General features: G+C 41.0%; 61 protein-coding genes (2 of these 61 only partly in view). 31 read left to right on the top strand and 30 right to left on the bottom strand.

Annotation, left to right across the window (positions count from 1 at the left end; translation table 11 throughout):
- The 4 genes from hemN to BUW93_RS08205 all read right to left on the bottom strand — a co-directional run.
- Positions 1-1,220, bottom strand: partial view of an oxygen-independent coproporphyrinogen III oxidase gene (gene hemN, locus BUW93_RS08220; protein WP_081210997.1) — the 5' portion only. Its footprint begins 136 nt before the window's first position; only the first 1,220 of its 1,356 coding nucleotides appear in the window; the start codon lies at positions 1,218-1,220; its stop codon lies beyond the left edge, outside the window.
- 84 nt (positions 1,221-1,304) lie between these two features.
- Complete coding sequence (locus tag BUW93_RS08215; RefSeq protein WP_081210995.1) at positions 1,305-2,444, bottom strand: efflux RND transporter periplasmic adaptor subunit; 1,140 nt, start codon at positions 2,442-2,444, stop codon at positions 1,305-1,307.
- Between the two features lie 10 nt (positions 2,445-2,454).
- A complete protein-coding gene (locus BUW93_RS08210; RefSeq protein ID WP_081210993.1) occupies positions 2,455-6,786 on the bottom strand; it encodes a CusA/CzcA family heavy metal efflux RND transporter in 4,332 nt (1,443 codons plus the stop codon).
- 55 nt (positions 6,787-6,841) lie between these two features.
- Positions 6,842-7,237, bottom strand: coding sequence for a hypothetical protein (locus BUW93_RS08205; RefSeq protein ID WP_081210991.1), 396 nt, complete (start codon positions 7,235-7,237; stop codon positions 6,842-6,844).
- Between the two features lie 117 nt (positions 7,238-7,354).
- Between BUW93_RS08205 and recQ the strand changes: the two genes are divergently transcribed.
- Entirely contained in the window at positions 7,355-9,469 is a 2,115-nt protein-coding gene (recQ, locus tag BUW93_RS08200) for a DNA helicase RecQ (protein WP_081210989.1), read from the top strand.
- Here the strand turns inward: recQ and truA are convergent, their stop codons facing one another.
- The 3 genes from truA to BUW93_RS08185 all read right to left on the bottom strand — a co-directional run bounded on the left by truA (position 9,470) and on the right by BUW93_RS08185 (position 11,813).
- A complete protein-coding gene (gene truA, locus BUW93_RS08195) occupies positions 9,470-10,255 on the bottom strand; it encodes a tRNA pseudouridine(38-40) synthase TruA (RefSeq protein WP_081210987.1) in 786 nt (261 codons plus the stop codon).
- Positions 10,256-10,291: 36 nt separating this feature from the next.
- A complete protein-coding gene (locus BUW93_RS08190; RefSeq protein ID WP_081210985.1) occupies positions 10,292-11,095 on the bottom strand; it encodes a lysophospholipid acyltransferase family protein in 804 nt (267 codons plus the stop codon).
- A 76-nt stretch (positions 11,096-11,171) separates the two neighbouring features.
- Positions 11,172-11,813 carry an NUDIX hydrolase gene (locus tag BUW93_RS08185; protein ID WP_081210983.1) on the bottom strand — a complete coding sequence of 214 codons (642 nt, stop codon included), beginning with the start codon at positions 11,811-11,813 and terminating at the stop codon, positions 11,172-11,174.
- Here BUW93_RS08185 and BUW93_RS08180 point away from each other — a divergent pair.
- Complete coding sequence (locus BUW93_RS08180) at positions 11,812-12,567, top strand: peptidylprolyl isomerase (protein WP_081210981.1); 756 nt, start codon at positions 11,812-11,814, stop codon at positions 12,565-12,567. The genes BUW93_RS08185 and BUW93_RS08180 overlap by 2 nt on opposite strands.
- 2 nt (positions 12,568-12,569) lie before the next feature.
- Here BUW93_RS08180 and BUW93_RS08175 read toward each other — a convergent pair whose 3' ends face one another.
- Positions 12,570-13,283: an RDD family protein gene (locus BUW93_RS08175; protein WP_081210979.1), complete on the bottom strand. Its 714-nt coding sequence runs from the start codon at positions 13,281-13,283 to the stop codon at positions 12,570-12,572.
- Positions 13,284-13,317: 34 nt separating this feature from the next.
- On the opposite strand from BUW93_RS08175, the gene BUW93_RS08170 reads away from it, so the two are divergent.
- The 7 genes from BUW93_RS08170 (at position 13,318) to BUW93_RS08140 (ending at position 20,423) form a co-directional block, all read left to right on the top strand.
- Positions 13,318-14,304 carry a stage II sporulation protein M gene (locus BUW93_RS08170; protein ID WP_081210977.1) on the top strand — a complete coding sequence of 329 codons (987 nt, stop codon included), beginning with the start codon at positions 13,318-13,320 and terminating at the stop codon, positions 14,302-14,304.
- Positions 14,279-15,136, top strand: coding sequence for a hypothetical protein (locus BUW93_RS08165; protein ID WP_081210975.1), 858 nt, complete (start codon positions 14,279-14,281; stop codon positions 15,134-15,136). Before BUW93_RS08170 ends, BUW93_RS08165 begins: the two co-directional genes overlap by 26 nt.
- Positions 15,136-15,876 carry a DUF4129 domain-containing protein gene (locus tag BUW93_RS08160; RefSeq protein WP_081210973.1) on the top strand — a complete coding sequence of 247 codons (741 nt, stop codon included), beginning with the start codon at positions 15,136-15,138 and terminating at the stop codon, positions 15,874-15,876. The genes BUW93_RS08165 and BUW93_RS08160 overlap by 1 nt, the downstream gene beginning before the upstream one ends.
- Complete coding sequence (locus BUW93_RS08155) at positions 15,869-17,074, top strand: DUF4350 domain-containing protein (RefSeq protein ID WP_081210971.1); 1,206 nt, start codon at positions 15,869-15,871, stop codon at positions 17,072-17,074. Before BUW93_RS08160 ends, BUW93_RS08155 begins: the two co-directional genes overlap by 8 nt.
- A complete protein-coding gene (locus tag BUW93_RS08150; protein ID WP_081210969.1) occupies positions 17,049-18,050 on the top strand; it encodes an AAA family ATPase in 1,002 nt (333 codons plus the stop codon). Before BUW93_RS08155 ends, BUW93_RS08150 begins: the two co-directional genes overlap by 26 nt.
- A 3-nt stretch (positions 18,051-18,053) precedes the next feature.
- Positions 18,054-19,382 carry a DUF58 domain-containing protein gene (locus BUW93_RS08145; RefSeq protein ID WP_198537004.1) on the top strand — a complete coding sequence of 443 codons (1,329 nt, stop codon included), beginning with the start codon at positions 18,054-18,056 and terminating at the stop codon, positions 19,380-19,382.
- 81 nt (positions 19,383-19,463) lie between these two features.
- Positions 19,464-20,423: a LysR substrate-binding domain-containing protein gene (locus BUW93_RS08140; protein ID WP_081210965.1), complete on the top strand. Its 960-nt coding sequence runs from the start codon at positions 19,464-19,466 to the stop codon at positions 20,421-20,423.
- A gap of 73 nt (positions 20,424-20,496) precedes the next feature.
- On the opposite strand, the gene BUW93_RS08135 is transcribed toward BUW93_RS08140, so the two are convergent.
- From BUW93_RS08135 to BUW93_RS08125, 3 genes are all read right to left on the bottom strand, one after another.
- Positions 20,497-20,694 (bottom strand): hypothetical protein, encoded by a 198-nt coding sequence (locus tag BUW93_RS08135; RefSeq protein ID WP_081210963.1) that lies wholly within the window; start codon positions 20,692-20,694, stop codon positions 20,497-20,499.
- A gap of 131 nt (positions 20,695-20,825) precedes the next feature.
- On the bottom strand, positions 20,826-21,626 hold the full coding sequence (locus BUW93_RS08130; protein WP_081210961.1) for a TIGR00266 family protein: 801 nt from the start codon (positions 21,624-21,626) through the stop codon (positions 20,826-20,828).
- A gap of 29 nt (positions 21,627-21,655) precedes the next feature.
- Positions 21,656-22,111, bottom strand: coding sequence for a DUF4442 domain-containing protein (locus tag BUW93_RS08125; RefSeq protein WP_081210959.1), 456 nt, complete (start codon positions 22,109-22,111; stop codon positions 21,656-21,658).
- Positions 22,112-22,252: 141 nt separating this feature from the next.
- Here BUW93_RS08125 and BUW93_RS08120 point away from each other — a divergent pair, with 141 nt between their 5' ends.
- From BUW93_RS08120 to BUW93_RS08025, 22 genes are all read left to right on the top strand, one after another.
- Positions 22,253-22,783, top strand: coding sequence for a DUF4870 domain-containing protein (locus BUW93_RS08120; protein WP_081210957.1), 531 nt, complete (start codon positions 22,253-22,255; stop codon positions 22,781-22,783).
- Positions 22,780-23,124: a PadR family transcriptional regulator gene (locus BUW93_RS08115; protein ID WP_081210955.1), complete on the top strand. Its 345-nt coding sequence runs from the start codon at positions 22,780-22,782 to the stop codon at positions 23,122-23,124. Before BUW93_RS08120 ends, BUW93_RS08115 begins: the two co-directional genes overlap by 4 nt.
- Entirely contained in the window at positions 23,117-24,853 is a 1,737-nt protein-coding gene (locus BUW93_RS08110) for a PspC domain-containing protein (RefSeq protein WP_081210953.1), read from the top strand. The genes BUW93_RS08115 and BUW93_RS08110 overlap by 8 nt, the downstream gene beginning before the upstream one ends.
- 19 nt (positions 24,854-24,872) lie before the next feature.
- Positions 24,873-25,025 carry a hypothetical protein gene (locus tag BUW93_RS14915; RefSeq protein WP_157893300.1) on the top strand — a complete coding sequence of 51 codons (153 nt, stop codon included), beginning with the start codon at positions 24,873-24,875 and terminating at the stop codon, positions 25,023-25,025.
- A 56-nt stretch (positions 25,026-25,081) separates the two neighbouring features.
- Positions 25,082-25,906, top strand: coding sequence for a GIN domain-containing protein (locus tag BUW93_RS08105; RefSeq protein ID WP_081210951.1), 825 nt, complete (start codon positions 25,082-25,084; stop codon positions 25,904-25,906).
- Positions 25,907-25,994: 88 nt separating this feature from the next.
- The gene (locus BUW93_RS08100) at positions 25,995-26,225 is read left to right on the top strand and encodes a hypothetical protein (RefSeq protein ID WP_081210949.1); all 231 of its coding nucleotides are present in this window, start codon (positions 25,995-25,997) and stop codon (positions 26,223-26,225) included.
- Positions 26,226-26,528: 303 nt separating this feature from the next.
- The gene (locus tag BUW93_RS08095) at positions 26,529-27,308 is read left to right on the top strand and encodes an Abi-alpha family protein (protein WP_081210947.1); all 780 of its coding nucleotides are present in this window, start codon (positions 26,529-26,531) and stop codon (positions 27,306-27,308) included.
- Positions 27,309-27,453: 145 nt separating this feature from the next.
- Positions 27,454-27,996 carry a toll/interleukin-1 receptor domain-containing protein gene (locus BUW93_RS08090; RefSeq protein WP_081210945.1) on the top strand — a complete coding sequence of 181 codons (543 nt, stop codon included), beginning with the start codon at positions 27,454-27,456 and terminating at the stop codon, positions 27,994-27,996.
- Between the two features lie 2 nt (positions 27,997-27,998).
- Positions 27,999-28,400: a hypothetical protein gene (locus BUW93_RS08085; protein ID WP_081210943.1), complete on the top strand. Its 402-nt coding sequence runs from the start codon at positions 27,999-28,001 to the stop codon at positions 28,398-28,400.
- Positions 28,401-28,403: 3 nt separating this feature from the next.
- Positions 28,404-28,592 carry a TIR domain-containing protein gene (locus BUW93_RS15035; protein WP_198537002.1) on the top strand — a complete coding sequence of 63 codons (189 nt, stop codon included), beginning with the start codon at positions 28,404-28,406 and terminating at the stop codon, positions 28,590-28,592.
- Positions 28,579-28,983, top strand: a complete 405-nt coding sequence (locus tag BUW93_RS08080) for a TIR domain-containing protein (RefSeq protein WP_198537001.1) — start codon at positions 28,579-28,581, stop codon at positions 28,981-28,983. Before BUW93_RS15035 ends, BUW93_RS08080 begins: the two co-directional genes overlap by 14 nt.
- A 154-nt stretch (positions 28,984-29,137) precedes the next feature.
- Positions 29,138-29,923, top strand: a complete 786-nt coding sequence (locus BUW93_RS08075; RefSeq protein WP_157893299.1) for a hypothetical protein — start codon at positions 29,138-29,140, stop codon at positions 29,921-29,923.
- A 149-nt stretch (positions 29,924-30,072) separates the two neighbouring features.
- Positions 30,073-30,894, top strand: a complete 822-nt coding sequence (locus BUW93_RS08070; RefSeq protein ID WP_198537000.1) for a DUF5694 domain-containing protein — start codon at positions 30,073-30,075, stop codon at positions 30,892-30,894.
- A gap of 283 nt (positions 30,895-31,177) precedes the next feature.
- The gene (locus BUW93_RS08065; protein WP_081210937.1) at positions 31,178-32,143 is read left to right on the top strand and encodes a leucine-rich repeat domain-containing protein; all 966 of its coding nucleotides are present in this window, start codon (positions 31,178-31,180) and stop codon (positions 32,141-32,143) included.
- A gap of 62 nt (positions 32,144-32,205) precedes the next feature.
- Positions 32,206-32,466: a hypothetical protein gene (locus BUW93_RS08060; RefSeq protein WP_081210935.1), complete on the top strand. Its 261-nt coding sequence runs from the start codon at positions 32,206-32,208 to the stop codon at positions 32,464-32,466.
- A gap of 105 nt (positions 32,467-32,571) precedes the next feature.
- Entirely contained in the window at positions 32,572-33,033 is a 462-nt protein-coding gene (locus BUW93_RS08055) for a VOC family protein (RefSeq protein WP_081210933.1), read from the top strand.
- 188 nt (positions 33,034-33,221) lie between these two features.
- On the top strand, positions 33,222-34,292 hold the full coding sequence (locus BUW93_RS08050) for an AI-2E family transporter (RefSeq protein ID WP_232778332.1): 1,071 nt from the start codon (positions 33,222-33,224) through the stop codon (positions 34,290-34,292).
- Entirely contained in the window at positions 34,292-35,137 is an 846-nt protein-coding gene (locus BUW93_RS08045) for a DUF1853 family protein (RefSeq protein ID WP_081210931.1), read from the top strand. Before BUW93_RS08050 ends, BUW93_RS08045 begins: the two co-directional genes overlap by 1 nt.
- 104 nt (positions 35,138-35,241) lie before the next feature.
- On the top strand, positions 35,242-36,126 hold the full coding sequence (locus BUW93_RS08040; protein WP_081210929.1) for a cation diffusion facilitator family transporter: 885 nt from the start codon (positions 35,242-35,244) through the stop codon (positions 36,124-36,126).
- A gap of 213 nt (positions 36,127-36,339) precedes the next feature.
- The gene (locus BUW93_RS08035) at positions 36,340-37,491 is read left to right on the top strand and encodes a baeRF7 domain-containing protein (protein ID WP_081211226.1); all 1,152 of its coding nucleotides are present in this window, start codon (positions 36,340-36,342) and stop codon (positions 37,489-37,491) included.
- A 91-nt stretch (positions 37,492-37,582) separates the two neighbouring features.
- Entirely contained in the window at positions 37,583-38,326 is a 744-nt protein-coding gene (locus BUW93_RS08030) for an NYN domain-containing protein (protein WP_081210927.1), read from the top strand.
- A 4-nt stretch (positions 38,327-38,330) separates the two neighbouring features.
- The gene (locus BUW93_RS08025; RefSeq protein WP_081210925.1) at positions 38,331-39,179 is read left to right on the top strand and encodes a pirin family protein; all 849 of its coding nucleotides are present in this window, start codon (positions 38,331-38,333) and stop codon (positions 39,177-39,179) included.
- Here the strand turns inward: BUW93_RS08025 and hisIE are convergent.
- The 19 genes from hisIE to BUW93_RS07930 form a co-directional block, all read right to left on the bottom strand.
- On the bottom strand, positions 39,176-39,796 hold the full coding sequence (gene hisIE, locus BUW93_RS08020; RefSeq protein ID WP_081210923.1) for a bifunctional phosphoribosyl-AMP cyclohydrolase/phosphoribosyl-ATP diphosphatase HisIE: 621 nt from the start codon (positions 39,794-39,796) through the stop codon (positions 39,176-39,178). The genes BUW93_RS08025 and hisIE overlap by 4 nt on opposite strands.
- 35 nt (positions 39,797-39,831) lie before the next feature.
- Positions 39,832-40,587 (bottom strand): imidazole glycerol phosphate synthase subunit HisF, encoded by a 756-nt coding sequence (gene hisF, locus BUW93_RS08015; protein WP_081210921.1) that lies wholly within the window; start codon positions 40,585-40,587, stop codon positions 39,832-39,834.
- A gap of 30 nt (positions 40,588-40,617) precedes the next feature.
- Complete coding sequence (gene hisA, locus BUW93_RS08010) at positions 40,618-41,364, bottom strand: 1-(5-phosphoribosyl)-5-[(5-phosphoribosylamino)methylideneamino]imidazole-4-carboxamide isomerase (RefSeq protein WP_081210919.1); 747 nt, start codon at positions 41,362-41,364, stop codon at positions 40,618-40,620.
- Between the two features lie 229 nt (positions 41,365-41,593).
- A complete protein-coding gene (gene hisH, locus BUW93_RS08005) occupies positions 41,594-42,190 on the bottom strand; it encodes an imidazole glycerol phosphate synthase subunit HisH (RefSeq protein WP_081210917.1) in 597 nt (198 codons plus the stop codon).
- 60 nt (positions 42,191-42,250) lie between these two features.
- Positions 42,251-43,390 carry a bifunctional histidinol-phosphatase/imidazoleglycerol-phosphate dehydratase HisB gene (gene hisB / locus BUW93_RS08000; RefSeq protein ID WP_081211224.1) on the bottom strand — a complete coding sequence of 380 codons (1,140 nt, stop codon included), beginning with the start codon at positions 43,388-43,390 and terminating at the stop codon, positions 42,251-42,253.
- Positions 43,391-43,548: 158 nt separating this feature from the next.
- Positions 43,549-44,595: a histidinol-phosphate transaminase gene (gene hisC, locus BUW93_RS07995; RefSeq protein ID WP_081210915.1), complete on the bottom strand. Its 1,047-nt coding sequence runs from the start codon at positions 44,593-44,595 to the stop codon at positions 43,549-43,551.
- On the bottom strand, positions 44,592-45,878 hold the full coding sequence (gene hisD, locus BUW93_RS07990; RefSeq protein ID WP_081210913.1) for a histidinol dehydrogenase: 1,287 nt from the start codon (positions 45,876-45,878) through the stop codon (positions 44,592-44,594). The genes hisC and hisD overlap by 4 nt, the downstream gene beginning before the upstream one ends.
- A gap of 10 nt (positions 45,879-45,888) precedes the next feature.
- Positions 45,889-46,752: an ATP phosphoribosyltransferase gene (hisG, locus tag BUW93_RS07985; RefSeq protein WP_081210911.1), complete on the bottom strand. Its 864-nt coding sequence runs from the start codon at positions 46,750-46,752 to the stop codon at positions 45,889-45,891.
- A 252-nt stretch (positions 46,753-47,004) separates the two neighbouring features.
- On the bottom strand, positions 47,005-47,820 hold the full coding sequence (locus BUW93_RS07980) for a prohibitin family protein (RefSeq protein WP_081210909.1): 816 nt from the start codon (positions 47,818-47,820) through the stop codon (positions 47,005-47,007).
- Between the two features lie 15 nt (positions 47,821-47,835).
- Positions 47,836-49,866, bottom strand: coding sequence for a hypothetical protein (locus BUW93_RS07975; protein WP_081210907.1), 2,031 nt, complete (start codon positions 49,864-49,866; stop codon positions 47,836-47,838).
- Positions 49,867-49,970: 104 nt separating this feature from the next.
- On the bottom strand, positions 49,971-50,717 hold the full coding sequence (fabG, locus tag BUW93_RS07970; protein WP_081210905.1) for a 3-oxoacyl-[acyl-carrier-protein] reductase: 747 nt from the start codon (positions 50,715-50,717) through the stop codon (positions 49,971-49,973).
- 135 nt (positions 50,718-50,852) lie between these two features.
- A complete protein-coding gene (gene sucD / locus BUW93_RS07965; RefSeq protein WP_081210903.1) occupies positions 50,853-51,728 on the bottom strand; it encodes a succinate--CoA ligase subunit alpha in 876 nt (291 codons plus the stop codon).
- Between the two features lie 120 nt (positions 51,729-51,848).
- Complete coding sequence (locus BUW93_RS07960; RefSeq protein WP_081210901.1) at positions 51,849-52,244, bottom strand: nuclear transport factor 2 family protein; 396 nt, start codon at positions 52,242-52,244, stop codon at positions 51,849-51,851.
- A gap of 6 nt (positions 52,245-52,250) precedes the next feature.
- A complete protein-coding gene (locus tag BUW93_RS07955; RefSeq protein ID WP_081210899.1) occupies positions 52,251-53,180 on the bottom strand; it encodes a UDP-3-O-(3-hydroxymyristoyl)glucosamine N-acyltransferase in 930 nt (309 codons plus the stop codon).
- Between the two features lie 63 nt (positions 53,181-53,243).
- A complete protein-coding gene (efp, locus tag BUW93_RS07950; RefSeq protein ID WP_081210897.1) occupies positions 53,244-53,810 on the bottom strand; it encodes an elongation factor P in 567 nt (188 codons plus the stop codon).
- Between the two features lie 12 nt (positions 53,811-53,822).
- Positions 53,823-54,608 (bottom strand): acyl-ACP--UDP-N-acetylglucosamine O-acyltransferase, encoded by a 786-nt coding sequence (gene lpxA, locus BUW93_RS07945; protein ID WP_081210895.1) that lies wholly within the window; start codon positions 54,606-54,608, stop codon positions 53,823-53,825.
- 5 nt (positions 54,609-54,613) lie between these two features.
- The gene (locus BUW93_RS07940) at positions 54,614-56,014 is read right to left on the bottom strand and encodes a bifunctional UDP-3-O-[3-hydroxymyristoyl] N-acetylglucosamine deacetylase/3-hydroxyacyl-ACP dehydratase (protein ID WP_081210893.1); all 1,401 of its coding nucleotides are present in this window, start codon (positions 56,012-56,014) and stop codon (positions 54,614-54,616) included.
- On the bottom strand, positions 56,007-57,035 hold the full coding sequence (gene lpxD / locus BUW93_RS07935) for a UDP-3-O-(3-hydroxymyristoyl)glucosamine N-acyltransferase (RefSeq protein ID WP_081210891.1): 1,029 nt from the start codon (positions 57,033-57,035) through the stop codon (positions 56,007-56,009). The genes BUW93_RS07940 and lpxD overlap by 8 nt, the downstream gene beginning before the upstream one ends.
- A gap of 24 nt (positions 57,036-57,059) precedes the next feature.
- Positions 57,060-57,373, bottom strand: partial view of an HD domain-containing protein gene (locus BUW93_RS07930; protein ID WP_081210889.1) — the end only. It continues 916 nt past the right edge of the window; the window shows 314 of its 1,230 coding nt (coding positions 917-1,230); its start codon lies off the right edge, out of view; its stop codon occupies positions 57,060-57,062.

Genomic DNA, 57,373 nt, shown 5'->3' with positions numbered 1-57,373 from the left:
CCATCACTTTCCATTTCCCTAAGTTTCACCAGAACCTGCGGTAATTCCTCAAAATAATCTTCTGGAGCTTCCCAACTGGTTTCCAGTCGGCACATAAGATTAAGGATATGTTTTCTGATATTGAGATCTTCTTCACTTAGGATATGACCTCTAAAGACAGGAATCTCTCCTTTTTCAACGCGTTCCTGATAGGCCTCAACGGTTTTTTCATTCTGGGCGAAACCATACCAACTATCACTAATTGCTGAAACTCCAAGCCCAATCATCAGGCCTGTGTTAGAGGTGGTATAGCCCATAAAATTCCGGTGAAGGTTTTTTTCCTCAACCGCTTTATAAAGCGAATCAGATTTAAGGGCAAAATGGTCCATCCCTATTTCTACATAACCGGCTTCTTCCAACATTCGCTTTCCGGTTTCATACATTTCGCGTTTAGTCTCCCCATCGGGCAAATCATCTTCATTAAAACCTCGTTGACCGCTACCTTTTATCCAGGGCACATGAGCATAGCTATAAAAAGCAATGCGATCTGGCATTAGCAACTTGGTTTTCTCTATGGTTTCAATAATATGTTGTTTTGTTTGAAAAGGAAGGCCAAAAATTATATCATGACCTATAGAAGTATAGCCTGCTTCCCGGGCTTGTTCGGTAGCTCGTTTTACATTTTCAAAAGGCTGGATTCTATGAATAGCGATTTGTACTTTCATATTATAATCCTGAACCCCATAACTCACCCTACTAAAACCTAATTCGGCAAGTTTTTTAAGGTGTTCTTTGGTGGTATTATTTGGGTGCCCTTCAAAACTAAACTCCACCTCATCGCCAAGCTCTGCTTTTCGGAAGATGGTTTTTAGCAAAAATTCAAGATTCTCAGGAGAGAAAAAAGTAGGAGTGCCTCCCCCCAGGTGTACTTCTTTTATAATCGGTTTATATGGAAGCTCCTGCAAATAGAGTTCCCACTCGTGGATTAAGGTTTCAATATAAGGCGTCTCTACCCCATGTTGTTTGGTAATGCGTTTGTTACACCCACAAAAAGTGCACAGACTTTCACAAAATGGCAGGTGTAGATAAAGACTTATTTCCCGGTTTTCGCTAAAGCGTTTAAGCAAGCTATCCTTCCAGGCTTTAACCGAAAATCCGGACTCTTCCCAGTAGGGAACGGTGGGATAACTGGTATAACGTGGACCCGGAATATTGTATTTTCTTATAAGATCAGAACTCATTTAGTTTAGTTTAGGCCACAAAGTTAAAGTACCCCCTAAACGATTAATATGATTTGAATCAGGTAACCGGGGCATCGGGAAATTCTATTCTCCACCGGCTTCCCCAATCAATTTAAAAGCACCTTTCAGAAGTATAGTTTGGTTTTCTAAGCTTTCGGGATTTTCTAAACTGGTAACTCCATTAAAAGTGTCCCCCGGGGAAACGCTTTTCTTGTTAAAATAATAGTTTTCCTCATCTTCTTTTTCCAGTACCAGGACAAAATAATTTCCATCCTGTTCTACGACCGCCTCTTCGGGAAGTCCCGATTTTTTTACTTCGCTCGTAAGAATAAGTGCCTCCACGAACATACCCACCGTAAAATTGGAAGCAATACTGTCGGGAAGGTGCCCGTGAACCCTAACATTCCTTTTCTGCTCGTCTATAGTCTTGCCTACCAGTACAACTTCGGCTTCAAAACTCTCATTGGAAGCTTCGGGGGTATTGAAAATTATCTTTTGGCCTTCCTTAATCTTTCTCACGTCTTTTTCAAAGACAACGAGTTCAAGATGGATATGTTCAGAATTAATGATTTCCATTATTTGATCTGTGGGAGAAACGAAGCTCCCCCGGCTCACCGAAATGTTACTGGCATTACCCTTAATAGGAGAATAAATATTTACCACAGAACGTATTTTACCTTCCTCTACTGCGGCGGGATCTATGTTCAACATTCGCAGTTTACTTTGCAAACTCTTTGCGGCAGCCTGGGCCCGATTATAATCGCTTTCGGCTTTCAGGAAGCTTTTTCTGGAGGTTATATTTTCCTTAAGCATAATTTGCTGGCGCTCAAATTCGGCTTTCAGGTAATCCAGTTGTCCTGCCACATCCATATAATCTTGTTGCAACTGCACATATTCGGTACTTTCCAGACTCACCAGAAACTGTCCTTTAGATACCCGGTCTCCTTCAAGCAGCTCAATATTCCTGATGTACCCTCCCAAAAAGGCATTGATGCTGGTCCTGTTTTGCGGGGGTACATCTATACGTCCATTGCTACGCACAATTTCAGGAAAATCAGACTCCCTTAAATTTCCTGTTTCAAGTTCGCTATCCTCAAACTGGGCTTTGGATATAACAATCTGGTTTCCCTGTTCTGTTTTTTCCTCCCCCGGTTGCTCAGGAGTTTCTTTACAGGATACCAGGCTTAAGCTTAAAAGCGCTATAAAAATATATATGGATTTCATCGGTAAGATTTTACAGGTTTAAATAATTTAAAGAAATGATGGTTTGGTTATAGGCATTGAGACTTTCCAGGTAAGATAACTGGATACCATAAGCATTTTCGAGACTCTGGATATATTGAAAGAAGTCTATTTCTCCATTCTCATAACTGCCATTGGCGGTTTTAAGGATTTCCCTGGAAAGCTCTTTGCCTTCATTTTCATAATAACTAAGAGCTTCCTGGTATTTTCTAAGTTCTGCCTGGAGTTGGTTAAATTTGGTTTGAAGCAGGATCCTGTTATTGCGGGTCTCCTGCTCTGCTCTCTCCATAGCAATTTTTGAAGCCTTAATCTTTGAGGCCTGTCCGCTAAATAGTAGCGGAATTTTAATCCCTACCTGGTATCCATACAAACTGTAATCAATATCAGGGGTGGTGGCTTCAAAATAATTTATACTGAAATCGGGCAGGAGCTGTTGCTTCATCAACCTATTATGAGCTGTAAAGTATTTTTCACGGCTATCATAAAAATTCAGAAGTTCGTGATTTTCCACGCCCAAACGCGTCATTTCCAGCTTGCCCAAACTGTCTTTCTCAATGCTGAATTCTTCTTCTGCCTGAACCCTGCTCCACAACATCTCATAAGCCGCTTTAACTTGTTCTCCTGCTTGTTGATATTGGGTTTGTAGTTCTCTTTGTCTTGCCTGTGCCGTTATTTTTTCCAGATAATTGGTTGCTCCAAGTTCAAACCTTCGTGTTGCTGCCTGAGCAAAACGGCTGTATAAACTGTCCAGAACTTTATAGATCTCCCTCTTTTCCTGTTCATATTTAAGCTGATAAAAGGCTGAAGCTACTTCCTTTTCCAAACGGAGGTTTACAAGCCCATAAGCATCTTCCTGCACGCTAACATTTGCTTTATTAAATTTCTGAGCCGAAAAATATACTGTGGGAAAAGAAAAATTTTGCTGAATTCCCATCACCCTGAAGGGCTCATCGGTTGGGCCTTCGTCCAATTGATTATAGCCATAATAGACTTCTGTCTTATCGAAACTAAATGCCGAATTCACCATTGCTTCAGCTTCCGATATATTCAGATTGGAAACCTGTAACCCTGCGTTATTCTCAATAGCTAATTGGCGAACCTCTTCAAAACTCAATTCCTTTTCCTGGCTAAACCCCGGAAGGGAAAACAATAGAATTAAGACGGGTAATTTGTATTTACTCTTTTTAAAATGAACATTCTTCTTAGCAGTTTTTCTTCCACCAAAAAGGGAATATAAAACGGGTAATACCACCAGGGTCAATAATGTTGCGGTTACCAGTCCCCCAACTACCACAGTGGCTAAAGGTCGTTGCACTTCGGCTCCCGCGCCAGTTGAAATTGCCATAGGAAGGAAACCAAGGGCTGCTGCAGAAGCTGTTAACAAAACCGCCCGTAAGCGGTCTTTAGCTCCTTTTTTCATTAATAGGTCTGTATGCTCCATGCCATCCTTTTTTAATTCTTTATAATGTTCAATAAGAACAATCCCATTAAGCACTGCAATCCCGAAAAGAGCGATAAAACCAACGCCCGCCGAAATACTAAACGGCATATCTCTTATCCATAGCAAAAACACGCCTCCAACAGCAGATAATGGAATAGCAGAATAAATAATCAAAGCATCCCGTACCGATTCAAATGCGAAATATAAAAGGAAGAAAATAAGTACCAGGGCTACCGGTACCGCGATTTTCAATCTGTTTTTAGCGCTTTGCAAATTTTCAAACTGCCCCCCGTAGGTAATATTATACCCGGGTGGCAAATCGATATTAGCACTCACCAGGGCTTCCACATCATCTACCACCGATTGAAGATCACGGTTTCTAACATTTATACCAACCACAATCCTCCTCTGGGTTTCATCTCTGGAAATCTTGGCGGCTCCTTTTTGATAACTTATTTCTGCCAGTTCATTCAGTGGAATTTTGTTTCCAGCAGGCGTATCAACATATAGATTTTCCAGGTTGGAAATATCCTTTCTGTTTTCTTCGTTTAGTCTTACCACGAGATCAAAACGCTTCTCCCCTTCAAAAACACTTCCCATTTTCATCCCTGCAAACCCAGCGCTCACCAACTCATTGATATCTGAAATATTAAGTCCATAACGGGCTATTTTTGCCCGGTCGTATTTTACGCTCATCTGGGGAAGTCCGGCGATTTTTTCAACTGTTATATCTGCTGCGCCTTCCACATCACTTATTAGGCTTTCTATCTGGTGGGCTTTGCGATTTAGAATATCTAAATCTTCCCCAAAGATCTTAATCGCAATATCGGCACGTACCCCGGTGATGAGTTCATTAAAACGCATCTCGATAGGCTGGGTGAATTCTACTTCCATCCCGGGAATAATCATTAATGCCTCTTTGAACTTTTCTGCAAGACCATCTTTAGTATCGGCCGTCACCCAATCTTTTTTGGGGACAAGTGTGATAATAACATCGCTTTCTTCCATAGACATGGGATCTGTAGGAACTTCAGCAGCACCAATTCTGGACACCGCCTGTTTTACTTCGGGGAATTCCATCAGGATCTGCTCCATTTTAGTGGTGAGTGCTATGGTCTCACTTAAGGAGGTCCCTGTTTTGAATATGGGCTGAATTACAAAATCCCCTTCATCCAGGGTAGGTACAAACTCTCCCCCCATCGTGGTAAAAATATAGATAGTTATGGCAAGAATAAATACAGCGATGCCGAGCACCAGTTTTTTAGCCTTGAGTGCCCAGGTAATAGTAGGAGTATAGAGTTTGGTTATAAAACGCATCAAGCGTACTGAAATATTCTTATCAGATAATTTATCGGGTTTTAAAACCATGGAAGATATTACCGGGACGTAGGTAAAACACAAAATCATCGCACCCACCAGGGCAAAACTGAAAGTTAAGGCCATAGGCCGAAACATTTTCCCCTCCACTCCGCTAAGGGAGAGAATAGGAATAAACACTATTAAAATGATTAGTTGACCAAAAACTGCCGAGTTCATCATTTTTGAAGCGCCGGTAAAGGTGATCTTATCTTTAGCCTTACTCAATTCAGACCTTGAAAGATTTTTAAGTTCAGATCCTTTCGAGGTCATTTGGTAAGCGATAAACTCAACGATGATCACGGCCCCATCGATAATTATTCCGAAGTCGATCGCCCCCAGACTCATTAAATTGGCGTCTACTCCAAAGAGGTACATCAGGGAGAATGCAAAAAGTAAAGACAGAGGAATCACCGAGGCGACTACCAATCCTGAACGCAGGTTTCCCAGCAAAACTACCACCACAAAGATCACGATTAGAAATCCGAAAATCAGGTTTTCGGTAATGGTCCAGGTTGTTTTTGCTATAAGTTCGCTTCTATCAAGAAAAGCATTGATATAAACCCCTTCAGGCAAATTTTCTGAAACCTCTTCTACCCTGTCTTTTACCGCTTCAATAACCTGTTTGGAATTACCATCCTTGATCATCATTACCTGGCCGAGTACTTTTTCGCCTTCACCATTTCCGGTAATCGCGCCAAACCGGGTGGCACTCCCAAAACCAACATCGGCAATATCCCGAATATAAATTGGGTTGCCGTCAGGATTTTTAACCACGATATTCTCAATATCTTCCAGGGAATGGATCAGGCCTTCTCCACGAATAAAATATGCCTGATTGAGACGTTCTATATAACCACCCCCGGCTATGCTGTTGTTTTTTTCGAGTGCCGTATAGACTTCAGAAGCGGTGATATTCATCGCCATCAGTTTTTCTGAATCTATGGCCACTTCATATTGTTTAAGCTTCCCTCCCCAGCTGTTCACTTCTACTACCCCGGGAATACCCGATAATTGCCGCTTTACTATCCAGTCCTGGATCGTTCTTAACTCCATGGCTGTATACCGGTCTTCATAACCGGGTTTGGTATCCAGAATATACTGGTAGATCTCGCCGAGTCCTGTGGTGATGGGGCCCATCTCTGGTTTACCAAAACTTTCAGGAATATTGGCTGCAGCCGTTTGGATCTTTTCAGCAAGAAGCTGCCTCGGCAAATAGGTTCCCATATCTTCATCGAAAACAATGGTCACCACCGATAATCCGAATTTTGAGACCGAACGAATCTCTTCCACACCCGGTAAATTGGCCATCTCCAGCTCCACGGGATAGGTGATGAATTGCTCCATATCCTGGGTAGAAAGATTCTGGGAAGTAGTTATAACCTGTACCTGATTGTTGGTGATATCGGGTACCGCTCCAATAGATAACTGGCTTAATGAATAAAGTCCGTAGCCAATTATAAAAGAGGTGAACAAAAGAATAATGAGCTTATTCCTGATACTGAAACTGATAATTTTTGACAGCATATTTGTATATGTAATCTATGAAACAAAGCCAAAGTGGTAGAAATTCTAAGGTAGATTACAGGTATCGGGGAGGCTGAAAAATATCGGTATTACAAGGTATAGAATGACCTTCTTTATAAATGAAATTTAAGGAATGTTTCTTTTCCGGAGGTAATTTTCTTAAAGAAATTTTATCCTGTTGAATAAAGAGGGCTAAGGCAATTTGTACCGAAGTTTGATGATTAAAAGGTAAGTTCTTGTGCTCATGGTCCTTATCTTCATCTTGCTGATGTGCTTCTTTAGCAGCCCCGTAATGCTTGGAAAAAAACTCGGTGAAACTATCGCCGTAATTTTGCGAATGATATTCGAAATGCTGAAGCATATCCCCCACCCGCACCAAATCTTTAAGACCGGGATTAAAACCCTGCAATAAAAGGGTGATACTTAAATATATGACGGTGAGTTGCTTCATCACCAGTAAATTTACGAAATAATTTTCTGCTCCGATAGATTTCCTTAGGCCAAGGAATTAAAATTTCAGGGAAAAGCCTACTTCTTCTTTCCGAATCAAAAACCTAAATTTGGCGCTATGGAAAAATCCCGCTTGCTAAATACGCTTAAAGAATATTTTGGATATGAAAGTTTCAGGCCACTTCAGGAGAAGATAATTGCCTCTGTTTTTAAGGGTCGTGATAATCTGGTGATCATGCCTACAGGAGGAGGAAAATCTATTTGTTTCCAGCTTCCCGCATTATTGCTGCCCGAGATTACCCTGGTAATTTCCCCTTTGATTGCCCTTATGAAAGACCAGGTAGATGGACTTACGGCTAACGGGATTCCCGCAGCTTTTTTAAACAGCAGCCAGACAGAAAATCAGCAGCAGGAAATATTCAAAAAAATTGATGCGAAGGAATTAAAACTACTATATGTTGCTCCTGAAAGTCTTCAGGTGATAGACCGGTTTCTTTCTAATGGGAAAGTGAGTTTAATCGCAATTGATGAGGCCCATTGTATTTCGAGCTGGGGTCATGATTTCAGGCCGGCATACACCCAACTGGGATACCTGAAGAAACGTTTCCCCCAAACCCCGGTGATAGCATTAACCGCTACCGCCGATAAAGCCACCCGCCAGGATATTTGCAACCAGCTTAATATTCCACAAGCTGAAAAACATATCGCTTCCTTTGATCGGAAAAACCTGAGCCTGGAGGTACGCCCGGGGATAAAACGCTTTGAACAGATTGAAAAATTTATAAGTTCCCGGAAAAATGAAAGTGGGATTATTTATTGCCTGAGTCGAAAAACCACAGAGGAACTGGCTTCAAAACTCAAGGCCAAAGGTCATACCGCTGAAGCTTATCACGCCGGACTCAGCCACGAGAAACGAATCCAGATCCAGGACGATTTTATTAACGACCACAGCAAGATCATTTGTGCTACCATAGCTTTTGGGATGGGAATAGATAAATCCAATATCCGATGGGTGATACATTATAATATGCCTAAAAACATGGAAGGCTATTACCAGGAAATAGGTCGTGCCGGCCGGGATGGATTAGCCTCAGACACCTTGCTATTCCATAGTTATGCCGATGTGGTTCAGCTTCAAAAATTTGCGGCCGATGCCGGAAACAGCGAGGTGCAGCTCGCAAAACTGGACCGCATGAAGCAATACGCTGAATCCCTTACCTGCAGAAGAAAAATATTGTTGAATTATTTTGGGGAACTAAAACAGGAGGACTGCGGGAATTGTGATATCTGCAAAAATCCTCCTAAATTTTTCGACGGGACAATTATTGCCCAAAAAGCTCTTTCCTGCATCTATCGTTTAAAGGAACAGGAATCAATTACCACGGTGATAGATGTGCTTAGAGGTGCACAGAACGAAACTGTTTTTTCGAAGCAATACCAGGCTTTAAAAACTTTTGGCATCGGTAAAGAAACCTCCTGGCAGCACTGGCAAAACTATATTATCCAACTTATAAACCTGGGATTTATTGAAATTGCTTTTCATCTACACAACAATTTACAACTTACAGCAATTGCTAAGAATGTGCTTTTTATGGGAGAAAAAGTGGAACTCGCCAAAGTACCAGACCGCAAAGCCATTCTTAATAATACCAAAGAAGCTTCCTCCGGCTCCACTAATTCCTTGTTTGAAAAATTAAGGGAATTACGCTTAAAAATCGCACGGGACGAAGGTATCCCCGCATATCTCATTTTTAATGATGCAACCCTTAAGGAAATGGAGAAAGAGCGCCCGATGACCGATGAAGAATTTATCAGGATTAATGGGGTGGGACGCAAAAAAATGCAGGATTACGGGTATCAATTCATCAAAGAAATCATCGCGTTTTCAAAGGAAAAGAGAAAACCCAAAAAACAAAAGAAAGGCAACACCTATAAAATCACCCTGGAACTTTACCGGGAAGGTCTTTCGGTAGAGGAAATTTCAAAAAAACGGGAGCTTGCCATTACCACTATCTATTCCCACCTGGCTAAACTTTACACCAATGGGGAAAATATCGATATGAGCAGGTTGGTAGATAAAAATGATCTGGAAGCCGTAAAGAAAGCCCGGGAAGTCTTGAATAATCCCGAGACTTTAAAATCCTATTATGAGCATTTTGAGGAAAGCATGGATTACTGGACGATTCGCTGTGCGCTGGCAGTTCTGGATAAAGAAGAAGTTCCCGGGGAGTGATTAGGTGAAATCAACTTTATTGAGAATAAGGCCAGATGCCGGGGCGATATAATCCATTTGCATGGTACTGTCGGGCTTAAGGCTTTTACCGATGTCTTCCTGGCTCAATTCTCCACGCCCAACTAATACCAGGCTTCCCATCATCAATCTTACCTGGTGTCTAAGAAAGCCTTCGCCGCTTATTCGGAAAAGAAACGTTTTTTCGGGAAAGAAACTGGCGGTTATTTCGGTGTTTTCTATAATTTCTGAAGAAAGAATCTCCCGCTCAAATTTGCTGTTTTCTGAAACCCTTACGCAGTAATTCCTGAAATTATGCTGTCCTCTAAATAAAGCTGCAGCCTGTTTCATCTTTTCAATATCGAGCTCCTCCTGAAAATTAGCCATTAAAGGGGCGCAAAAAGGATGGTTTTTGTCCCCGACACTAAAAAGGTAAGTGTATTCTTTATATTTTGGATGTTGAATGATATTGAATTTCGAATCAACCTGGCTTATAGATAAGGCGCGGATATCCTGCGGTAAATTAAGATTAAAAAGTCTTAGAAATTCTTCTAAATCTTCCAGGGGCCTCTCATCAATAAAGAGTTCGAAAGCGCTATCCATAGCCGAAACCATCGCATCGGTGCGGCTGGTGCCTAGAATCTTAAATTTTTCTTCGGGTAAGACATACTTCAGAGTCTTGCTTACCAGGCCTTCCACGGTTTTTACATCGGGTTGTTTTTGCCATCCATGTAACCTGAATCCGAGGTATTGTAGCTTGATTAAATAATAAAATCGTTTCCGTTGCAAATTTTGCTTCCTTTTTTCTCTTCTGCGAAGACTTGCCTAATATTCCCAGCGGCGCTTCTCGTTCATCTTTTCCATTTCTTCAATTTCCTCACCCGGGATTACCTTCAGAAAAGAAGGATGCTGTTCAATTGCATATTCAATCTTACTTACGATCTCTTCAATGGTCTCGTTCTCGTAATCGATTTCCAGGGGAGCTTTAATCACAAAAGATTGAAGAATTCCCCGTTTTTTGATGCGCAATCCTTTTTTATCGAATGACCTTCTAAAACCATCTATCACAATGGGTATCACGATAGGTTTATGATTTTTTATAATATGCGCCGTTCCTTTTCGAATGGGTTTAAAAGGTTTGGTAGTGCCCTGCGGAAAAGTAATCACCCAGCCATCCTTTAAGGCTTTTCCTATATTTTCGGTATCGTGTGGATTGACCTCGCGTTCTACTTCTTTTCCTTTTTGGCGCCAGGTGCGTTCTACACTTACAGAACCCGCATAAGCCATAATCCTGGTCAAAAGCCCGGAGCGCATGGTTTCTTTGGCCGCAACATAGTAGATGTTAAGTTTTGGTTGCCAGATATAGCCTATGTTTTTGATGGTATCTACCCGGCCGCTAAGACTGGCGTTAAAAACGTGAAACATCGCGGTAACATCGGCGAAATAGGTCTGATGATTGGAAACAAAAAGCACATTGGTGTCGGGAAGATCCTTTATAATCTCAGAACCTTCGATCTTTAACTGATTAAAGCCCTGGTAGCGCTGATGGCTAAGCACTCCGAAGATTCGAATAAGCCATTTTTTTAAGAACAAAATATGCCCAAAAGGGTTTCTTTTAAACAAGCCCATAATGCTACTTTTATAATTTCCAGGTTACGCCTAAGGATACTTTGGAAAACCGGACAAATATAATATAATTCAGTATTTAGAACAGCTTTTGTAGCAATACCTTTATTTCACTCAACATCATTGCTGTTGCACCCCAAACTATCTGGTCGTTCAGCAAAAAGGCAGGTACTTCAATGTTTTTTGCATAACTGGTACTCAAGGTTTGATTCACAAAACATTTTTTATCCATAAAATGTGCAAGCTTTACCTCCAGTATCTTTTCTACTTCGCTTTCCTGAGGCACCATTTCAGGAGTGTGTTCCAGCATTCCTATAAAGGGATGTACCCAAAAATTACTCGGTGGGATATATAATTTGGTTAGCGTCTTAACCACTTCTATTTCAGATTGCGGGATTCCTACCTCTTCCTCGGTTTCTCTTAGCGCCGTATGCACCAGGTCCCGATCTGTGGTTTCCTGCCTCCCACCGGGAAAACCTATCTGGTTGGAGTGCACTCCCTGATAAGTCTTGCGTAAAATGAGCACCAGTCTGGTATGCCCATCTTCTCCTGGGTAAAAGACCGCCATCACCCCTGCTTTTAGAGGATTTCTTTTTTCGATGTCCAGTAAGGATAATTCTTCAAGTCTGGTGGCAGGGATCAATTTATAGTGAGCTTCCTCGCCGGGAAGCGGTAATTTTTTTAATTTTGGAATCCTGTCTTTAAACTCTTGAAAATCCATGATACGAAAACTTTCTGTTTTATCCTTTGTCTTTATTTTGACCTTCAGCAGTTGTGAAGATAAGCAATCTTCTTCTAAAAATAATACTGAAACCACTGCAGATAGCCTTAAAAACAAGCAAACCAAAGTAGATTCCCTGATGCGCCTTCAGGAGAAAAAAGCCGAAACAGAAGCCCCTGAAGAAGAAGGAGTAAGCAGTATAGATTTCCCTATTGAGCAGGAAGAATTGATTCCCACTTTAACAGAATATGGAGAAAACAACCCTGAAACCCGCATCAGGATTATTACCAATTTTGGGGATATTGAAGTTAGTCTTTACAGGGATACTCCTCTACACCGTGCAAATTTCATCATGCTAACAAAAGATAAGTATTTCGATCATACCTATATTTACCGGGTTGCTCCCAATTTTGTCATTCAGGGTGGAAACTCAGATAACAGGGAGACCTCCCGCCACAGGAGTAAAATAGGATCTTATCTAATTCCCAATGAATTTGAAGCAGGACACTGGCATGTTCGGGGCGCTTTTTCAGCAGCAAAATACAGCGAGCAGAATGTAAGCAAGGCTTCCTCTCCTTTTGAGTTTTTTATAGTCACCAAATCCGACGGCGCCCACCACCTGGACAATGAGCATACTGTTTTTGGCCGCGTTACCAAAGGGATGGATGTTGCCGATGAAATATCGAAAGTAAAAACAGGCCAATCTGAATGGCCAATTGATAACATTGAAATAGATGTAGAAATTATCGAATAAACCTAGCGGCCCGTATAATAATTATAATCTGAGATCACCTTTTGTACAAAATCACTGGGTTGCTGCTGCGGATTTATATCCAGCAAATCGGATAACTTTTTAGAGAGCATAATGATAATTTGATGATTCCCGTTTATTTTAGCATTTCGGTAAAGGTTTTTTACCTCCTGAATATCTGAATCTTTCAACATACTCACCTGAGGATAAAGCGGCTGATAATCTTCAGGAAGCTCCACTCCCAGGCTATTTTCAAGACCAATTTGTTTCTTTTCGCTAATCACTGTTGTACCAGCAGCAATATCGCCCAGACGCTGTCCTTTTCCGTTAAGAAGAATACTTACCACGGCAATCGCCCCACTGCTTATGCTTATATCTATTAGTCGCAACAACCAGCGAATCACAAAATTAGAGAAATCGGGACGGGAGCCATCCATCTTTACCACCCGTAACTTCAGGATTTTCTTTCCGGGTGTTTGTCCATTCCAAAGGCTTTCCCAAAGCAGGTAATAAAGTAAAAGCGGCACCCCCAGGATAAGATAATAAACGAATTCGCCCGCAGCATCCAGGCCGGTGCCTGCAATCATAAAGGAACTAAAAATAAGGTAAAACCCTAAAATAAAACTATCTACGATAAAAGCCAGGATGCGATCCCCAATGCCCGCCACATTTTGACGAATACTGATATTTTGAGCAGTTTCAATTTGAAAATTATCCATTTAATATGTTTCTTTGAGTCTTAATAACAAAACTATGCGCGAGGCAGCCTTTGTTAGGCAAAATAAGGATAAATGGTTAAAGTTTGAAAGCCTCCTTGAGAATAAAACTTCGCTTAGTCCCGATCAGCTTTCGGCTTTATATATTGAGGTAAGCGACGATTTGAGCTATGCACAAACATTTTACCCCAAAAGCAACACCACGTCTTATCTCAACGCATTGGCAGCCACGGCACACCGCAGGATCTACCATAGCCGTAAGGAACCCGGTAGCCGGATAATCAAATTTTTTACACGGGAGTTTCCGCTGGAATTCTATAAACACCAGAAACAGCTCCTGCTAAGCTTTTTAATTTTCATTTTGTTCGCGGTGGTTGGCGCTTTCTCCGCATCGGGAGATGCGGCCTTTGTGAGGTTCATCATGGGAGATGAATATGTGAATATGACGCTACAAAACATTGCCGAAAACGACCCCATGGCGGTATATAAAAAAATGGCCCAAACCGATATGTTCCTGGGCATCACTATAAATAATATCAGAGTGGCATTTATGGTATTTGTACTGGGAATTTTCGCCGGGATAGGAACCGTGTTTGTGATGATGCAAAATGCCATTATGCTGGGCTCCTTTCAGTATTTTTTTTACGAGCAGGGCCTCTTGTGGGAATCGGCCAGGACTATCTGGATACACGGCACCATAGAGATTTCGGTAATCGTCATTGCCGGCTGTGCAGGACTGGTGCTAGGGAAAAGCATGCTCTTTCCCGGCACTTATACCCGGTTGGCCTCCTTTACGCGAGGTATAAAAAGCGGACTCAAAATAGTGGTGAGTACCCTGCCTTTCTTTATCATAGCAGGCTTCCTGGAAGGTTTTGTTACCCGAATTACCCAAATGCCCGACTGGCTGGCGATCCTGATTATTTCAGGTTCATTGGCCCTTATCCTCTTTTACTATGTATTTTACCCAGGCTATCTTTATAAAAAAATAAAAATCAACGATGAACCGCGACCTAATTCAGTTTAAACAACAACGGGAAATGGGGGAAATTATAAGCATTAGCTTTAAATTCCTCAGAGAAAATTATAAGACTTATTTCAGGTTACTTTTAAAAGTAGCCGGCCCGGCATTTTTATTGCTTATTGCTGCAATAAGCTATTATTCCTATAGTACTCTTGGCGATCCGCTGAATACTGAAGCATTTTTATCGGGAGGCTTCCTTATTTCCTTCGGAATTCTGGGCCTTACCCTGCTCCTATATTTTTCGGTGGTATATGCCACGGTTTTTAACCTGATAAAATCTTATATTGAAAATGAAGGAGAGATAAAAGAATCTGAAGTTGCTGCCTGGTCCAAAGATGACCTGGGAAAAATGTTCGGACTTAACATCATTTCCTGGATTTTTATCTTCGCCGGGATGATGCTCTTTTTAATCCCCGGAATATATGTAAGCGTTCCGCTTAGTATCGCCATGGCCGCCCTCATTTTTAAACAGCAAAGCATCACCGAGAGCATTGCCGAAGGTTTTAAGCTGGTGAAAGATAACTGGTGGATGAGTTTTTTGACCCTGGTTTTTATATGGATAATTATTTATGTGATAAGCCTTATCTTTCAGTTGCCCTTAATAATTTACACATTCGTGAGGGCTTTTACCAGTGTTAGCGAAGGTTCGGCAGCAGATATGAGCGAGATGATAGACTGGGTGTATATCCTTTTTAGTATTGTTTCTTCGTTGGTCCAGTATATCTTTTATTCTATAATCCCCATTGGGGTTGCCTTTCTTTATTTTCATTTAAATGAAAAAAAGAACTTTACCGGCACCTATGAACGCATCGATAAGCTCGGAAATAATTCCTGATGAAAAAACTGCTCCCGGTAATAGCATTATTTCTTTTTTTCTTCGGAAAAGCATTTCCGCAGGAAGATAGTATTGGCCGGGAACCCACCAATTTTCAGAAGGTCGAATTTGAGAAAGGTCTTCTTGAAAAATGGAGAAACGACAGGGATTTCGGCTACCTGGAGCGGGAAACCTCTACCGGCTGGTGGACACAATTCAAAGGCTGGATCAATAAAAAATTCCAGGCTTTTATAGATTGGCTCTTCGGGAGTTATGAACCGGGAAGCATCCTGGATCTTTTTATAACAATTCTCCCTTATCTTTTGCTATTAATGGTTTTATTCCTGGTAGCCTGGCTTTTTGTAAAACTTAACCCGGCCTATGCTGCAGCTCCTGCGGGAAAAAATGCCCGGGTATTTTATTCAGAAGAAGAAAAGATCATTAAGTCTGAAGATATCAGCAAATTGATAAAAAAAGCGGTGGCTGAAGAAAACTACCGGTTGGCCATAAGGTATCATTACCTGGAAACGCTTCGAAAAATGGATGAGCAAGGCATAATCGAATACAGCTTCGATAAGACCAATCAGGATTATTCAGGAGAGTTAAAATCTGAAGCACTCCGGCATCAGTTTAAAAGAATAACCCGCATATATGAGTATAGCTGGTATGGGGATTTCCAGGTGAGCAAAGAGAATTTCAGCCTGGCAGAAAGAGCTTTTTTAGAGAGTGAAAAAATGATAAAAACCCGAACCTATGCATAAAAGCTGGAAAATAGGATTCGCGTTTTTCTTCCTACTTGTGCTGGCGCTAAGCTTTTTGGAAGCTAACGAACCCGAGCCTTTAAATATGAACCCCAGTTATTCGGGCAAAGACAAGATTCCCCTTGGCAGTTTTGCTTTCTTTGAAAGCTGGAAGAACACCCGGGAGATCAAAGAAATCAACCAGCCTCCATTTGAGTTTCTAGCTAAAGAGGAACCGCCCGACGGCATTTATTTCTTTCTGAATGATCATGTGGTTTTTGACGATAACGAACTCAACAAGGTCCTGGCCTGGGTAAGCCGCGGAAATACAGTTTTTGTTTCGGCAGGATATATCGGAAAGAACTTATTAGACACCCTTAAACTTGAAGCCCGCACCAACCTAAGGAATACCGATTTTAAAAGTCGGCCGGGATTAAAACTTAAAAATGAGGCGGAAATGCCAAAGCTTAATTTCGACATTGAAGCCCTCATCTTTACCAAAACCGATTCTCTGGAACATAATGTACTGGGAACCGCGGTCTTTGCAGAGGAACCATTAGAACAAAAGCCTAATTTTGTGCAAACCAGCTTCGGAAAAGGGCAAATATTCGTGCATTCCACGCCCGAAGCCTTCAGCAACTATTTTCTGTTACAGCAGGAAAACTATCAATATGCAGAGGCTGTACTAGCTTACCTGGATCCCTCTGAAACTTTATTGTGGGACAATTATTATAAATCGGGGAAAAGCTTTTACAGTTCGCCGCTGTATTACCTTCTGGCCAATAGAGCCCTGAAATGGGCCTATTATTTTGTATTACTGGCAAGCGTACTCTATCTTGTTTTTCAGGGGAAACGCCGCCAAAGGCCAATTCCTATTGTAAAAGCTTTGGAGAACAAAACTTATGAGTATACCCGAAACATCAGTAATTTGTACCTGGAGCAAAATCGCTACCGGGAAATGACCATAAAAAAAATTGAGTTATTTTTAGATTATATCCGCAGCCAGTACCGCCTGTCCACTCAGGAATTAGACTCCGAATTTGAGCAAAAACTAATGGCCAGAAGCGGAAATAACGAAACAGCAACAAGAGATTTATTCAGCAAAATAAGACAGCTTAGGGCACAACAAAACATCAGCAAGGAAGAATTCCTGCACCTCACCCGTGCCATTGCCAGCTTTAAAAACCCAAAAAATGGAAAATCAGGAAACCCCGTCTAACAACGAAATAAATTTTGACAGCCGCATTCCTCTGGAAGACCTGAAGGAATCGGTAGAAAGTCTAAAATCCCAGCTTGCTAAGATTATCGTGGGCCAGGAGGAATTTGTAGAATTACTTATCGTAGCGCTACTCACCAATAGTCATGTACTTATTGAAGGCGTGCCGGGCATTGCCAAGACCTTAACCGCCAAGCTATTTGCCAGGACGCTAAATACAGGTTTCAGCAGGATACAATTTACTCCAGACCTTATGCCCAGCGATGTTTTGGGAACATCGGTCTTAAATATGAAAACCTCTGAATTTGAATTTAAACCCGGCCCCATTTTTTCTAATATCGTGCTTATTGACGAGATTAACCGTGCCCCGGCAAAAACCCAGGCCGCGCTTTTTGAAGTGATGGAGGAACGCCAGGTGACCATAGACGGGAAAATGTATGCTATGAAATCACCTTTTATGGTATTGGCAACCCAAAACCCCATAGAGCAGGAAGGCACCTATGCCCTGCCCGAAGCTCAGCTGGACCGGTTTCTCTTTAAGATAGAAGTAGATTATCCAAGCGCCGCAGAAGAACTCAGCATCCTTAAAGGCCACCAGCAAAGAAAAGGCAAGCTTCCCGAGACCGATATCCAGGCCGTTCTGGAACCGGGCCGTCTTGAAGAAATAAAAGACCAGATTCACGAGATCAAAATAGAAGAAAAGCTTCTGGAGTATATAACCCAGATAGTTGGTAAAACCCGTAACCATCCGCACCTTTACCTGGGGGCTTCTCCCCGGGCCTCTATTGCTATTATGAATGGTGCCAGGGCTATGGCTGCTATCAACGGCAGAGATTTCGTTATTCCGGAAGATATAAGGAAGATGCTGCAGCCCGTTATAGCGCACCGTCTCATCCTTAGCCCCGACCGCGAGATGGAAGGCCTGCGCCCGAAAGATGTAATAGAAATGATAAGCCATTCGGTTGAAATTCCACGTTAGGTGATAAAATTTCTGAAATCCCTATACCTCACTCAGCGTTTCTTCGTGCTCCTTTTTGGGATCGCGATGGGCTTCCTGTTTTCCTACTGGATCCCGTTTTTGTATGCCGTCACCTGGATGGCTGTGGTCCTTATGTTTTTTTTAGTGCTTATAGATATAAGTATTTTGTTTAAGGATAAGGGAATTACTGCGGAAAGGATACTTCCGGGAAAATTCTCAAATTCAGATGAAAATGAAGTTAAGCTGAAAATCCGGAATTCCCGTAATTTCAGGCTAAGCTGTGAAGTAATTGATGAACTGCCGGTGCAGTTTCAGAAGCGGGATTTCTTAATGCGTTTTAAGCTGAATCCCGGCCAGGAAAAAGAAGTTAATTATTTTGTGCGACCTGTGGCCCGTGGCGAATACCATTTTGGAAGGCTGAATGTTTTTAGCTCCGGAACCCTGGGCCTGGTAAAAAAACGGGATACCTTCAATAAAGATCAGATGGTAAAGGTGTATCCCTCCTTTTTGCAAATGCGAAACCTGGATTTCCTGGCCACCGACCAGCGTATCTCGCGTCCCGGCCTGAAAAAGATTCGCCGTATAGGCCATACTATGGAATTTGAGCAGATAAAGGAATATGTTCGGGGTGACGATGCCAGAACCATAAACTGGAAGGCTACAGCCAAACAGGGCAACCTGATGGTAAACCAGTTTCAGGATGAACGCTCCCAACCGGTATATTCGGTGATTGATACGGGTAGAGTTATGAAAATGCCCTTCTCCGGACTTAGCCTGCTGGATTACGCCATAAATGCCAGCCTGGCATTTTCCAATATCGCCCTGAAGAAAAAAGACAAGGTAGGATTGATTAGTTTTTCGAACAAAATAGAATTTCTGCTGAAAGCCAATTCCAGGATAAGCCAGTTAAACCTTATCCAGGAACACCTCTATAATATCGAGACAAATTATTTTGATTCAGATTACGGACTTCTATATTCCCACCTTAAAAAGCAACTCCCCCAACGCAGCTTGCTTATGTTGTACACCAATTTTGAACATATTTCGGGATTGAAAAAGCGTTTAGCTTCCCTGAAAGCCCTGGCAAAAAATCATTTGCTGGTGGTCATACTTTTTGAAAATACCAGTTTGCACGAACTTATTGAAGCCAGGCCCGGCGATGTCAACGTGGCGGCCCATCAAATAGTGGCCGAAGAATTTGCACAAAACAAAAAACTGATGTTAATGGAACTTCAGAAACACGGGATACAGGCGGTGCTAAGCAAACCCGAAGAATTAAGCATCAATACCATCAACAAATACCTGGAGATCAAAGCCCGGGGCTTGTTATAATAAGCCTGATAGAAAATAAAAAATCTTTCTTTTCTTAATAGAAAAATCTTATACATTTGCATCTACTGAAAATGAATATCTATGACAATAACACAATTACATTACGTCCTGGCGGTTGCCGAGCATAAGAACTTTACCCGGGCCGCACAGAAGGTGTTTGTTACCCAGCCTACCTTGAGTATGCAAATCCAGAAACTGGAAGAAGAACTGGATGTACAGATCTTCGATAGAACCAAAAAACCCATTCAACTTACCGAAACGGGTAAGAAGATCGTACACCAGGCGCGGAATATCGTGAATGAAAGCGATAGGATCCAGGATATTGTAGATCAGCAGAAAGGTTATATTGGCGGAATCTTCAGGTTGGGAGTTATCCCTACCATAATGCCTACTTTACTACCAATGTTCATCAGTAATTTCATAAAGAAATACCCTAAGGTAAAATTAAAAATCGAGGAGTTAAGCACACAGGCAATCATAGAGCGGCTTCGGGAAGGTCATCTTGATGCCGCAATTGCAGCAACCCCTTTGGAATTAAACGGAATAAAAGAAAACGTGCTCTATTATGAGCCTTTTGTGGGATATATCCCCCCTTCCCATAGATTGCATAAAGAGACAAAGATTAAAGTTGATGAACTTGACATTGACGATATTCTTTTACTGGAAGATGGGCACTGTTTTAAAGATGGGGTTATTAACCTGTGTAAGGCTAGCAGGAATTATGATGACGATCATTTCCAGCTCGAAAGCGGAAGCTTTGAAACCCTTATTAAACTAGCCAATGAAGGATTGGGAATGACGCTCCTTCCCTATCTTCATACCCTGGATATGAAAGATGCGGAAAAGGAAAACCTGAGATCCTTTGTAGATCCTGTTCCCGCGAGAGAAGTAAGTCTTATCTACAATCGCAGTGAACTAAAGATGCAAATCATAGAAGCCCTGCGCAGCACCATTGCCGGAGTGGTAAAGGGAGCCATTGCTTTTCAAAATGTGAAGATTATAAGTCCACTAAGCAACAACAAAAAGGAAATGCAGTCTTAGAAGCTAATTGCACCTAAGCTTTAAGATTAAGAATGTCTTTAAAAAGAAAAAGCGGCCTTTCAGCCGCTTTTTTTTATGGATTTAGATAGATTAAACATTGATTCAATTCGGGATTTTTGCGGGTTAAGGCTTCAATCCAGATTCTGAGCTCCTCAATCTCGTGAGGTAAAAGGCGCTGCAAGGCTTTTTTCACTTCCTTGCAAAATAACACCGGGTCAAAACTAACTTTGTCAAGTATAGTTTTGGTGTATTCAAACATCGCTCTCGCCATAATTTGAACTGTTTTAAGTTATTAGATAGGTTAATTAAAGCGTAGAAATTTGCTATATGCGGTGATTTTTAGACTGTCTAAATATAATAAAATATTTTGAATTGTTTAAGAAAAAATCTTCATTTCCCGGCTTAAAACCTTCTGTCGCCTCCAAGGACATCTCCCAGGCCACCCAGGATACTGCCTTCCCCCTTATCTTTTCCTCCTCCCTGCGGAGCAGCCTGTAAAACCCTGTTGGCCAGGCGAGAGAAAGGAAGGCTTTGTATATAGACCGTGCCCGGCCCCGTAAGACTTGCAAAGAATAAACCTTCCCCGCCGAAAATGGTATTCTTAATGCCTCCTACAAATTCTATATCGTATTGTATAGTTTGGGTAAAACCAATAATACATCCGGTATCTACCTTGAGTTTTTCTCCGGGGCGTAATTCCTTTCTGGCCATAGTGCCTCCCGCGTGAACAAATGCCATCCCATCGCCTTCTACCTTCTGCATAATAAATCCTTCGCCTCCAAAAAAGCCGCGCCCCAGTTTACGACTAAATTCAATACCAATGGAGACGCCCTTAGCCGCACACAAAAAAGCGTCTTTCTGGCAAATAAACTTACCATTATAGCGGGTAAGGTCTATGGGAATGATCTTTCCCGGGTAGGGAGAGGCAAAGCTCACCTTCTTTTTTCCGGCGCCTTCATTCGTGAAAATCGTCATAAACAAACTCTCGCCGGTAAGCAGGCGTTTTCCGGCACCAAGCACCTTCCCGAGGAAACCTTCATTCTGCTTTGAGCCATCGCCAAAGATGGTATTCATTTGAATTTCCTGATCCATCATCATAAAATTCCCGGCCTCGGCGATAACTGCCTCCCGGGGGTCCAGTTCCAGTTCTACAAACTGCATCTCCTCCCCGAATATCTGGTAATCTATTTCGTGTGCATTCATTTTTTATGCCTGTTGGTTAATATCCTGATCTAAGTTTTAAGCTTCACCGTCCATTCAAAATCGAATTCTGAAACTACTTCCCCGGTCTCGTTCAGCCCGGTAGATTTCATCCAGAAGGTTTGCCCCTGCCCGGTAGCGATAGTGTTTTCTATAGCCTGGTTTACCAGGTGCCCGTCTACACAGGTGAAAATAATTTTGCCTTTAGCCTTCTTGGTAAAGACCGCTTTATTTTGGGCCACCAACATAGATATCCTCTGATTGCTGGCTTTTATCTGCTGCATAACCAGGGCGCCGGTGCTTAGCTCAGCCGCCATCGCCTGTACCGCGAAATACATAGACCTGAAGGGGTTTTGATTTATCCAGCTGTGCTTCACCCCTACCTTACAGGAATCGGCATCTATATGTTTTACCCGCACTCCTGTTATCCAGGCGCTTGGGAGCTTGGTCATTAAATAAACATTGAGTTTGCCGGGTGTAAAGGACATAGGATTTTATTTTCTCCCTAAATTATTCAATTAAACCTTACCTCCCCGACAGTATTTTCTTAATTAAATGTTAAATTTAGGTACTATGTGTTGCATAATACCTTCTTTTAAACATATATTTGTATTATAAATTAATAGGTTATGAACTCAGCAATCAAAAAAGAAGACAGAACCCTGGCAAGTTTGCTACATCTTTCGGCCTTCACCAAGTATTTTATTCCATTGGGGAATTTTATCTTTCCACTTGTACTATGGCTCATTAGGAAAGAAAATAAATTTATAGACCATCACGGGAAACAAGCCCTTAACTTCCAGATAAGCATCTTCCTTTACTTTATAGTATTAGTTTTAGGAGGAATTGCAGGAATGGTATTCACCGGAATGCAATTAAGTTTGGAGAGTACCCACTTTCCTTTTAAAGACGATTCTAACCTGGGAGAACTGGCCCGGCTTTTTCCTTTCGGATTAATCCTTGGGGGCGTACTCACATTACTGTTGGGACTTTTTATCCTGGAGATTTTTGCAGTAGTGCAGGCGGCCATCAAAGCCAGCGAAGGTAAAACTTACAAATACCCGCTTAGCATTAATTTTTTAGGAGCGAACAATAATCATTCATCAAATCATCAATCAGAAAATGAACAGTTTAACAACACTCAAAACCAAAGGCTATGAAGATTGAAAACACCAAAGCGCAAATGCGCAAAGGGGTTCTGGAATACTGCATTCTCTCTGTCTTAAAAGACGAAGATGCCTATGTAGCCGAGATCCTGGACACCTTGAAAGACGCAAAACTGCTGGTAGTAGAGGGTACTATCTACCCCCTGCTTACCAGGTTAAAGAACGCGGGACTCCTCACCTACCGCTGGGAAGAATCCAGCAGTGGACCACCGCGTAAATACTACGGACTCACAGAAACAGGGAGGCTTTTCTTAAAAGAGCTCACCACCACCTGGGACGAATTACAAACCGCAGTAAGTATTGTAACCAATCAAAAAAACAAGAATCATGAATAAGACCGTAAATATAAATCTGGCAGGCATTTTCTTTCATATCGATGAAGACGCCTATGCAAAGCTTCAGCACTATCTGGATGCTATAAGACGCTCTTTTACTACTACCCAGGGCAGCGACGAGATCATCGCCGATATAGAAGCCCGAATCGCTGAGCTTTTTAAAGAAAAGATTCAAAACGATAGACAGGTAATTAGCATAAAAGAAGTTGAAGAAGTAATCGCCATCATGGGGCAACCAGAAGATTATATGCTGGACGAAGAGATCTTTGACGACGAACCCGCACCAAAAACCAGTACTGGCTCTAAAGGAAAACAGCTTTTCAGAGATACCGAACATTCTTATGTGGGAGGGGTATCTTCCGGACTTGGGCACTACCTTAATATCGAGCCTATCTGGATAAGATTGCTGTGGATCCTGCTTACTATTTTTTCCAGCGGAGCTTTTGTCCTTATCTATTTAGCGCTGTGGATCTTTGTGCCTGAAGCAAAGACCACAGCCGATAAACTCGCCATGCGCGGGGAGGATGTCACCATAAGCAACATCGAAAAAAAGATTCGTGAGGGTTTTGATAATGTTACCGGAAAGGTAAAGGATATAGACTATGATAAATATGGCAACAGAGCCAGGGAAGGCGCCGGTTCGGCTGCTACCGCCCTTGGCGATGTAATAAGGTTCCTTATTAATGTATTTGTGAAACTTGTAGGAGTATTGCTTCTGCTCGTGGCCGGAGCCACTTTAATAGCCCTGTTTATAGGTTTATTTACCGTGGGTACTTTTGGTTTATTTGATGCTCCCTGGAGCGATTATATCGAAATGGCTACCAGCGGGGCTCCCCTTTGGGTGCTTTCCCTGCTAAGCTTTTTTGCGGTAGGAATCCCGTTTTTCTTCCTCTTTACCCTCGGGCTGAAGATCCTGGTAAAAAGACTGAAATCTATAGGAACCACTGCAAAACTGGTACTGCTCGGGCTGTGGCTACTTTCGGTAATCGGCCTCATCACTATTGGCGTGCAACAGGCTACCCACCGCGCTTTCGACGGGGAGCAGGTGAACACCGAAACCCTGGACATCACCCCACAGGATACCCTATACCTTAGGATGAGAAATAACCCTAATTATTCGTCTTATGCTCACAGAAAAAGTGATTTCAAGATCAAATACGATGAAAATGACCAAAAGGTATTGTATAGTTCTGATGTGAGACTTAGCATAAATTCCACCAGGGATTCTGTTGCCAGGTTAGAGATCGTTCGCTCTGCGGAAGGAAAAGATTATGTAGAGGCCCGCGATCGTGCCCGTAATATTGATTATGGCACCAGCTTTACCGGCAATGAATTGCTTTTGGACTCTTATTTCACAACGCCTTCAGAAAATAAATACCGGGACCAGGAAGTGAGATTAACGCTTTTCCTGCCTGAAGGAAGCATACTTTTTGCCGATGATAATATCTCTTCCTTTCATTGGGGAGATATCCTTAACCGTGGGGAAGAAGGCCATTATGTAGAAGTAACCGAAGATGGGAGCATCTGTCTCGATTGCCCTATGTCCGAATTTGAGGATACCGATGATGTTTTCCCTGAAGATGATTCCGAAGAGAATATGGAAAGCAGCGACGAATGGGATGAAGCCGACGACTTTAATGCACGGATGGAACAGGATAGCAGCCAGGCCAGAACCTACAGGATCAAAAAAACGATCAAAGTTGGTGACGGTACGATCACTATCTCCTAATAATTAAAAACCAGGAACGATGACTACCCTGATCAATATTTTAATCAATATGCTGTTAGCCGCACTTGGCTTTCAGCAGGAAGTAGCAACCGATCCGCCCCTACCCGATCGAACGGAGATCTCAGCAGAATGTGAGACTCCCCAAACCGATTCAAAAGTTTACAAATGTTAAGATAGCCTCCCAGCCGGGAGGCTTTTTTTATATTTGTTATAACTCAATCTGATAAAATGAAAAAACTACTCCTATTATTTCTTGTGCTGGGCAGCCTATATTCCTGTGGATCTCAAAAGGTAAAGGGCAGCCGAAATGTCACCACCGAGCGAACTAATCTAAAAGAATTCACCGCTGTGGAAATTCAGGGAGATTTTGAAGTGGGGCTTAAAAAAGGGGATCGCGCTCATATGGAAGTGGAGGCCGATGATAACCTGCACAGCCTCATCCAAACAGATATCGTAGATAATACCCTATTTATAAAAAGCCGGAAACCGGTAAAAAGCAGTAAGTCCTTCGAAATAATACTCACTTTTCCCCAGGACCTGGAACGAATTCTAATCACCGATAATGTAGACTTATATTCTGATGAAGACCTGTATTTACAGGATGTAGAAGTGCATATAAACGGAAAAGCTAAAGCCTGGCTCACTTTAACCGCAAGAGATTTTAAGCTTTATAAAAATGACGATAGCAAAACCGAACTCAACCTTAACGCGAGTAACACCTATTTTCAGCTCAATAACTCCAGCGACCTGGAAGCTCTTGTCTATTCGCCCATCTTTAAGGCAGATCTATATGAAAAAGCCAGCGCGAAAATAGAGGGAGAAACCGGGGAATTCGAACTTCGCAGCGAGCATTCCACCAAATTTAACGGCAGTAAGCTCACCGCAGAGAATGCTGTGGTTACCGCCGAGGGCCGCTCAAAGAATGAAGTCCAGGTAACCGGCACTCTGAAACTCACTGCAAAAGACCGCAGCCAAATCGAGGTTTACGGTAATCCCGCGATCGAGCTTGTGGAATTTACCGAGAAGGCAGAGCTGAAGAAAAAGGAACAATAAGCCTTGATTTTCTTTAAGAAAACTTAAAATTGCTCCTGCGCCCCTGCTATTTTCTTACATTTATCCTGCAAACCAAAACTTTAATACTATGAAACATCTGTTTAAAACCGGGCTTTTATTTATGGCCCTTACGCTTTCCCTGGTCTCCTGCCGGGAACAGGAAGAAGAAAAATCGGAGATGGAAGAACTCATGGAAGAAGAAGATGCCAAGGTGAAAGTGAAAGATGAAAAGATAAAAGTAAAGACCGACGACAAGAAGATCAAGATCAAGACCGATGATGACGGCGAGGTAAAGAAAAAGGTCAAGATCGACGATTAAATCAAGCTATGGACACCCGTCTATAGCTGTTAAGAGGAAAACAGGAACCTAAAAGTACAGGTTTTTGTTTTCCTCTTTTTTTTGCCTACCCCTAGCCTCCTGCTTAAAGTTACTCACACCTCGTAGCACAATTCTTAATATTTTCTGAAATTTTTATTAAATTAGCAGTACCCTACCTTTTTGCAATCTCTTGAAATACCTTATCGATTAAATTAAATAGGAATATAGAATTTATTCCGGATGTAGTATGATTGATAAGTAGAAATCTAGAGAGTATAACAAGTTGTAGCTAATTTAAAAAAAATGAAAGAAGAAAATAAAAATAGTGTGGATTTACTTGGAATTGCACCTTACGGAGAAGCCATAAAAATTAGTGTAGAGAAAAGTTTTGAAGCGGCTCAATCAGTTTTGAGTAGAATTTGTCTGCCAGCAGCAGAAGAATTAGGACTAATGTTTCAGGATAAAGTAAGGTATTGGCGTTTGAATAATATCATAAAAATAATTCAAAAGAGCGAAGGTAAAATGGATTTTGAAAGTGAAAGATTAACTCTTTCTGCACATCCAAGAGTAGTAAAAGAAATAATGGAGAACGGCTCGTGGTGTGATGATGAAACCCTGCAAGAAATGTGGGCTGGTTTGATTGCTTCTTCTTGCGATAAAAATGATGGAGATGATATTAATTTATTATTTGTAAATACCTTAAAAAATCTAACTTCTAATCAAGCAAAAATCTTAAATTATATCTGTGAAAATTGTCAAATGGAAGTAGATAAAAACGGTTTCATTTTTGCTGAGCATATTGATTTAGAACTAGATCAAATTCATAGAATTATCGGAGATGAAGATTTACATAAAATTGACACAGAGTTTGACAATATGGCAAGTTCTGAATTGTTAAATGGAGGAGGTTTGGTAGGACACGCTAGTGGTTTTGCGTTTGGAGACAAGGAATTAAAAGCACAACTTGAACCAAGTCCTTTCGCAATTGCCTTATATGTAAAATCTAAAGGGTTCAAAGGAACACCAAAAGAATATTACAACTTGGAGTATAGAGAACCTGATCCAAAAGAAGAAAAAAACTAGCTACAACAACGCATATAAAAAATTGCTTCGCCTGTGTTTGCTCGAAATTGTTTACTTTAAAAAAGCAAAAGTTGCGGCGGACAATTCCGCGCATTATAACCCGCAACTTTTCATATGCAAACCGTTAGCCACAAGCTGAAAAAATATGAGCATAATATCTAAATCAAGACTGACAGGATACAGAAATAGTACTCGATACTATAGCAAGACAATAAATGAAAGCCTAAGAGAATTTAAGGGGGAAAGCCGTTATTCTAAAGTGACCATTTTCCTCTCTCATAAACACGATGAGACTGAAGAGTTGGATGGCGCAATAAGTTTCTTAAAAAGATTTGGCGTTGAAGTTTATGTGGATTGGTTAGATGATGGAATGCCTAGAACAACTAGTGGAGTAACAGCGAATCGAATCAAACAAAAAATTAAAGAAAACAGAAAGTTTGTTTTTTTAGCAACGGAAGGTGCGATAAGTTCAAAATGGTGCAATTGGGAATTAGGACACGGAGATGCGCAAAAATACGTAGAGCATATTGCTGTGCTTCCCGTAAAGAACAATTACACTGACTATAGTGGTGCGGAATATTTGCAGATTTACCCATACATCTATGAAAGCGATTCAACACCAAATACGTTCTATGTAAAATATCCAAATGGTGATTTAAAAGGCCTTGGGTCTTGGTTAAAGAGTTAAAAATGGAAGATAAAAAAATCAAGCATCTCGAGTTTATTCAACTAGTGATAACTAGGATGAATGTTAATTCTTTTTTGCTTCGCGGATGGTCTGTAACTCTTGTTGCGGCTCTCTTCGCATTCGCAGCTAAAGACACAAATATTGACTATGTACTAATTACATACATTTCTACACCACTTTTTTGGCTATTAGATGGTTACTATTTGTCCCAAGAAAGGAAATACAGGGACTTATATAACATCATAAGACAAAAACAAGAAGATGAAATTGATTTTGATATGAATGCTACTATTACCGACAACAATAAGAATAGTTGGCTTGCAAGTACATTTTCAATCACTCAAATAATTTTTTATGGAACACTCATAGCAATAACGCTAGTTGTGATGTTCATAATCAACTAATTTATGACAAAAAGAATATTTTTCAGTTTTCACTATCAAGATGTAATAGATTTTCGAGCAAATACAGTTAGAAATCATTGGTTGCTAAAAAAAGACAGGGAAGACGCAGGCTTTTTCGATGCATCTGTATGGGAGAAAGCCAAAAAAGATAGTCCAACAGCACTTAAAAGATTAATTAATGGGTTCAATTAAGAACACTTCAAACACTTGTGTTCTAATTGGAAGTGAGACGTTTAAGAGAAGATGGGTTAAATATGAAATTATCAAAAGTGTTGCAGCAGGAAACCATCTTTTTGGTGTTCATATTAACAAAATCAAAGGTAAGGACCAATTCACAAAAAATTACGGTAGCAACCCGTTTGACTATCTAGGTTATCAATATAGCGAAGATGGCACTAAATTGCATCCAATTGAATACAAGAACGGTAAATGGATATATTTCGGAGACTATGACGCTTATAAACTGAAATCTAAACCAGACCAATCGAAATGGGGAAAATCGTTTAAATTATCCAAAGATTACAAGACGTATTGTTGGATTAAAGATAACGGTTATAACAATTTTTCAAGTTGGACAAAATAAAGCCAGTGGCTAACAATGTATATAAAAATTAGGCGAAATAGTAATAAAATTAAGGCTTTTGTCTCATATCAAACTTTGTGTTTTACCGATAGTTCCGTGCATCTTAATCGCCTACTTTTCATATACTAACCGTTAGCTCTAATTAATGACAAAAATGAAAAGAACTTTACTATTACTATCAATTCTATTATCCGGTTTTGCAACTTCAGCTCAGAATAAAATAAAATTTGAAAGTGGAAAAACATTCGAAGAGAATCAACTTGGAATTGACATATTTTATTTCGTACATCACACATTTGCTGATGCTTTTTATATGACTGATTTGTACAAACAGTTGACAGATGATGAAATGTATTCTATTCTTAAAAAAGCATATTATAGTGTTACGCCCGATGAAAAAGTATTAACTATAATTAATCAGAAGAGATCACCTGATGCCAGACTAGCATTTGCTTTTATGCCAAAATCAAAAATTGGAGACATTTTAGTTTTAGGAACGAACTTTAATAGTAAATCCAGAGTTTTCGAAAAAGAAGTAGCCCCAAACAATTCGATTTATAGATGGTATGCTATTAAAGATGGCAAATTGGTTTATAGAAAGGATCTGTATTCTAAAGAGGCAGAGGAAGAAAATAGAAGGAAAAATGGTTACTCCCTTATCGGAATGTACCTCTTTGATGATAATTTTGAGAACGACAAAGAGGTTAAACCATTAATAAAGAAACTTATTAATTCTGAAAAAGAAGATGTAGAAAAGCTTTATGGTTATCTATATCTTAGTGAGTATTGGCTTTCAAAAAGTAACTTGGAAAAGTCTAAGATTGCAATAAAAAACCTTGAAAAACTTTTCAATGAAAGTGAAACAATACCTAATGGATATTCATTGATAGTAAATATGGCAAAAACCGAGTATGAAATGATGAAACGTTTCATTAACTAGAGCTAACAAAGACCTAAGCTAGCTCCCAAATCATTTATCCCATTTTTGACCCAAAATTCTCATCATAAGTCAGTCCAGATTTTCCCACTGCAAAAGCCTGTTTAAGTGTAACACTTCACACAAGCAGCTGTCATTATTAAAAAACAATAATGAGATGCTACCTACTCTCTTTTTTACTGGTGTTTACGCTAGCATTACAGGCCCAGGACACCCCAACACAAGTACTTACGCTGGGAACTTTTCATTTTAATTTCCCCAATAATGATTTCGTTAAAACAGCAAAATCCAATCAAATTGATGTTCTTAAACCAAAGTATCAGGACGAAATAAAAGAGATAGTTCAAAGCCTGGAAAAATTTAAACCCAGCATAATTATAATCGAGTGTCAGGCCTCAAAGCAACACATAATCGATTCCTTATACACCGCTTATCTAAATGGAGAACATGAGCTAAAGCGAGATGAACGGCAACAAATTGGATTTAGATTAGCAAAAGAGCGAGGGATTAAAAAACTCTATTGTGTAGATGAGTGGGGAGACTTCAACCCAGAGGTAGATCAGGTTTTATCGGGCCGGGACAGCATAGGAAAAAAGAAATTTGAAGAATATTATCAGAGAGATGTTGAGGCTTCTAAAAAATACAATCCGCGAACTATTTTTAAAGAAGAAGGAATACTTCCTGAATTAATAAGATTAAATAATCCGGAGCATATTAAAAAGAGCCTGGGAAATTATTTAGTGGGTCCGTTTAAATACGAAAGCAAAGAAAGAGATTTCTTAGGGGTGCATTTCGAAACAGGGCGTTGGTTTAACAGAAACCTGAAAATCTTTAGAAACATACAGCGCATCGATTTCCATAAAGAAGATAAGATCCTTGTCATATACGGCTCGGGACATTTGAACATCCTCAACTTATTATTTGAAAGTTCTCCGGAGTTTGAATTAATGAATACGAATAAGTTTTTGCAATAGCACTACAGTTAAGTCGGCCAACCGCAAATACCCGGTTGAATTTTAAAGAAAATAATTAACTGCAACAGCAAACCGGGCTAAGTCTGCAAGCCCGTCTCCTCTACTCCATGAACATCGTGACCCTGGAGGTGATTTTTACAGCAATTAAGCGCTTCAAATATGCCTTTAAAGGTAAAAAGAAGCCTTTTATCTAATTTTTCAGCTTTTAGGTAAATAATTCTATTTTAATTAATAATTTACTTTAAGATACTAACCAACAAGCCTTTGGGGCAACCAAGCACCTATGAAAAATTCAATCAAAATTTTATCGATAATAAGCTTATCGTTTTTATTAAACCAGTCCTGCAGTACAGAGAAATATGATGAGATAGAAGTTTATGATCTTAAAGGTCAAAACTCAAAAGGAAGCGAAATCATAATTGCTGATGACAATTTTAGAGAGGTATTATTTAATACAAATTGCGTAGACACCGATGGAGATGGAATAGGTGATAGAAATACCGATTTAAACGGAGACGGTAAAATTGAAAAAAAGGAAGCAAACGCTATTGAAGCATTAATACTTCAGTTTAAATATGAAACCCCTATAAGCTTTGCTGATATAACTGGTATTGAGCATTTTTCAAACCTTAAATATTTAAACATACAGGGCCCGGGAGGATACATTTATGAACGTGAAGTTTTAAATACCGGGAATCTAAGCTATGACCTTACAAGCTTAAGAAAATTAGAGTATTTACAAATAAGCGGTCTGGCCACAGAGTATTACGACAATATAAATTGCTCAGGCTTAAATAAACTACTTGAGGTTGATCTTTCATCAAATAGGTCAATGGACTTTTATACTGATAAAGATCCCTTTGTTACAGTAAATTTTGAAGCTTGTTCAAATCTGAAAAAATTAAATATGACGAATAGTTTTTTAAGAATTGATTTCTGTCAAATTCCGTCATTAGAAGTGCTGGACATGTTCTATTTAGAAGGGGGTGAACCAGACACCTTTGATTTCCATTGTCTGGAAAATTTAAAATGGCTTAATATTGGGGAAAATAGGATAAGCAGATTAATCCTAAAAAATTCTTCTGTTTTAGAAACTTTTAAAGCAGATGAGATTGGGGATGGAGGAATAAACCCGTACTTAGCTTACGTAGACTATATTTGCATTGATGATAATCCAACGGAATGGGAACAAATTTCAACATTAGTTGGAGAAAACACCATAGTAACCACAGCGTGTAGCTTCGACTGAAAATATGAAAAAATACGGCTGCCCGAAACTCTTCACAGATAAACTCCCGTAATGGGCCCTTAATGAGCTATAACCCCACCATCCTAAACATAGCCGCTGTTGGTTTTTTTCTCTACGAGCTATACGGTTTTCTAACTTCAGGCTTAAGCGGGGAAGCCTGGGATTATTCTGTAATCGCACTTTTCCTGAGTTTCGGGATCACGCTAACATTCCTGGGAATAGATGCTATACTGCAGTGGCTTTTAAAAAATCCCTGGCTTATCAATGCCATCGGGATCCTGTTTATAATTACAGCTGTTTTTATATATAAAACCAATTTCTGAATTTTCAGGTAACCACCTCTAGTCTACCAATGAAAAAACTTTTCCTTATCTTCCCTTTATTCAGCTTAATTTTCGCCTAATTAAGGCCCGGAAAAAACAGAAACTATGGCAGCAGAAGACAAACAACCCAAAAATAATAATCAAAAAGACACTACCCCAAAAGTAACCGGTTTGGGAGGTATCTTTTTCTTTAGCGACGATCCCGTAGCCAGCCGCGAATGGTATGCCGAGAACCTGGGACTGGAGGTAAATCAATGGAGTTCCAGCTTTGAGTTCAGGAATGCTAACCGCCCCGAGGAGATCAACTACCTGCAATGGAGTCCGTCTAAAAGAGGCAGCGAACATTTTAAGCCTTCAAAAAAGGAATTTATGATCAATTACCGGGTGCAGAACCTCGAAGGCCTGGTGAAGAAATTGGAAGCAAACGGGGTGAGCATTCTCGATGAGATCGAGACTTTTGATTACGGGAAATTTGTGCACATCATGGACCACGAAGGCAACAAAATTGAGCTCTGGGAACCCGTAGATAGCGTTTTTACAGCAATGGACTTAAAAACCACTAAATGATGTGCCTTACATGCGGTGAAAGCTATGCCAGCTTACAGCGAAAACTTTGAAATTTAATGGACAATACAGAGGCCGGTTTTCCGGTTTGTTTTGCTTTAAAATCTGTTAAGCCTTTTATAAGACTTGGCGGGAAGCTTCCAGAAACCAAAAAGTTTTTCTAATTTGTTTGCTACTAAGCTCACTAATCCATGATAAAATCTCACGAAAAACTACTTTTTCCCCTTGTAGCAATAATTATAGGCAGCTATTTTTTCTTCACCGGTCTTGTGGAGGCCAAAGCTTTTTTGGGACCTTTGGTAACGGCTATAATTCTGGCTTTACTGCTTATTCCCCTGGGAAATTTATTGGAGCGGGGGCCTTTAAATAGAAGCGTCGCTTCCCTGGTGAGCACTATTCTGCTGTTTATTGTTTCCCTTGGAGTGTTCGCGCTTATCTCCTTTCAGATCAAAAATTTCGTAGACGACTGGGATAAGATCACCGAAACCATGAAGCCCAAGGTGGAGCAACTCATCACTTATATTTATGAGCATACGCCGGTAAGTGAGCAAGACCTGCAGGAATACCGCGAGGAGAATGATCTCGGAAGTATGGTGAGCAGCATGGACTCGGGAAAAAGAGCTTTTAACTTCTTTAATTCGGTAATGAGCTTTATAAGCAATTACCTGCTCACTTTTATCTATATCTTCTTTCTGCTGAATTATCGCAGCAGGTTAAAGAAATTCATTCTGAAGCTATTTTCGGATTCGAGAAAGGAAGAAGTTAAAGAAATCATCAATGAAACGGCCCACATCGCCCAGTATTACCTAAGAGGCAAGCTCATTCTCATTTCGCTGCTATCTGTTTTTTACAGTATAGGCCTGGGATTTTCAGGAGTGAGTAATTTTATTCTAATCTCGATACTGGCCGCCTTTCTCACCTTAATCCCTTTTATAGGAAATATCATCGGGATGGGGCTGGCCGTGTTCTTTGGCTATCTCACGCAGGGAGAAACAGGAATCCTCATAGGGATCATTTTAACCTTTACCATCGTACAGTTTATTGAAAGTTACATCCTGGAGCCTTACATAGTGGGCGATAAGGTAGATATTCATCCTTTCTTTGTGATCCTTGCCATTATCCTGGGCAATATGGTTTGGGGCGTGATGGGCATGATCCTGGCTATTCCCGTCCTGGGGATCCTGAATGTTATTTTTAACAATGTACCCTCATTGAAACCATTTGGTTACTTACTGAGTACAGATAGCAAGCAGGGAGATTAATGAAAGATCGGATTAAAAAGCAACTCCTGGGGTACCTGCATACCCCTCCGCTTTGGCGCGGGGAATTACTAGGCTTAAAACAATTTGATCCGGGAAAGCCGGCACGCGAGCTACCCGACCCCAAAGCAGCTATCCCTTCCCTATCCACCAATTTCGTGCTCGGGAAACGAATGGAAAGTTTTTTTGAACTGCTCATCCAACATAGCGATCGCTATAAGCTGCTTGCCAGTAACATCCAGATAAGCCGGGAGAAGATCACCCTGGGGGAAATGGATTTTTTGCTGAAGGATACTCATACCAACCAGAAGCTTCACCTGGAACTGGTCTATAAATTCTATGTGTACGATCCTTCTTTTTCTTCGGAAGAAGCCCGGTGGATTGGCCCTAACCGAAGGGATTCCTTTTTACAAAAAATGGATAAATTAAAACAAAAACAGTTCCCCCTGCTGTACCAACCCGAAACCAGGGAATTCCTGAAAAGCCTGGAACTAAATCCCGAAGAGCTTATTCAGCAAACCTATTTTAAAGCAAAACTTTTCCTTCCCAAGAAAATTAAGCGAGAAGAGATAAATATTCTCAACCCGGAATGCATTGCGGGTTTTTGGCTCTCCTTCAGAGAATTTGATAACGCTGAATATAAAGATTTCCAATTTCATGCGCCTTCAAAGCAGGACTGGCCTATCGACCCTAAATTTGGAAGCGATTGGGTCTCTTTTTCAGCAATAAAAGACCAGATCCACGCCTCTTTTGAAAAGAAAAAATCTCCGCTTATCTGGATGAAAAGATCAGAAACTGAATTTGAACGCTTTTTTGTAGTTTGGTGGGAAAGAGAGAATTCATATTGAAATGAAAACCTAAAGAAGCCCGGGTCCCGGATGCCGAATAAAATAAAAATCTCAGCCCCTTAGTCTGCTTAAAAACCTTTAATTTTGACTTCCGAAATTTTCCGATGAACGAAAACACCCAAAAAGCCATAAAAGCCTCCTATTTGAGCATTGCGGGTAATGCCGTGCTGGCCACCGCTAAATTCATCACCGGGATCTTCGGGAATTCTTATGCCCTCATCGCCGATGGGATAGAATCTACTACCGATGTATTTTCATCTTTTCTGGTTTTACTTGGCCTGAAATATTCCAGCAAACCCCCCGACGAAAACCATCCCTATGGCCACGGAAAAGCCGAACCTTTAATTACCTTTGCCGTGGTAGGATTCCTTGTGGTTTCGGCCACGGTTATCGCTTATGAAAGCATAGATCACATTAGAACCCCTCACAAAACACCCGAGAGCTACACCCTCATCGTGCTAGCGGTAATAGTGATCATCAAGGAAGTATTTTACCGGTTCTTTTCAAAAAAGGGAGACGAAACAAAAAGTACCTCTTTAAAAGCAGATGCCTGGCATCACCGAAGTGACGCCATAACTTCACTTATGGCTTTTATTGGGATCTCCATTGCGATATTTATGGGCCCGGGCTACGAAACAGCCGATGACTGGGCTGCTTTACTCGCTTCAGGCTTTATTCTCTATAACGCCTATTTAATCCTGAGGCCTGCCCTGGGAGAAGTCATGGATGAGCATATGTTCGATGAAATGATAGAAGACATAAGGAAGACCAGCGAAAAAGTACCGGGAGTCCTGGAAACCGAAAAATGTCTTGTTCGCAAAACCGGGATGCACTTTCACGTAGATCTTCATATAATTGTAGACGCCGAAATTACAGTAAAAGAAGGTCACGATATTGCCCACGAAGTGAAAAATGAACTGCTCACCCAGCTACCGGAAATCTTTGACGTGCTTATTCACGTAGAGCCGGAAGGAGCACATGAGGTATAAATTTCATCACGGCCCGTCCCCCTTATTCTTTTTTTAAAAATTTTATTAAATGCTCCCGCTAAGCTATTCTTAAGAAAAATTTAGCACTGCCCGGGGTATAAAACCTTTGAATTGAGCGCAAATCGGCTTATCTTATCATTAAGTTTTAATTATAAAATCCTGAGAGGAAACCACGGGTATTTCCTCAGGATTTTTAACCAAAAAAATGAAATTATGTCATTAATAAGCGAAAAAGAATTTCAGGAATTAGCAGGATTTAATGATGAGGTAAGTGTTTCTATCTTTATTCCTACCCAGCGTGCAGGTAAGGATGTGCTGGAGGAGAAAAGCAAAACCCACTTGAAATCTCTGTGGAAAGAAATTAAAATTGATCTTGAAAAAAAAGAGGTTTCCAAAGATAAAATTGAAAAGCTCGACGAGCCCATTCAAAAATTATTAAGCGACAAGGGGTTCTGGCGCCACCAGTCTGATGGATTGGCCATCTATATCGCAGAAGGCTTTTTCAGGAAGTATAGCCTTCCTTTAAAATTTGATTCTCACTATTATATAAACAATGAATTCTACGTAAAACCATTAGTGCCCTTATTCTCGGGAGATGGAAGGTTTTACCTGCTATCGCTACAGGTAGAAGCCGTAGAGTTTTTTGAAGCTTCCAAGTACGGAATCGCTCCGGTAAAAATAGATGATCTCACCCCTTCAAGACTGGAAGACACTGTGGGCTATGATTATGAAGAAAAGACCCTTCAGCAAAAAAGTGGAGCCAGTTCAATGGGACAACAGGCTATGCACGGCCACGCAGGAGCCGACCGGGAACGGAAAAATGAAATCTTCAGGTTTTTTAGAGCGATAGACCAGGGATTACATTCCCTGTTGCAGGAAGAAAAGCTCCCCTTACTGGTTGCCTGCCAGGATTACCTTTTCCCTATTTATAAAGAAGCCAATACCTATACTAATTTGTATCCCGAGGCAGTTACCGGTAATCCAAAAGACACCGATATGTTAGGCTTGCACCAACGAGCCTGGGAAACCATAGAGCCGCTTTTTGAAAAACAAAAGCTTGACAAGTTAACCCAGTTCCAGGACCAGAATGGAAAAACTGCAGTAAGCATCCACGACATTCTACCCGCCATTCATCAGGGTAAAGTAGATACTTTGTTTCTCGATAGAGATTCTGATATCTGGGGTACCTATAATGAAGATAATATGAAAGTTGATATTCAGGAAGCTCAGCGCAATGGGAATTTCTCGCTGATGAACTGGGCGGCAAGAAATGTGCTTAAACAGGGCGGAAATGTATTCCTTGTGGATGAAGAACAGATGCCGGAAAATAGTTCTAAAATGAATGCTATTTATCGTTATAGCTAAAAGTTAAAACCTTTTTTCATTGCCGCCCTGAACCTCCATGGTCCCGGGGCGGCCTTTTTTTGTACCTTTATAAATAATTTCAAAATTAAATATGGATCACAATCTTGCAGTATTAATTGACGGGGACAATATCCCCTCTGCATATATCAAAGAAATGATGGAAGAGATCGCCAAATACGGCAATCCTACCATAAAACGAATTTACGGTGACTGGACCAAACCACACCTAGCAAAATGGAAAGGAGTCCTCCTGGAAAATGCGATAAACCCTATCCAGCAATATGCCTATACCCAGGGGAAAAATGCCACCGACTCGGCGATGATTATCGACGCGATGGATATTCTTTATTCCAGCAAGGTAGACGGCTTCTGCCTGGTTTCCAGCGATAGCGACTTCACCAAACTTGCCACCCGCTTGCGGGAAGCCGGAATGAAGGTGTACGGAATTGGTGAAAAGAAAACTCCGGATCCTTTCATTGTGGCCTGTGACAGGTTTATCTACCTGGAGATTCTTAAAGATAGTGAACCAGATGAAAAAGACACCGGAGATTCGGGGAAAGGCGGCAGAAAACGTCAGAAGAAAAGCGTAGACAAGATAACCCCGAAAGTGATTAAACTTATTTCATCGACTATTTCTGATGTGGCCGATGAAGATGGCTGGGCTTTTCTTGGGGATGTTGGAAGTTTGCTTCAGAAAAAGCAACCCAACTTCGATTCCCGTAATTATGGTTACGAAAAACTTACTCCGCTTATTAGCTCGGTACCGAAATTTGAAGTAGAGTCGCGTTCAGGCCAGAACAGCCGGTTCAAACTTATCTACGTGCGCAATAAATAATAATATGAGAAGTATCAGAAAGATCGTAAAGGCAGAATACCGTCCTATTGGTGACCTAATCACTTATTCGCCAATGCCTACAGGCAGTATAGATATGATAGATCCTTTCATCTTTCTCAATCATCACGGCCCGCAAACTTATAAACCCAACAATAAGGGACTTCCTTTTGGGCCGCACCCGCACCGTGGAATGGAAACGGTGACCTTTATTTTAGATGGAGATATTTCCCATAAAGATTCCAGCGGAAATGAAAGTGTGATCGGTGCAGGAGGAGTACAATGGATGACCGCCGGCAGCGGACTCATACACGCCGAGGTTTCTTCTGAAAAATTTAAAGAAAAAGGTGGCCCGCTTGAAATTCTGCAGCTTTGGGTGAACCTACCTGCCAAACTTAAAATGGGCAAGCCCTGGTATAAAGGCCTGCAAAATATTGAAATTCCCGTAGCAGAATTCGAAGGCGGAAAAGCCCAGGTGGTTTCCGGGGAATTTGAAGGGACTAAGGGCGCTTTCCAGCCCGAAACCGGTATAAACCTGGCCCTGCTTTTTATAGAAAAAGGAGCTAAACTAAAGCTCCAGGTACCCGAGAACCACAATATCTTATGCTATGTGATCAAAGGGGAACTCCAGGTAAATGGGAAACAGGCCATGAAATTACACCTGGTAGATTTCGGAAATGATTCTCCAGAACTTCAAATTGAGGCTATAGAAGACTCTACCTTGCTTTTTGGCCACGCCAAGCCTTTCGATGAACCGGTAGTTGCCCGTGGCCCTTTTGTGATGAATACTATGGAAGAGATCAATCAGGCTTATGCCGATTACCAGTCGGGAAAATTTGGAAGCTGGAAGGATTAGCGATGTCTTTCTTCCAGCACTTTTGAGATGTCTTTTAGTGTAAATCCTTTTGCCTGCAACAGGATTAAGTAATGAAATAATAGATCGGCGCTTTCATTTAAAAAGAGCTCCTCATTATCGTCTTTTGCTTCAATCACTGTTTCCACGGCCTCTTCCCCTACTTTTTGGGCTATTTTATTGATTCCCTCATCAAAAAGGGAAACCACGTAACTCTTTTTATCTGTCCTGAGTTCGGGTTTTACCTCGCTCATTCTTTTGCGCTTTTCGATAACTCCCTCCAGATTCGATAAAAACCCGAAATTAGGTTCATTTTTCTCTGCCCAACAGGTATCGGTTCCCTTATGGCAGGTAGGGCCCTGCGGAATTACGGAAACCAGCAAAGTATCATTATCGCAGTCGTTTTTTATATCGACCAGGTTCAGGAAATTTCCACTCTCCTCACCTTTGGTCCAAAGCCTGTTTTTAGTCCGGCTAAAAAAGGTTACTTTTTTGGTCTCGTTGGTTTTTAAAAAAGCCTCCTCGTTCATATATCCCAGCATCAGCACATTCTTAGTATTCACATCCTGAATGATCGCGGGAACGAGTCCATCGTTATTTTTATCGAAATCTATGTTCATCTTTTTTGATCTTTAATGTATATTTTTAATTCTAATCACAACCTAACTTCCACCCCGTTTCGCCTCAATTCCTCTTTAAGGTCTTTAATTTCAATCTCTTTAAAATGAAAAACACTGGCAGCAAGGGCGGCATCGGCTTTTCCTTTTAAAAACACATCGGTAAAGTGCTGTATTTTCCCTGCCCCTCCCGAAGCGATAATTGGAATTTTTAATTCTGAAGATAGGACCGCCAGGGCTTCATTGGCAAAGCCGGCTTTGGTACCGTCGTTGTTCATCGAGGTGAAAAGTATTTCCCCCGCACCACGCTCCTCCACCTCTTTTGCCCATTGGAAAAGATTGATGTCGGTAGGTACTTTCCCGCCAACTAAATGCACCAGCCATTCTCCGTTAACCTGCTTGGCATCTATAGCCACGGTGATACACTGACTCCCAAATTTTGCTGAAAGCTCATTGATAAGCTCGGGCCTTTTCACAGCCGAGGAATTCACCGAAACCTTATCGGCACCGTTTTTAAGCAAAATATCCACATCTTCTATAGAGGAAATCCCGCCACCCACGGTAAAAGGAATATTCACTTTTTCGGCCACGCTTCTAACCATCTCGGCCAGGGTTTTCCTTTTCTGCTCGGTTGCTGTAATATCCAGGAAAACCAGCTCATCGGCCCCAGATTTGGCATAAATCTCAGCCAGCTCCACAGGGTCTCCTGCATCCCGGAGATCGACGAAATTTATTCCTTTAACGGTTCTTCCGTCTTTGATGTCCAGACAGGGTATGATTCGTTTTGTAAGCATAATTTGAAGTTAGAGGTACGAAATTAGAAGTTAAAAGTTATCTTTTTGCAAAATGAATTTTTCAAGTTGTTTAAGCTGGATGCGCCCTTCATAAATAGCTTTTCCAATGATGGTCCCTTCACAACCCAATTCTGCAAGCTTTGGCAATTCCCCGAATTCTGAAATTCCTCCGGAAGCGATTAATTTTAGTTTTTTATCTTCTGATGAAGTTTCTTCCAGGATCCTTTTATAAAGCTCAAAAGCAGGTCCTTTCAGCATCCCATCTTTCGAAATATCGGTACAGATCACGTATTGTACGCCTTCTTTCTGATACTCCTGGATAAAGGGAATCAATTCCAGTTTTGATTCTTCCTGCCAACCGCTCACAGCGATTTTTTCATTATTGGCATCGGCGCCCAGTATGATCTTTTCTGAACCAAATTTTTCGATCCAACTTTTAAAGGTTTCCGGATCTTTAACGGCTATACTTCCTCCGGTTATCTGATTGGCCCCGCTTTCAAAAGCGATACGCAGGTCTTCATCGGTTTTAAGTCCACCCCCAAAGTCGATCTTTAGAGCTGTTTTGGAAGCGATCTGCTCCAGGATTTTATGATTTACAATATGTTTAGACCTGGCACCATCAAGATCTACCAAGTGCAGATTCTGAATCCCGTGATCTTCGAAGCTTTTGGCCACTTCCAACGGGTTTTCATTATAGATCTTCTTAGTATTATAATCGCCTTTGGAAAGCCTTACACACTTTCCTTCGATGATATCTATTGCCGGTATGATTCTCATTTTGAAGTTAGAAATTAGAGGTTAAATTATTTATTCTTATGTCACGAATGCACAGATATTTTGCTTTTTCTTAATTCTTGTTTCTCAACGTCATTACGAGCGACAAAGAAGCGCGGGAATCTTTTGATAGAAGTTTTCCAGTTAAAAAGATTGCTTCTGTCGTGCCTCCCTCGCAATGACGCAGTATTTTCAAGCTCCTGTTACTCCCCCTTTGTCGCCTGTCCCGATTTTATTTCAGGAGGCTGGGGGAACTCAAAAAATTCTCTAAAATTTTCTCCCCGGCATCGCTGCTTTTCTCCGGGTGAAATTGTACACCGTAGAAATTGTCTTTTTGAATCGCCGTAGTGTATTCCACTCCGTATTCCGTGGAAGCGATGGTTTCCGCACATTCAGGAACATAATAGCTGTGCACCAGGTACACGAATTCCTGCTCCTTAATTCCCTCGAAAAGTTCAGATTTCAAATTAAAGATCCTATTCCAGCCAATCTGGGGTACTTTGAGTTGGGTTTTGAATTTAACCACATCGGCATGGAAAATACCCAAACCTTCGGTGTCTCCTTCTTCCGAATGCCTGCACATTAGCTGCATTCCCAGGCAAATCCCCAGGACCGGTTGCTTCAATTCAGGAATCACTTTATCCAGGCCGGTGCTTTTCAGCATTTTCATCGCGCTGCCTGCTTCTCCAACTCCCGGGAAGATCACCCTGTCGGCAGCTTTGATCTCTTGGGCATCGCTGCTTAACACTGCATCAAAACCCAGGCGCTTTATCGCAAATTTGATACTCTGAATATTCCCGGCTCCGTAGTCTATTATTACTATTTTCATTTTTTAGTGTTGAGTAGTTAGTATTGAGCTAAAGATCTCAATACTCACCTCTATCTTCTATTATAGCATTCCCTTGGTAGAGGGTAAAATCATTTTCTCTGCATCGCGTTTAACAGCCATTTTAATGGCTTTCGCAAAGGCTTTAAAGATCGCTTCGATCTTATGGTGTTCGTTGTTGCCTTCAGCCTTAATATTCAAATTGGCTTTGGCACCATCGGTGAAAGATTTAAAGAAATGATAGAACATCTCCGTAGGCATTTTCCCTATCATCTCTCGTTTAAAATCGGCTTCCCACACCAGCCAGTTCCTGCCACCAAAATCTATGGCCACCTGTGCCAGGCAATCATCCATAGGCAAACAAAAACCGTAGCGCTCAATGCCCAGTTTATTTCCCAGGGCCTTGCTGAAAACTTCTCCCAAAGCAATCGCAGTATCTTCAATGGTATGGTGCTCATCCACTTCCAGGTCGCCTTTCACCTCTATTTCCATATCCATTTGCCCGTGCCGGGCGATCTGGTCCAGCATATGATCGAAAAATGACAATCCGGTTGAAATTTTAGACTTCCCAGTACCATCCAGATTTAATTTGATAAAAATATCGGTCTCATTGGTCTTTCTTGAGATCTCTGCAGTACGGGATTCCAGCTTTAGAAACTCATAGATTTCCTTCCAGCTGGAGGTCTTTAAAGAAATTACTTTCTCTACTTTTTCCATTTTTTCCTGAATTTCCTCGCTGCCCAGATCTTCGTGGGTATCGATAAAAATTCCCTTTCCGCCATAATTCAGGGCGAACTCCATATCGGTAAGCCGGTCGCCAATCATCACTGAATTCTCAAGATCATATTCAGGATTGTCGAGATATTTCCCTTTTAGTAAACCGGTATTAGGCTTGCGGTTAGGAGAGTTTTCCTCGGGAAAAGTGCGGTCCATCAAAATATCCTTGAATTCAATGCCTTCATTTTTAAAGCTTTTCAGAATAAAATTCTGAATAGGCCAAAAACTGGCTTCAGGATATACATCGGTGCCCAGCCCATCCTGGTTGGTTACCATCACCAATTCATAATCCAGCTCCCGGGCAATTCGGGAGAGATAATAAAAAGCCTCAGGATAAAACTCCAGTTTCTCCAGCTTATCTACCTGGTAATCTTCGGGCTCCAGCACTAAGGTGCCATCACGGTCTATAAATAATACTTTTTTCATAACTTCAGTTATGCCCTGAACTTGTTTCAGGGCCTTTTGTTTAAATTTCAAGTGTCGTTAACGAAGGGTTTATTTTTCTAATCAAATTCCATTTCCAGGCTTTATGCCAAAATATGGCATAATACAAAAGTTGCTGAAACAAGTTCAGCATTTCGAAATTATTGGATGGCTTTTAAAGCCTCCAACAATTTCTCATTCTCACTCTTTGTCCCTACCGTCGATCTCAAGGTATTCTCGCAAAGCGGTTGAGAACTCCGGTTTCTAACTACAATCCCTTTCTCTAATAGTTGCTCATATCTTCTATTAGCATCATCTACTTTAACCAGAATAAAATTAGCATCAGAATCGTATATCTCTTTTACAAGCTCAATTCCTTTCAGGGCTTTATTTAGTTTGGCCCTTTCCTTCAAAATATCTGCTACCTGCATGTTCACTTTTTCCCGGTCTTTTAATTCCTCCAGGGCTCTTTCCTGCGTTAATTGATTCACGTTGTAAGGCGGCTTGATCCTATTCAGGATCGAGATAATTTCTACGGAAGCATATAGAATTCCCAGTCTTATTCCCGCAAGGCCATAAGCTTTGGAAAGAGTTTGGGTGATCACAAGATTCGGATAGTTTTTTAGTTTTTTCAACCAGGATGCTTTTTCCGAAAAATCTATATAGGCTTCATCGATTACTACGAGTCCGTCGAAATTTTTCAAAATTTCCGTAACACTCTCTTCAGAAAATGAATTTCCCGTTGGATTATTCGGGGAGCACAAAAAGATCATTTTGGTATTTTTATCAACAATTTCCAGAATTTGCTGAACTTGTGGCTGAAAATCCCGGCTTAATAAAACCTCCCTGTTTTCAATATTATTGATCCCGGCCAACACCGAATACATCCCGTAAGTGGGTGGCAGGGTGATAATATTTTCTATTCCCGGTTCACAAAAGGCTCTGAATAGCAAATCCAGCACTTCATCACTTCCGTTTCCGAGCAAAATATTTTCTGCAGCAATGCCTTTTATTTTACCTAATTCAGCCTTTAAATTGCGTTGTTGCGGATCGGGATAACGGTTTACATCACTGGGAAAGGGATTTTCATTAGCATCCAGAAATACCATCTCCTCTCCTACCGATTTATATTCGTCTCTGGCAGAAGAGTAAGGCTTAAGCCCGTCTACATTTGGCCTTACCAGCTTATTCAATTCAAATTTTCTCATTTCTTCAAATCTTTCAGCCTTAAACTAACCGCATTTTTATGTGCATATAATCCTTCGGCTTCCGCCATTAATTCGATAGCAGGACCAATTTCCTGAATTCCTTCCGAAGAAATCTTCTGAAAAGTCATAGCCTTCATAAAACTGTCCAGGTTTACCCCGCTGTATTGTTTGGCGTAACCATTTGTTGGTAGGGTATGATTGGTACCCGATGCGTAATCCCCGGCGCTCTCGGGAGTGTAATTCCCGATAAATACCGAGCCTGCATTTTCAATTCCTTCGGTATAAAATTGCTCGTTTTCAGTACAGATGATAAAGTGTTCAGGCCCATAGAAATTAATTAAATCCAGGGCCGTTTCATCCAGTTTCATAGAGATAAATCTACAGTGTTCTATGGCCTGTTGTGCTATCGCTTTCCTGGGCAGTTCCTCCAACTGGTCCTTAATTTCTTCTTCCACGGCATCGAGAAGCTTATCTGAGGTAGAAACAAGCACAACCTGGCTATCGGCGCCGTGTTCAGCCTGGCTTAATAGATCGGAGGCTACAAAGGCTGCATTTGCCGTATCGTCGGCCACTACCAAAAGTTCTGATGGCCCGGCAGGCATATCTATAGCCACATTATAACGGGTGGCGTATTGTTTGGCTACCGTTACAAACTGGTTACCCGGTCCAAAGATCTTATACACTTTCGGGATGCTATCGGTGCCAAAAGTCATCGCGGCGATCGCCTGAATTCCACCCACCTTAAAAATTTGGGTTACACCGCATAATTCGGCGGTATAGAGAATAGCGGGATCTATTTTACCGTCTTTCCCGGGGGGGGTGCACAATACGATCTCCTGGCAACCGGCAAGGGAAGCCGGAACAGCAAGCATTAAGATCGTGGAAAATAAAGGCGCACTACCACCGGGAATATAAAGTCCTACTTTTTGAATAGCCCTTTTTTCCTGCCAGCATTCTACTCCTGCAGAAGTTTCTACAGCAAGCCGTTCTGTTTTCTGAGCTTTGTGAAATTTGGAAATATTCGATTTTGCGAGTTTAATAGCCTCTTTCAGGTCGGCGGGAACCTCTTCTATCGCGGTTTCGGTTTCTTCCCGGGATACCCGGGTGTCATCCAGTTTAAAACCATCGAATAATTCGGTGTATTTGGCCAGGGCCAGATCACCCTTAGTCTTTACCTCTGAAAAAACCTGGTTTACGATTTCTTCAATATCTTCCAGACTTTGAGTAGGACGTTTAAGTATTTCTGACCAATTTTCACGGGCAGGGTTATTGAATCTTTTCATTACTAAAAATTTACATTACCATTTTCTCAATTGGAGCCACAAGGATACCCTCGGCGCCGTTCTCTTTAAGCTCGTCAATCACTTCCCAAAAGCGCTCTTCGTTAATCACGGTGTGAATGGAACTCCAACCTTCTTCAGCCAGAGGTAATACTGTTGGGCTTCTCATTCCGGGAAGTAATTCTATGATCTTATCGAGTTTATCGTTTGGAGCGTTAAGGAGAATATATTTTGAAGTTCGTGCATTCAAGACCGATTGTAATCTGAATTGAAGTTTTTCGAGAATGCTTTTTCTTTCTGAAGATATCATAGGGGAAATGGCTAAAACAGCTTCACTCTTCAGCATTACTTCTACTTCCTTTAGACCATTCTTAAATAATGTGCTTCCACTGGAAACTATATCGCAAATCCCGTCGGCAAGCCCGATATTTGGTGCGATCTCAACCGAACCATTAATAATATGGAGTTCGGCAGAAATCCCTTTTTCAGCAAGAAATTCATTTACGGTATTGGGATAGGAAGTTGCAATTTTTTTACCGTCCAGATCCTGAATTCCTTTATACTTCATAGACTTTGGAACAGCCAGGGATACACGACATTTAGAAAACCCCAATTTTTCTCCTCGTATAATATCCTTTCCTTTTTCTACCAGTACATTTTCTCCGAGAATGGCTACATCTACCACCCCATCCCTCAAATACTGGGGAATATCTCCATTTCTAAGGTACATTACTTCGAGGGGAAAGTTCCGGGCCGTAGCCTTAAGCTGTTCTTTGCCATTGTCTATGGAAATCCCGGCTTCTTTAAGGATTTTAAGGGAATCTTCGTTAAGTCTTCCTGATTTTTGAATGGCGATCCTTAATTTTTCCTGATTCATTTTTTTAAATTTTAGTTTTTAATTTAATCATTTTTAGATCTTCAACCAGGTGATTTAAATAAACAAAAAACCCGTTTGAAGACTCAAACGGGTTTTTAAAATATGTGAAATTACTACATATCAAATTTACCTCGCCTGAGCGTGGGGGTAAAAATGATGATGATGTAATTGAATTGTTCTCATTGTTGTGACAAACTTAAAACATAAAATCCATTTAGCAATAATGCATTTTAAATTTTATGAATTGTTTGATTAATTATTTCCCAGGATTAAAGGCATCCCATCTTCTCCAGAACCTATAACCACTGTTTTTGCATTGTTGGAACGGGCCAATTCAAGGGTTGCCTGTATTCCTTTTTCCCGCAGGATATTTGGAGTAAGAGACGCGTTTAGAATATCATTGGCTCTGGCTTTACCTTCAGCGTCAATACGTTGACGTTCGGCTTCCTGTTCAGCTTTAGTTAGACGATACTCGTACTCAAGAGACTCCTGTTCCTGACGAAGTTTGCGTTCTATCGCATCCTTAATATTTGGAGGCAGTGCCACATCGCGAACCAGCACCTCATTTACCTGAACATATTGATCCTTTAAAAGAATCCTGGTTTCTTCCAGGATCTCCTTTTGAATTGCTTCTCTTTTGCTGGCGTATAATTGCTCCGGAATATACCTCCCCACAACGGCTCTGGATGCCGATCTAATTGCCGGTTGAAGCAAACGTTGAATATAAGCTTCTCCTTTTTCACTATGAAGTTTCCCCAGGTCGCTGTAGGTTGGTTGAAACCAGGTGGAAGCATCAACCCTAATCTCAAGTCCGTTAGAGCTTAAAACCGTCATAGACTCTTCAAGGGATTGTTGGCGTACTTCATATACAAAAACCTTATTCCAGGGAGCAACAAGGTGAAATCCTTCATTTAAGGGAGGTTCATCGGTAACAACCCCGCCGGCAAAAGTTCTATATAGCACACCGGCTTCCCCGGATCCAATAGTCACAGTAGATTTTGAGACAAATATTATTAATAATACAATACCGATAATTATCGGTAAACCAATTTTAGGTAATTTTTCCATCTATTCTTTTGAATTTTAAATTAGACCCCGGTATTTTCTGAAGAACCATTCTGCTGCGAGCAAGGCAAGCAGCAAAAACAAAAGATAATACCAGTTCACCAAAGGTACGTTTTTTTGGTGGCTTTCCTGTACAGGTTTAAAGTTTTCGTCATTTAGAAGACGGGATATCAAGGCTTCAGGATTACTGGCAAAATACAACTGTTCCTCATTGTTGTTGGCAAAAAACTGAAGCTTTTCCAGGTTGGCAGAGGCAAACTGTGACTCCACGGCTGAAGCCACAATATTAAATGTTCCCGTTTTGCTTATACCGGTATTTTCTTCCTTCAACATAAATTCATATTCCCCTTCCGGTAGATTTTCCAGTTCCAGGAGAAACGAATTATTATTAAGAAGCAAACCGCGCTGCAGGACCTCCCCGGTTTCGGTATTCTCTATCCTGATAGTCAAAGTTGCCCCGGGGTCAAAAGAATAATTTTCATCAAAATATCTGGCGGTGAGCGCTATCAAATCATTGCCATAGTAAAAGGATTCGTAATCTATCGTGAGGCGTTCCCGTTGTTTTTGAGAGGCAAGATTCTGTATAATCTTTCCAAAGAAATCGTCGTAAGCTTCAAAGGAACCACTGTCTCTCCAGACTTTTGCCCGCCAGCGCCAGATCCCTTCTCCGAACAAAACCCCAATTTTATTTTCCCGGCTTTCGGCTATAGCCAGTAAAGGCTGAGTGGTTTCTACATTTTCTATTTTTTGAAATAAAAGGGGGTCTAATCCATTTGGAGTAATTTCACCAAACATATCCTGAAGGGGTGGGAAATCCTTAAAGCCTAAATCATCAAACTGGAAACGGGAGAAATTGGAGTTATATAAGGCCTCGATCTCCTGAGGTTGAGCGGTAAAATCTTTGCTAAATAATTCCTGCCTGGTATTAAGAAAGCGCCAATCTGTTTTAGTCCCGGTAATAATAAAACTACTGATTTTTTCAGATTTCAATTCGTCAAAAACTTCCCTGAACCCCGTATTAGGTTGATAAAGCATCACCAATTGGTAATCCTCTAAGACATAATCATCCTTTCCCAGGTATTTTATTTCCAACTCGCTATACCGGTTGCTCTCTACAGATTTTTTAATGGCGCCAAGATCGGGATGGGAAATATCGCTAAGCAACAAAACCCTGGTGCGTTCATCTATAACTTCTACGGCAAATTTGCGGCGGTTGTTTTCTTTATTCTTTTCTGATGCCTGCGGAAGAATTACCGCCTCATAAGTAAGCACACCAAGGCGGCTGGCAGGCAGGGTAGTATTAATTATTGCTGAAGTGGTTTCGGGGCCAAATTTTAAATCCTGAGTAAACAACACAGATTTTCCCGAGCGAATCTCGAATTGGGAAGAAACAGCTTCCTGCCCACTATAATTAATAATCACTTCTACGGGGAAGCGATTATCCAAAAAAGCATAACGGTTTACATTCAGCCTGTTTATCTCAAGATCGGCATAATTGGTGGTATCGCCTAAAACCACCGGCAAAACATTTTGCCCGGGCCTGCTTTTAAAATACCGGTAATCGCGGCCCAGGGTTTGGTTTCCATCGCTTAGAAGGATCACAGCTGTATTCTTCCCGCGAAACAGATCCTTTATTTTGCTTAATACTTTATTTATATCGGTTTGAGCCTCTTTAAAAGTCAGGCTATCATTTAGCTGAATATCCCTGCCAAAACTGAGTTTGGAAATATCGAAACGCCGCTGCAGCTCTTTATTATTTTCCAGACTGCTTATAAGATTTTGAAGGGTATCGGCCTGATTTAAATATGCAATGGATGCCGAATTATCGGCTGCAAGAACCAGGTTTGGTTTTTCTACCTGGTAAGAAGTGGTAGAGATCTTTGGATTTATTAGCAACAACAGAAGAATGAAAACAGTAAAAGCCCGCAACCCGAAAAACATATACTTATCCCGGTAGTTTTTTTTCTTTCGGAATAAATACTGAAAAAAAGAAAACCCCAGCGCAAATATTGCAGCCAGGGCTATCAAAATAATGTTATTAAGATCCATTGAGGAAAGATAAATAAAAAGCAACGAAGTTAGAAATTACAAGCCCGAAGTATTTTTTACTCCCAGCCAGGCTTATATTTCTCTAAGATCGATCTTTCAATTTTTTAGGTATGCATTCCACCATCGATATGTAAAACCTGTCCGGTAATATAATTGCTCATATCACTACCGAGGAAAACACAGGCATTAGCAATATCTTCAGGAGTACCTCCACGTTTAAGTGGAATAGCCTGTCTCCAACCTTCTACAGTTTTTTCATCGAGTTTACCGGTCATCTCAGTTTCGATAAAGCCCGGAGCGATCACGTTGGTACGTATATTTCTGGAACCGAGTTCCAGCGCCATAGATTTTGAGAACCCGATGATCCCGGCCTTTGAAGCCGCATAATTAGACTGTCCGGCATTTCCTGTAACCCCAACCACTGAGCTCATATTGATAATGCTTCCTTTGCGCTGCTTAAGTAAGGTTCTCTGCACCGCTTTGGTCATATTAAAAATAGATTTCAGGTTAACTTCTATTACCTTATCAAAATCTTCCTCGCTCATTCGCATTAGGAGATTGTCTTTAGTGATTCCTGCATTGTTAACCAGAATGTCAATACTTCCAAAGTCTGCAACCACATCTTTAACGAGTTGTTCCGCTTCAGAAAAACTGGCGGCATTAGATTTATAGGCTTTGGCCTTTACCCCCATCCCGCTAAGTTGTTTGGCAAGTTCATTAGCCGATTCAGCAGAGGAGTTATAGGTAAAAGCAACGTTTGCACCGTGTTGAGCGAAAACCTGGGCGATCCCCTTTCCTATTCCACGGCTACCTCCGGTAATTATGGCGTTTTTTCCTTCTAAAAGTTTCATAAGTAAAAAGATTGGTTGTTTATTTTATTCAAATATAATAAAAGCAGAAAGCTTAAATATTTTCCATTAAAAAATCCTTCTGAAGTCACCTGAATTCAGGAGAAACAGAAGGATTAATATATTTAAAGCGAAATCTTATCCTTTAAGAACTTCAGCTACTTTTTTACCGATTTCAGCAGGAGAATCCACTACGTGAATTCCATTCTCCTTAAGAATCTTTTTCTTCGCCTGAGCGGTATCTTCGCTACCTCCAACGATGGCTCCGGCGTGCCCCATGGTACGACCTGCAGGTGCGGTTTCTCCGGCTATAAACCCAATAACAGGTTTACGGTTGCCGTTTTCTTTAACCCACTGAGCGGCATCGGCTTCCAGTTGTCCACCAATCTCCCCAATCATTACGATAATTTCGGTGTCATCGTCATTCATCAATAATTCTACAGCCTCTTTAGTGGTAGTTCCGATAATTGGATCTCCTCCAATTCCGATAGCAGTAGTAATACCAAGACCTTGTTTCACCACCTGATCGGCAGCTTCGTAGGTAAGCGTACCCGATTTAGATACGATACCAACATTTCCTTTTTTGAAAACGAAACCTGGCATAATACCCACCTTAGCTTCTCCCGGAGTGATCACACCCGGGCAGTTAGGACCAACAAGTCTGGTATCTTTATTTTTAATATAGTTAGAAGCCTTTACCATATCGGCAACAGGAATTCCTTCGGTAATAGTAATAATCACTTTTATGCCTGCATCTGCAGCTTCCATAATTGCATCGGCTGCGAAGGCCGGTGGCACGAAAATAAGAGAAACATCTGCTCCGGTTTCCTTAACAGCATCAGCTACTGTATTAAAAACGGGACGATCAAGGTGTTTTTGGCCACCTTTCCCGGGAGTGACTCCTCCTACCACATTAGTACCGTATTCTATCATCTGTTCGGCGTGGAAAGTACCTTCACTTCCGGTAAATCCCTGCACGATTATCTTTGAATTTTTATTGACTAAAACGCTCATAAATTTTATATTTTTTGCGATAACAAAAGTAGGTTTTTAATAATAAAACCTAAAGTTTTTTGGAAGTTAATTGTCGGGTTTACCAATGGATTCAGGTAAATCGATCTTATTTAGGAAATTTTATAACCAGGCTTGTTCGCTCACCTCTTCCCCCAGCTGACTTATCTGTACTCCCCGGTAGAGTTTATCGTCTTTCAATTCCCAGATAGCCATAAAATGTGCCAGAGGCATTTCTTCTTCGGGGTTTTCTATAGTTCTTACGTGGTAAGTAAATTGAATGGCTGTTTTTCCATTTTCTGAAATTACATTTTCAACTTCAGCTCTTAGCGATTCAAAAGAATGAGCTAAATGATGGCTTATATCCGAAATCTCATCAAGATTCAGCGTTTTAAGCCCGGTGGTACCGTACCAGGACAGTTCCACCTGGGGATGAAGGAATTCTCTCAGGACTTCCTTATCCTGGTAAAAATCGGAAGTATAAAAATTTTCAACAATTTCTTTTCCGCTTAAAGCCATAATAGTTTATTTTAATTTCTGGAGTAATTTAGGCAATTGTCTTAAAAGCGCCAACTCTTTTAATTTAGCTCTGGCTTCCATGGCCGGATTTCCGGTGTAAACAGTATTTTCTTTGGTAGATTTGGTAATGCCTGCCTGGCCCATCATAACCCCGCCTTTCTTCACTACAATTCCGCTTCGGAAACCTACCTGCCCCCAAATGGTTACTTCATCTTCAATTACCACGGCTCCTGCGATCCCCACCTGAGAAGCGATAAGGCATTTTTTTCCTATTACGGTATCGTGACCTACCTGGATAAGGTTATCGAGCTTAGTACCTTCTTTAATAGTGGTATCACCAGTTACCCCCTTATCAATAGTACAATTAGCACCAATATCCACATTATTCTCAATCACTACACGACCTCCGGAAAGAAGCTTATCAAAGCCTTCCGGCCTGTTCTTATAATAAAAAGCATCACCACCCAGCACAGTTCCCGAGTGAATAGTCACATTATCCCCAATAACCGTATTATCATAGATGCTTACGTTAGCGTGAATCAAGCAGTTTTTCCCTATCCGAACATTATTCCCCACAAATGCGTTAGGCTGAATGACAGTTCCTTCTCCAATTTCTGCTGAATCGGCAATTGATTTAGGAGCTTTTTCAAAAGGTTTAAAATACCGGGTAAGTTTGTTGAAATCCCTAAAGGGATCATCTGAAATCAGCAAAGCCTTAGCTTCCGGCGCTTCTACTTTTTTATTTATCAATACCACGGTTGCGGCAGAATTTAGCGCCTTATCGTAATATTTTGGATGGTCTACAAATACTATATCCCCGGGAGTTACCACGTGAATCTCGTTCATTCCGGTAACAGGAAAATCTGCAGGCCCTACAAATTCACAATCAATAATTGTGGCAATTTGTTGTAAGCTGTGTGCTTGAGGGAATTTCATCTTAGATTATTTAAAAGGAAAAAACCAGGCAAAGTGTCCTGGTTTTTTATCTATAAAGTAAGTTTACTCTTTAATTCTTTCCTTGTAAGTGCCTTTTTCTGTTTCTATCCTAATTTTATCACCTTCGTTTATAAAAAGAGGAACATTTACCTCGGCCCCGGTTTCTACGGTTGCAGGTTTGGTTGCGTTGGTTGCGGTATTACCCTTAACACCAGGTTCGGTATGAGTTACTTCCAGCACAACACTCGCCGGCATTTCTACTGAAAGAGGCATATTATCTTCAGTATTAATGATCACTGTAACCACTTCACCTTCCTTTAAAAGTTTAGGCTGGTCCAGTGCCGATTCAAGCAGCCGAATTTGAGTATAATCTTCCACATTCATAAAATGATAGAATTCTCCGTCATTGTAAAGGAACTGGAACTTATGAGTTTCCACTCTCACATCGTCAATTTTGTGTCCGGCGGAAAAAGTATTTTCGATCACCTTTCCGGTAGTCACGCTTTTTAATTTGGTACGAACAAAGGCCGGCCCTTTACCGGGTTTTACGTGGAGGAATTCAACAATTTTAAAGATATCGTGATTATATCTAATACACAATCCGTTTCTGATGTCGCTGGTAGTTGCCATATTTCTAGTTTATTAGTTTGACCCGACGTATCCTTTCATGATACCCCGTTGTGAGTTTTTAATAAATTCAAGTATCTCATCCCGCTCGGCAGTTGCCTGCATTTCGGCTTCGATAATCGCCACAGCCTGGGAATTATTATAGTTTTTCTGGTAGAGAATACGATAGATATCCTGGATCTCCCTGATCTTTTCAGTACTGAAACCTCTTCGTCTAAGTCCTATTGAGTTAATTCCAACATAAGATAAAGGTTCCCTTCCTGCTTTTACGAAAGGTGGAACATCTTTTCTAACCAGGGAACCTCCGGTTACAAATGCGTGGTTACCAATGCTGCAAAACTGTTGGATTGCCGCCATCCCGGCCAGGATAACATAATCTCCCACATTAATATGTCCTGCAAGAGTGCTATTATTAGAAAAAATACAATTATCGCCTACAATACAATCGTGAGCAATATGGCAATAGGCCATAATCCAGCAATTTTTACCAATTACTGTTTTCATACGGTCATTAGTACCACGGTTAATGGTAACACACTCCCTTATAGTTGTGTTATCACCAATAACGGTTAAGGTATCCTCATCATCAAATTTCTTATCCTGCGGAATAGCAGAAATCACAGCGCCCGGAAAAATACTGCAGTTCTTTCCAATGCGGGCACCTTCCATTATAGTTACGTTAGAACCAATCCAGGTGCCTTCTCCAATTACAACATTATTATGAATTGTTGTAAAGGGTTCGATTACCACATTCTTGGCAATCTTAGCTCCTGGATGCACATATGCTAAAGGTTGGTTCATAATATTTATTTTGATTTTACGATTTGCGCCATAAGAACCGCTTCGGTTGCTAATTTTCCGTTTACGTAGGCATAGCCCTGCATCTGGCAAATCCCCCTACGGATTGGCGCTAATAATTCTAGTTTAAAAATTAAAGTATCCCCGGGCACGACCTGTTGTTTGAACCTTACATTATCTATTTTCATAAAATAAGTAAGGTAATTTTCAGGATCGGGAACCGATCTAAGTGCAAGAATACCCCCGGTTTGTGCCATAGCCTCTACCTGAAGTACGCCAGGCATAACCGGTTTCCCGGGAAAATGTCCTACAAAGAAAGGTTCATTCATAGTTACATTCTTCATTCCTATTACACAGCTATCGGTGCAGGAATAAATTTTATCTACCAAGAGGAACGGGGGCCTGTGAGGCAGAGTATTCATAATATCATTAACATCCATCAAAGGCTTAATATCAGGATTGATCTTTGGAACATTATTCCTTTTTGCCGCTTTGATGATTTTTGCCATTTTTTTGGCAAACTGAGTGTTTACATAATGGCCGGGTTTATTGGCAATCACTTTTCCTTTTATGCGGGTCCCTATAAGCGCCAGGTCCCCCACTACATCAAGGAGCTTATGCCTTGCTGCCTCATTGGGATAATGTAAATTAAGGTTATCAAGAATTCCGTTTGGCTTAACCGACATTTCTTTACGGTTAAAGGCCACCCGAAGTTTTTTCATCGTTTCCTCCCCAATTTCCTTATCTACATAAACAATGGCATTGTTAAGATCTCCTCCTTTTATCAGACCGTGATCGAGCAGGGCTTCCAGCTCATGAAGAAAGCTAAAGGTCCTTGCATTGGCGATTTCAGCTTTAAAATCAGAAAGATGATTAAGGGAAGCATTTTGAGTTCCCAAAACCTTGGTGCCAAAATCTACCATAGTAGTAACCTGGTATTCATCTGCCGGCATGACAATAATCTCGCTTCCAGATTCGTCGTCGTGATAACAAATTACCTCATCTACTTCAAATTCCTCACGATCGGCATCAAGTTCTTCGATACCGGCTTTCTCAAGAGCTTCGATAAAAAATTTAGACGACCCATCCATTATTGGAGGTTCAGAAGCGTCTAGCTCCATTATCAGGTTGTCTATCTCAAGTCCAACACAGGCAGCCAGAACGTGTTCTGAAGTTTGTATAGAGACCCCGTTCTTTTCGAGATTGGTCCCACGTTGCGTATTCACTACATAAGCAACATCTGCTTCAACTTCCGGTCCTCCGTCAAGGTCAATTCTTTTGAAGACATAACCCGTATCCTCCGGAGCAGGTTTAAAAGTAATAGTTACCGACTGGCCGGTATGCAGGCCTACGCCTTTAAGGGAAACTTTTTCCTTTATGGTTGTTTGCTTAGAAACTATTTCAGCCATTATTTTCAATTTTTTTCCTTAGTTGCTCTATGGTGTCAACTGTTTTGGGCAAATTTTTAAAATGAATATAAGATTTATTGTAATCGCTATAACCAATTGCCGGACTTCCCTGTAGGGCTTCACCATCTTTCACATTGCGGCCAATCCCAGACTGGGCCTGGATCCTAACCCGGTCTCCTATATATAAATGACCGGCTATACCTACCTGCCCGCCAATAAGACAATTTTTACCAATTTTTGTAGAACCGGCAATGCCTGTTTGTGCAGCAATGGCCGTATGTTCTCCTATCTCCACATTATGCGCAATCTGAATTTGATTATCCAGTTTCACGCCTTTCCTGATTATTGTAGATCCCAGGGTAGCCCTATCTATAGTAGTACCGGCTCCAATCTCTACATCATCTTCAATAATAACATTTCCAATCTGTGGAACTTTGGCGTATTTCCCGTCTTCTTCAGGGCTAAACCCAAAACCGTCGGCTCCAACAATCACCCCACTATGGATCACACAATTGCTTCCTACAATACAATCTGAATAAATCTTTACTCCTGAAAAAAGAATAACATTATCTCCAATTTTCACATTGTCACCTAAATAAACGTTGGGATAAATCTTTACGTTATTACCAATTTTCACCTTTTTCCCAACATAAGAAAAGGCTCCCAGGTAAATATCATCACCGTATTCCACTTCTTCAGAAATAAAACTGGGTTGTTCAATCCCTGATTTATTTAATTTCACCTGATTGTAATACTCCAGCAACTTCGAGAAAGCCTTATAGGCATCCTTAACTTTAATAAGCGTTGTATCTATGGGTTGTTCAGGTTTAAAGTCTTCATTTACGATGGTAATAGAAGCTTTAGTAGTATATATATAAGAATTATATTTAGGATTGCTTAAAAATGTGAGTGCCCCTTTGGTACCTTCTTCGATCTTGGCAAGTTCAGATACTTCGGCCTCGGGATCACCTACGATCTTTCCCTCCAGTATCTCTGCTATTTGTGATGCGGTAAATTTCATTCTGGCAAAAGTAAAAAAAATGGTTTAATGTTTGGGCTTGGGGTAACAGATATAATATTTCACCACCGTTTTAGAAAGGGCTTCCAGGTTTAACTGGTCAGAAACCTTAGCTACATCGCTGGTTTTCCCGTTTTTATGGAGAATATTAATATTGTTCTTTTCAGTCTTATAAGCGAGGTTTGCGATCTCGCCGCTAAACACAAAGTAATTAGCCTCTTTTTCTGAAATATTATACCTATTCATAAGTTTTTCGCGATGCCGGGCCAGTTTTTCGGAAGAAGGTTTTTTCTTTTTGATCTTTACCTTTAGCAAATCACGGTTAATAATCATCCCACACA

The sequence above is a fragment of the Salegentibacter sediminis genome, from assembly GCF_002078605.1.
GTDB classification, from domain to species: domain Bacteria; phylum Bacteroidota; class Bacteroidia; order Flavobacteriales; family Flavobacteriaceae; genus Salegentibacter; species Salegentibacter sediminis.
This window is presented reverse-complemented; position numbering and strand designations above follow the sequence as displayed.

Bases quoted from the DNA above. Each gene is read 5' to 3' on its own strand.
- BUW93_RS08215 (WP_081210995.1), bottom strand. From the start codon at position 2,444: ATGAAATCCATATATATTTTTATAGCGCTTTTAAGCTTAAGCCTGGTA.
- BUW93_RS08210 (WP_081210993.1), bottom strand. From the start codon at position 6,786: ATGCTGTCAAAAATTATCAGTTTCAGTATCAGGAATAAGCTCATTATT.
- BUW93_RS08205 (WP_081210991.1), bottom strand. From the start codon at position 7,237: ATGAAGCAACTCACCGTCATATATTTAAGTATCACCCTTTTATTGCAG.
- recQ (WP_081210989.1), top strand. From the start codon at position 7,355: ATGGAAAAATCCCGCTTGCTAAATACGCTTAAAGAATATTTTGGATAT.
- BUW93_RS08190 (WP_081210985.1), bottom strand. From the start codon at position 11,095: ATGGGCTTGTTTAAAAGAAACCCTTTTGGGCATATTTTGTTCTTAAAA.
- BUW93_RS08180 (WP_081210981.1), top strand. From the start codon at position 11,812: ATGATACGAAAACTTTCTGTTTTATCCTTTGTCTTTATTTTGACCTTC.
- BUW93_RS08185 (WP_081210983.1), bottom strand. From the start codon at position 11,813: ATGGATTTTCAAGAGTTTAAAGACAGGATTCCAAAATTAAAAAAATTA.
- BUW93_RS08175 (WP_081210979.1), bottom strand. From the start codon at position 13,283: ATGGATAATTTTCAAATTGAAACTGCTCAAAATATCAGTATTCGTCAA.
- BUW93_RS08170 (WP_081210977.1), top strand. From the start codon at position 13,318: ATGCGCGAGGCAGCCTTTGTTAGGCAAAATAAGGATAAATGGTTAAAG.
- BUW93_RS08165 (WP_081210975.1), top strand. From the start codon at position 14,279: ATGAACCGCGACCTAATTCAGTTTAAACAACAACGGGAAATGGGGGAA.
- BUW93_RS08160 (WP_081210973.1), top strand. From the start codon at position 15,136: ATGAAAAAACTGCTCCCGGTAATAGCATTATTTCTTTTTTTCTTCGGA.
- BUW93_RS08155 (WP_081210971.1), top strand. From the start codon at position 15,869: ATGCATAAAAGCTGGAAAATAGGATTCGCGTTTTTCTTCCTACTTGTG.
- BUW93_RS08150 (WP_081210969.1), top strand. From the start codon at position 17,049: ATGGAAAATCAGGAAACCCCGTCTAACAACGAAATAAATTTTGACAGC.
- BUW93_RS08140 (WP_081210965.1), top strand. From the start codon at position 19,464: ATGACAATAACACAATTACATTACGTCCTGGCGGTTGCCGAGCATAAG.
- BUW93_RS08135 (WP_081210963.1), bottom strand. From the start codon at position 20,694: ATGGCGAGAGCGATGTTTGAATACACCAAAACTATACTTGACAAAGTT.
- BUW93_RS08130 (WP_081210961.1), bottom strand. From the start codon at position 21,626: ATGAATGCACACGAAATAGATTACCAGATATTCGGGGAGGAGATGCAG.
- BUW93_RS08125 (WP_081210959.1), bottom strand. From the start codon at position 22,111: ATGTCCTTTACACCCGGCAAACTCAATGTTTATTTAATGACCAAGCTC.
- BUW93_RS08120 (WP_081210957.1), top strand. From the start codon at position 22,253: ATGAACTCAGCAATCAAAAAAGAAGACAGAACCCTGGCAAGTTTGCTA.
- BUW93_RS08115 (WP_081210955.1), top strand. From the start codon at position 22,780: ATGAAGATTGAAAACACCAAAGCGCAAATGCGCAAAGGGGTTCTGGAA.
- BUW93_RS08110 (WP_081210953.1), top strand. From the start codon at position 23,117: ATGAATAAGACCGTAAATATAAATCTGGCAGGCATTTTCTTTCATATC.
- BUW93_RS14915 (WP_157893300.1), top strand. From the start codon at position 24,873: ATGACTACCCTGATCAATATTTTAATCAATATGCTGTTAGCCGCACTT.
- BUW93_RS08105 (WP_081210951.1), top strand. From the start codon at position 25,082: ATGAAAAAACTACTCCTATTATTTCTTGTGCTGGGCAGCCTATATTCC.
- BUW93_RS08100 (WP_081210949.1), top strand. From the start codon at position 25,995: ATGAAACATCTGTTTAAAACCGGGCTTTTATTTATGGCCCTTACGCTT.
- BUW93_RS08095 (WP_081210947.1), top strand. From the start codon at position 26,529: ATGAAAGAAGAAAATAAAAATAGTGTGGATTTACTTGGAATTGCACCT.
- BUW93_RS08090 (WP_081210945.1), top strand. From the start codon at position 27,454: ATGAGCATAATATCTAAATCAAGACTGACAGGATACAGAAATAGTACT.
- BUW93_RS08085 (WP_081210943.1), top strand. From the start codon at position 27,999: ATGGAAGATAAAAAAATCAAGCATCTCGAGTTTATTCAACTAGTGATA.
- BUW93_RS15035 (WP_198537002.1), top strand. From the start codon at position 28,404: ATGACAAAAAGAATATTTTTCAGTTTTCACTATCAAGATGTAATAGAT.
- BUW93_RS08080 (WP_198537001.1), top strand. From the start codon at position 28,579: ATGGGTTCAATTAAGAACACTTCAAACACTTGTGTTCTAATTGGAAGT.
- BUW93_RS08075 (WP_157893299.1), top strand. From the start codon at position 29,138: ATGAAAAGAACTTTACTATTACTATCAATTCTATTATCCGGTTTTGCA.
- BUW93_RS08070 (WP_198537000.1), top strand. From the start codon at position 30,073: ATGAGATGCTACCTACTCTCTTTTTTACTGGTGTTTACGCTAGCATTA.
- BUW93_RS08065 (WP_081210937.1), top strand. From the start codon at position 31,178: ATGAAAAATTCAATCAAAATTTTATCGATAATAAGCTTATCGTTTTTA.
- BUW93_RS08060 (WP_081210935.1), top strand. From the start codon at position 32,206: ATGAGCTATAACCCCACCATCCTAAACATAGCCGCTGTTGGTTTTTTT.
- BUW93_RS08055 (WP_081210933.1), top strand. From the start codon at position 32,572: ATGGCAGCAGAAGACAAACAACCCAAAAATAATAATCAAAAAGACACT.
- BUW93_RS08050 (WP_232778332.1), top strand. From the start codon at position 33,222: ATGATAAAATCTCACGAAAAACTACTTTTTCCCCTTGTAGCAATAATT.
- BUW93_RS08045 (WP_081210931.1), top strand. From the start codon at position 34,292: ATGAAAGATCGGATTAAAAAGCAACTCCTGGGGTACCTGCATACCCCT.
- BUW93_RS08040 (WP_081210929.1), top strand. From the start codon at position 35,242: ATGAACGAAAACACCCAAAAAGCCATAAAAGCCTCCTATTTGAGCATT.
- BUW93_RS08035 (WP_081211226.1), top strand. From the start codon at position 36,340: ATGTCATTAATAAGCGAAAAAGAATTTCAGGAATTAGCAGGATTTAAT.
- BUW93_RS08030 (WP_081210927.1), top strand. From the start codon at position 37,583: ATGGATCACAATCTTGCAGTATTAATTGACGGGGACAATATCCCCTCT.
- BUW93_RS08025 (WP_081210925.1), top strand. From the start codon at position 38,331: ATGAGAAGTATCAGAAAGATCGTAAAGGCAGAATACCGTCCTATTGGT.
- hisIE (WP_081210923.1), bottom strand. From the start codon at position 39,796: ATGAACATAGATTTCGATAAAAATAACGATGGACTCGTTCCCGCGATC.
- hisF (WP_081210921.1), bottom strand. From the start codon at position 40,587: ATGCTTACAAAACGAATCATACCCTGTCTGGACATCAAAGACGGAAGA.
- hisA (WP_081210919.1), bottom strand. From the start codon at position 41,364: ATGAGAATCATACCGGCAATAGATATCATCGAAGGAAAGTGTGTAAGG.
- hisH (WP_081210917.1), bottom strand. From the start codon at position 42,190: ATGAAAATAGTAATAATAGACTACGGAGCCGGGAATATTCAGAGTATC.
- hisB (WP_081211224.1), bottom strand. From the start codon at position 43,390: ATGAAAAAAGTATTATTTATAGACCGTGATGGCACCTTAGTGCTGGAG.
- hisC (WP_081210915.1), bottom strand. From the start codon at position 44,595: ATGAGAAAATTTGAATTGAATAAGCTGGTAAGGCCAAATGTAGACGGG.
- hisD (WP_081210913.1), bottom strand. From the start codon at position 45,878: ATGAAAAGATTCAATAACCCTGCCCGTGAAAATTGGTCAGAAATACTT.
- hisG (WP_081210911.1), bottom strand. From the start codon at position 46,752: ATGAATCAGGAAAAATTAAGGATCGCCATTCAAAAATCAGGAAGACTT.
- BUW93_RS07980 (WP_081210909.1), bottom strand. From the start codon at position 47,820: ATGGAAAAATTACCTAAAATTGGTTTACCGATAATTATCGGTATTGTA.
- BUW93_RS07975 (WP_081210907.1), bottom strand. From the start codon at position 49,866: ATGGATCTTAATAACATTATTTTGATAGCCCTGGCTGCAATATTTGCG.
- fabG (WP_081210905.1), bottom strand. From the start codon at position 50,717: ATGAAACTTTTAGAAGGAAAAAACGCCATAATTACCGGAGGTAGCCGT.
- sucD (WP_081210903.1), bottom strand. From the start codon at position 51,728: ATGAGCGTTTTAGTCAATAAAAATTCAAAGATAATCGTGCAGGGATTT.
- BUW93_RS07960 (WP_081210901.1), bottom strand. From the start codon at position 52,244: ATGGCTTTAAGCGGAAAAGAAATTGTTGAAAATTTTTATACTTCCGAT.
- BUW93_RS07955 (WP_081210899.1), bottom strand. From the start codon at position 53,180: ATGAAATTCCCTCAAGCACACAGCTTACAACAAATTGCCACAATTATT.
- efp (WP_081210897.1), bottom strand. From the start codon at position 53,810: ATGGCAACTACCAGCGACATCAGAAACGGATTGTGTATTAGATATAAT.
- lpxA (WP_081210895.1), bottom strand. From the start codon at position 54,608: ATGAACCAACCTTTAGCATATGTGCATCCAGGAGCTAAGATTGCCAAG.
- BUW93_RS07940 (WP_081210893.1), bottom strand. From the start codon at position 56,014: ATGGCTGAAATAGTTTCTAAGCAAACAACCATAAAGGAAAAAGTTTCC.
- lpxD (WP_081210891.1), bottom strand. From the start codon at position 57,035: ATGAAATTTACCGCATCACAAATAGCAGAGATACTGGAGGGAAAGATC.